This is a genomic window from Pseudomonas mandelii (genome assembly GCF_006438925.1).
Lineage (GTDB): Bacteria > Pseudomonadota > Gammaproteobacteria > Pseudomonadales > Pseudomonadaceae > Aquipseudomonas > Aquipseudomonas mandelii_C.
This window is the reverse complement of record NZ_RCZA01000006.1, coordinates 230,102-287,514: the sequence shown is the minus strand read 5'-3', so window position 1 is coordinate 287,514 and position 57,413 is coordinate 230,102. Positions and strand designations below refer to the sequence as shown.

General features: G+C 59.0%; 50 protein-coding genes (2 of these 50 running past the window's edge). 26 read left to right on the top strand and 24 right to left on the bottom strand.

Features of this window, described 5'->3' with window-relative positions; genetic code table 11:
* The 3 genes from EAH74_RS16010 to acnA form a co-directional block, all read right to left on the bottom strand.
* Nucleotides 1-576, bottom strand: the beginning of a protein-coding gene (locus EAH74_RS16010) for a methyl-accepting chemotaxis protein (RefSeq protein ID WP_046047856.1). It extends 990 nt beyond the left edge of the window; only the first 576 of its 1,566 coding nucleotides appear in the window; the start codon lies at nt 574-576; the stop codon falls past the left edge of the window.
* A gap of 103 nt (nt 577-679) precedes the next feature.
* On the bottom strand, nt 680-1,471 hold the full coding sequence (locus EAH74_RS16005; protein WP_140679718.1) for a CPBP family intramembrane glutamic endopeptidase: 792 nt from the start codon (nt 1,469-1,471) through the stop codon (nt 680-682).
* A gap of 251 nt (nt 1,472-1,722) precedes the next feature.
* On the bottom strand, nt 1,723-4,464 hold the full coding sequence (gene acnA, locus EAH74_RS15995) for an aconitate hydratase AcnA (RefSeq protein ID WP_140679716.1): 2,742 nt from the start codon (nt 4,462-4,464) through the stop codon (nt 1,723-1,725).
* A 222-nt stretch (nt 4,465-4,686) separates the two neighbouring features.
* On the opposite strand from acnA, the gene rlmM reads away from it, so the two are divergent.
* Complete coding sequence (rlmM, locus tag EAH74_RS15990; protein ID WP_008157308.1) at nt 4,687-5,760, top strand: 23S rRNA (cytidine(2498)-2'-O)-methyltransferase RlmM; 1,074 nt, start codon at nt 4,687-4,689, stop codon at nt 5,758-5,760.
* Nucleotides 5,761-5,967: 207 nt separating this feature from the next.
* Nucleotides 5,968-6,219 carry a sulfurtransferase TusA gene (gene tusA, locus EAH74_RS15985; RefSeq protein WP_007907805.1) on the top strand — a complete coding sequence of 84 codons (252 nt, stop codon included), beginning with the start codon at nt 5,968-5,970 and terminating at the stop codon, nt 6,217-6,219.
* On the opposite strand, the gene EAH74_RS15980 is transcribed toward tusA, so the two are convergent.
* Complete coding sequence (locus EAH74_RS15980) at nt 6,216-7,625, bottom strand: MATE family efflux transporter (protein ID WP_140679715.1); 1,410 nt, start codon at nt 7,623-7,625, stop codon at nt 6,216-6,218. The genes tusA and EAH74_RS15980 overlap by 4 nt on opposite strands.
* A gap of 285 nt (nt 7,626-7,910) precedes the next feature.
* Between EAH74_RS15980 and pdxB the strand changes: the two genes are divergently transcribed.
* Nucleotides 7,911-9,053, top strand: a complete 1,143-nt coding sequence (pdxB, locus tag EAH74_RS15975) for a 4-phosphoerythronate dehydrogenase PdxB (RefSeq protein WP_140679714.1) — start codon at nt 7,911-7,913, stop codon at nt 9,051-9,053.
* Nucleotides 9,054-9,240: 187 nt separating this feature from the next.
* Here the strand turns inward: pdxB and EAH74_RS15970 are convergent, their stop codons facing one another.
* Nucleotides 9,241-9,420: a PA1571 family protein gene (locus EAH74_RS15970; RefSeq protein ID WP_033061931.1), complete on the bottom strand. Its 180-nt coding sequence runs from the start codon at nt 9,418-9,420 to the stop codon at nt 9,241-9,243.
* A 260-nt stretch (nt 9,421-9,680) separates the two neighbouring features.
* Between EAH74_RS15970 and EAH74_RS15965 the strand changes: the two genes are divergently transcribed.
* Nucleotides 9,681-11,468, top strand: coding sequence for an ABC transporter transmembrane domain-containing protein (locus tag EAH74_RS15965; protein WP_170206626.1), 1,788 nt, complete (start codon nt 9,681-9,683; stop codon nt 11,466-11,468).
* Nucleotides 11,469-11,609: 141 nt separating this feature from the next.
* Here EAH74_RS15965 and EAH74_RS15960 read toward each other — a convergent pair whose 3' ends face one another.
* Complete coding sequence (locus EAH74_RS15960; protein WP_140679713.1) at nt 11,610-13,538, bottom strand: transglycosylase SLT domain-containing protein; 1,929 nt, start codon at nt 13,536-13,538, stop codon at nt 11,610-11,612.
* A gap of 213 nt (nt 13,539-13,751) precedes the next feature.
* Between EAH74_RS15960 and EAH74_RS15955 the strand changes: the two genes are divergently transcribed.
* Nucleotides 13,752-15,671 carry an ATP-binding cassette domain-containing protein gene (locus EAH74_RS15955; RefSeq protein WP_140679711.1) on the top strand — a complete coding sequence of 640 codons (1,920 nt, stop codon included), beginning with the start codon at nt 13,752-13,754 and terminating at the stop codon, nt 15,669-15,671.
* A gap of 66 nt (nt 15,672-15,737) precedes the next feature.
* On the opposite strand, the gene EAH74_RS15950 is transcribed toward EAH74_RS15955, so the two are convergent.
* Nucleotides 15,738-16,175: a universal stress protein gene (locus EAH74_RS15950; RefSeq protein WP_008151425.1), complete on the bottom strand. Its 438-nt coding sequence runs from the start codon at nt 16,173-16,175 to the stop codon at nt 15,738-15,740.
* Between the two features lie 104 nt (nt 16,176-16,279).
* Between EAH74_RS15950 and EAH74_RS15945 the strand changes: the two genes are divergently transcribed.
* From EAH74_RS15945 to EAH74_RS15915, 7 genes are all read left to right on the top strand, one after another.
* Complete coding sequence (locus EAH74_RS15945; RefSeq protein ID WP_074875120.1) at nt 16,280-16,717, top strand: hypothetical protein; 438 nt, start codon at nt 16,280-16,282, stop codon at nt 16,715-16,717.
* 540 nt (nt 16,718-17,257) lie between these two features.
* Entirely contained in the window at nt 17,258-19,405 is a 2,148-nt protein-coding gene (gene fadB / locus EAH74_RS15940; RefSeq protein WP_140679710.1) for a fatty acid oxidation complex subunit alpha FadB, read from the top strand.
* A gap of 29 nt (nt 19,406-19,434) precedes the next feature.
* On the top strand, nt 19,435-20,610 hold the full coding sequence (fadA, locus tag EAH74_RS15935) for an acetyl-CoA C-acyltransferase FadA (protein ID WP_008007076.1): 1,176 nt from the start codon (nt 19,435-19,437) through the stop codon (nt 20,608-20,610).
* A 99-nt stretch (nt 20,611-20,709) separates the two neighbouring features.
* Nucleotides 20,710-20,946, top strand: a complete 237-nt coding sequence (locus EAH74_RS15930) for a DUF1653 domain-containing protein (RefSeq protein WP_046047845.1) — start codon at nt 20,710-20,712, stop codon at nt 20,944-20,946.
* Nucleotides 20,947-21,060: 114 nt separating this feature from the next.
* On the top strand, nt 21,061-23,694 hold the full coding sequence (gene topA / locus EAH74_RS15925; RefSeq protein ID WP_123365432.1) for a type I DNA topoisomerase: 2,634 nt from the start codon (nt 21,061-21,063) through the stop codon (nt 23,692-23,694).
* Between the two features lie 141 nt (nt 23,695-23,835).
* On the top strand, nt 23,836-24,360 hold the full coding sequence (locus tag EAH74_RS15920) for a DUF6586 family protein (protein WP_140679709.1): 525 nt from the start codon (nt 23,836-23,838) through the stop codon (nt 24,358-24,360).
* 139 nt (nt 24,361-24,499) lie between these two features.
* On the top strand, nt 24,500-24,733 hold the full coding sequence (locus EAH74_RS15915) for a hypothetical protein (RefSeq protein WP_010456352.1): 234 nt from the start codon (nt 24,500-24,502) through the stop codon (nt 24,731-24,733).
* A gap of 93 nt (nt 24,734-24,826) precedes the next feature.
* On the opposite strand, the gene sulA is transcribed toward EAH74_RS15915, so the two are convergent.
* Nucleotides 24,827-25,300, bottom strand: a complete 474-nt coding sequence (gene sulA, locus EAH74_RS15910; RefSeq protein ID WP_140679708.1) for an SOS-induced cell division inhibitor SulA — start codon at nt 25,298-25,300, stop codon at nt 24,827-24,829.
* 10 nt (nt 25,301-25,310) lie between these two features.
* Nucleotides 25,311-25,919: a transcriptional repressor LexA gene (lexA, locus tag EAH74_RS15905; RefSeq protein WP_007933171.1), complete on the bottom strand. Its 609-nt coding sequence runs from the start codon at nt 25,917-25,919 to the stop codon at nt 25,311-25,313.
* 229 nt (nt 25,920-26,148) lie between these two features.
* Here lexA and EAH74_RS15900 point away from each other — a divergent pair, with 229 nt between their 5' ends.
* From EAH74_RS15900 to EAH74_RS15890, 3 genes are all read left to right on the top strand, one after another.
* Nucleotides 26,149-26,856, top strand: a complete 708-nt coding sequence (locus tag EAH74_RS15900) for a TetR/AcrR family transcriptional regulator (RefSeq protein WP_033061916.1) — start codon at nt 26,149-26,151, stop codon at nt 26,854-26,856.
* 170 nt (nt 26,857-27,026) lie between these two features.
* Nucleotides 27,027-28,025, top strand: coding sequence for a beta-N-acetylhexosaminidase (nagZ, locus tag EAH74_RS15895; RefSeq protein ID WP_193560137.1), 999 nt, complete (start codon nt 27,027-27,029; stop codon nt 28,023-28,025).
* A gap of 12 nt (nt 28,026-28,037) precedes the next feature.
* Nucleotides 28,038-28,775, top strand: coding sequence for an S-methyl-5'-thioinosine phosphorylase (locus EAH74_RS15890; RefSeq protein WP_140679706.1), 738 nt, complete (start codon nt 28,038-28,040; stop codon nt 28,773-28,775).
* Between the two features lie 108 nt (nt 28,776-28,883).
* Here the strand turns inward: EAH74_RS15890 and EAH74_RS15885 are convergent, their stop codons facing one another.
* Genes EAH74_RS15885 through mfd form a run of 3 tightly spaced genes read right to left on the bottom strand, consistent with a single transcriptional unit; the run spans nt 28,884 to nt 35,608 of the window.
* Nucleotides 28,884-31,571, bottom strand: coding sequence for a DEAD/DEAH box helicase (locus EAH74_RS15885; RefSeq protein WP_140679705.1), 2,688 nt, complete (start codon nt 31,569-31,571; stop codon nt 28,884-28,886).
* Between the two features lie 10 nt (nt 31,572-31,581).
* Nucleotides 31,582-32,148 (bottom strand): CsiV family protein, encoded by a 567-nt coding sequence (locus EAH74_RS15880; protein WP_140679703.1) that lies wholly within the window; start codon nt 32,146-32,148, stop codon nt 31,582-31,584.
* Between the two features lie 10 nt (nt 32,149-32,158).
* Nucleotides 32,159-35,608, bottom strand: a complete 3,450-nt coding sequence (mfd, locus tag EAH74_RS15875; protein WP_140679702.1) for a transcription-repair coupling factor — start codon at nt 35,606-35,608, stop codon at nt 32,159-32,161.
* Between the two features lie 362 nt (nt 35,609-35,970).
* Here mfd and EAH74_RS15870 point away from each other — a divergent pair, with 362 nt between their 5' ends.
* Complete coding sequence (locus EAH74_RS15870) at nt 35,971-37,434, top strand: glyceraldehyde-3-phosphate dehydrogenase (RefSeq protein ID WP_140679701.1); 1,464 nt, start codon at nt 35,971-35,973, stop codon at nt 37,432-37,434.
* Between the two features lie 122 nt (nt 37,435-37,556).
* Here the strand turns inward: EAH74_RS15870 and EAH74_RS15865 are convergent, their stop codons facing one another.
* The gene (locus tag EAH74_RS15865; RefSeq protein WP_140679700.1) at nt 37,557-38,855 is read right to left on the bottom strand and encodes an MFS transporter; all 1,299 of its coding nucleotides are present in this window, start codon (nt 38,853-38,855) and stop codon (nt 37,557-37,559) included.
* Between the two features lie 219 nt (nt 38,856-39,074).
* Here EAH74_RS15865 and EAH74_RS15860 point away from each other — a divergent pair, with 219 nt between their 5' ends.
* The gene (locus EAH74_RS15860) at nt 39,075-40,061 is read left to right on the top strand and encodes an FAD:protein FMN transferase (RefSeq protein WP_140679699.1); all 987 of its coding nucleotides are present in this window, start codon (nt 39,075-39,077) and stop codon (nt 40,059-40,061) included.
* A 207-nt stretch (nt 40,062-40,268) separates the two neighbouring features.
* A complete protein-coding gene (gene sthA, locus EAH74_RS15855) occupies nt 40,269-41,663 on the top strand; it encodes a Si-specific NAD(P)(+) transhydrogenase (protein WP_140679698.1) in 1,395 nt (464 codons plus the stop codon).
* Between the two features lie 42 nt (nt 41,664-41,705).
* Here sthA and EAH74_RS15850 read toward each other — a convergent pair whose 3' ends face one another.
* Nucleotides 41,706-42,428: a glycerophosphodiester phosphodiesterase gene (locus EAH74_RS15850; RefSeq protein WP_140679696.1), complete on the bottom strand. Its 723-nt coding sequence runs from the start codon at nt 42,426-42,428 to the stop codon at nt 41,706-41,708.
* Between the two features lie 13 nt (nt 42,429-42,441).
* Nucleotides 42,442-43,023: a PilZ domain-containing protein gene (locus EAH74_RS15845; RefSeq protein WP_140679695.1), complete on the bottom strand. Its 582-nt coding sequence runs from the start codon at nt 43,021-43,023 to the stop codon at nt 42,442-42,444.
* A 94-nt stretch (nt 43,024-43,117) separates the two neighbouring features.
* On the opposite strand from EAH74_RS15845, the gene EAH74_RS15840 reads away from it, so the two are divergent.
* The 3 genes from EAH74_RS15840 (at nt 43,118) to EAH74_RS15830 (ending at nt 46,368) form a co-directional block, all read left to right on the top strand.
* Nucleotides 43,118-44,368 (top strand): lipoprotein-releasing ABC transporter permease subunit, encoded by a 1,251-nt coding sequence (locus EAH74_RS15840; RefSeq protein WP_140679694.1) that lies wholly within the window; start codon nt 43,118-43,120, stop codon nt 44,366-44,368.
* Between the two features lie 7 nt (nt 44,369-44,375).
* Nucleotides 44,376-45,059: a lipoprotein-releasing ABC transporter ATP-binding protein LolD gene (gene lolD, locus EAH74_RS15835; protein ID WP_170206211.1), complete on the top strand. Its 684-nt coding sequence runs from the start codon at nt 44,376-44,378 to the stop codon at nt 45,057-45,059.
* A gap of 64 nt (nt 45,060-45,123) precedes the next feature.
* A complete protein-coding gene (locus EAH74_RS15830; protein ID WP_095128737.1) occupies nt 45,124-46,368 on the top strand; it encodes a lipoprotein-releasing ABC transporter permease subunit in 1,245 nt (414 codons plus the stop codon).
* Nucleotides 46,369-46,508: 140 nt separating this feature from the next.
* On the opposite strand, the gene EAH74_RS15825 is transcribed toward EAH74_RS15830, so the two are convergent.
* Both EAH74_RS15825 and EAH74_RS15820 read right to left on the bottom strand, forming a co-directional pair.
* The gene (locus EAH74_RS15825) at nt 46,509-47,858 is read right to left on the bottom strand and encodes a heavy metal sensor histidine kinase (RefSeq protein WP_140679693.1); all 1,350 of its coding nucleotides are present in this window, start codon (nt 47,856-47,858) and stop codon (nt 46,509-46,511) included.
* Nucleotides 47,858-48,538: a heavy metal response regulator transcription factor gene (locus tag EAH74_RS15820; protein ID WP_123365450.1), complete on the bottom strand. Its 681-nt coding sequence runs from the start codon at nt 48,536-48,538 to the stop codon at nt 47,858-47,860. Before EAH74_RS15820 ends, EAH74_RS15825 begins: the two co-directional genes overlap by 1 nt.
* Before the next feature lie 155 nt (nt 48,539-48,693).
* On the opposite strand from EAH74_RS15820, the gene EAH74_RS15815 reads away from it, so the two are divergent.
* Both EAH74_RS15815 and queF read left to right on the top strand, forming a co-directional pair.
* Entirely contained in the window at nt 48,694-49,230 is a 537-nt protein-coding gene (locus EAH74_RS15815) for a cupredoxin domain-containing protein (protein ID WP_140679692.1), read from the top strand.
* Between the two features lie 61 nt (nt 49,231-49,291).
* Nucleotides 49,292-50,122, top strand: a complete 831-nt coding sequence (gene queF / locus EAH74_RS15810) for an NADPH-dependent 7-cyano-7-deazaguanine reductase QueF (protein ID WP_140679691.1) — start codon at nt 49,292-49,294, stop codon at nt 50,120-50,122.
* A gap of 173 nt (nt 50,123-50,295) precedes the next feature.
* Here the strand turns inward: queF and EAH74_RS15805 are convergent, their stop codons facing one another.
* Nucleotides 50,296-50,559, bottom strand: coding sequence for a DUF4404 family protein (locus EAH74_RS15805; protein ID WP_008151367.1), 264 nt, complete (start codon nt 50,557-50,559; stop codon nt 50,296-50,298).
* Between the two features lie 110 nt (nt 50,560-50,669).
* Nucleotides 50,670-51,290, bottom strand: a complete 621-nt coding sequence (locus tag EAH74_RS15800; RefSeq protein ID WP_140679690.1) for an HAD family phosphatase — start codon at nt 51,288-51,290, stop codon at nt 50,670-50,672.
* Nucleotides 51,291-51,491: 201 nt separating this feature from the next.
* Between EAH74_RS15800 and EAH74_RS15795 the strand changes: the two genes are divergently transcribed.
* The 3 genes from EAH74_RS15795 to rssC all read left to right on the top strand — a co-directional run bounded on the left by EAH74_RS15795 (nt 51,492) and on the right by rssC (nt 54,196).
* A complete protein-coding gene (locus EAH74_RS15795) occupies nt 51,492-52,181 on the top strand; it encodes an MlaA family lipoprotein (protein WP_140679689.1) in 690 nt (229 codons plus the stop codon).
* A 351-nt stretch (nt 52,182-52,532) separates the two neighbouring features.
* A complete protein-coding gene (gene rssB / locus EAH74_RS15790) occupies nt 52,533-53,714 on the top strand; it encodes a two-component system response regulator RssB (protein ID WP_140679687.1) in 1,182 nt (393 codons plus the stop codon).
* Complete coding sequence (gene rssC, locus EAH74_RS15785; RefSeq protein ID WP_007935262.1) at nt 53,714-54,196, top strand: anti-sigma factor antagonist RssC; 483 nt, start codon at nt 53,714-53,716, stop codon at nt 54,194-54,196. Before rssB ends, rssC begins: the two co-directional genes overlap by 1 nt.
* Nucleotides 54,197-54,269: 73 nt before the next feature.
* On the opposite strand, the gene tal is transcribed toward rssC, so the two are convergent.
* The 5 genes from tal to dusA all read right to left on the bottom strand — a co-directional run.
* Nucleotides 54,270-55,196, bottom strand: a complete 927-nt coding sequence (gene tal, locus EAH74_RS15780) for a transaldolase (protein WP_140679686.1) — start codon at nt 55,194-55,196, stop codon at nt 54,270-54,272.
* Nucleotides 55,197-55,405: 209 nt separating this feature from the next.
* Nucleotides 55,406-55,864 (bottom strand): hypothetical protein, encoded by a 459-nt coding sequence (locus EAH74_RS15775; protein ID WP_140679685.1) that lies wholly within the window; start codon nt 55,862-55,864, stop codon nt 55,406-55,408.
* 57 nt (nt 55,865-55,921) lie between these two features.
* Nucleotides 55,922-56,317 (bottom strand): PIN domain-containing protein, encoded by a 396-nt coding sequence (locus tag EAH74_RS15770; RefSeq protein ID WP_140679684.1) that lies wholly within the window; start codon nt 56,315-56,317, stop codon nt 55,922-55,924.
* Nucleotides 56,314-56,556 (bottom strand): AbrB/MazE/SpoVT family DNA-binding domain-containing protein, encoded by a 243-nt coding sequence (locus tag EAH74_RS15765; protein ID WP_140679683.1) that lies wholly within the window; start codon nt 56,554-56,556, stop codon nt 56,314-56,316. Before EAH74_RS15765 ends, EAH74_RS15770 begins: the two co-directional genes overlap by 4 nt.
* Before the next feature lie 189 nt (nt 56,557-56,745).
* On the bottom strand, nt 56,746-57,413 hold the 3' portion of the coding sequence (gene dusA / locus EAH74_RS15760; RefSeq protein WP_140679682.1) for a tRNA dihydrouridine(20/20a) synthase DusA. It continues 328 nt past the right edge of the window; 668 of the gene's 996 nt are visible here — the last part of the coding sequence; its start codon lies off the right edge, out of view; the stop codon is at nt 56,746-56,748.

Below are 57,413 nucleotides of genomic sequence, written 5' to 3'. Positions count from 1 at the left end.
GCTCAACCCCAACAGACCCAATGGCACCGACAGGCCGGCGGCCAATGCAAAACCCCATTGGGAATTGAGCGATGCACCGATCATGAAGCTCAGCTGGCTGACCAGAATGAACGGCAGCCAGTCCTGCAGCACTGGCAGCCATTTGTCCGTTGAAGGAATCGCCGACTTGCCCTGGTTGATGCGTTGGTAGAGCGCTTCGGCACGGCGGATCTGCTCGGCGGTGGGTTTGACCCGCACCGATTCGTAACCGACCACCTGATTGCCTTCGAAAACCGGCGTGACATAGGCGTTAACCCAGTAGTGATCACCGGTCTTGCAGCGATTCTTGACAATGCCCATCCATGGCAAGCCTTGTTTCAGTGTGCCCCACATGTGCGCGAACACTGCGGCCGGGACGTCAGGGTGACGGACCAGGTTATGCGGCGCACGGATCAGCTCTTCACGAGAATACCCACTGATCTCGACGAAAGCGTCGTTGCAATAAGTGATCACGCCCTTGGCATCGGTGGTGGAAATCAACCGTTGCTGAGCCGGGAAGGTCCGTTCGCGTTGTGTAATGGGCTGGTTGTTACGCATGGCTTTTTCAATCCGCAAGGCTTTGACTGGTTGTCGGCATCGTCAGCCATTTATTGAGATTATTTTTCAGTAATCAGTGGCGCGTCGCAAAACGCCCCTTGCGTCAGCCTGCGAGCATCGGATAGGTGAACAGCCCGAAGTGCAGCAGGTTTAGGCCGAAATGGGTGGCGATGGCCGCACCCAAGCCACCAAAACGGTAGGCCAGACCATAGCCGACCCCCGCCAGACCCGCCAGCAACACCCATTGCCAGCCGGCGCCCACGTGCACCAGGCCGAACAGCAGTGAGGCGAGGAACAGGGCGAGGTTTTCACCGTGGGGCAGGTTTTTGAAGTGCCGGGCCAGACCGCCCTGGATGTATCCGCGAAACAACGCTTCCTCGACCAGCGTCACCAGCAGCAGGTTGTTAAACAGCCACAGCCAGGCTTGATCCGGCCACTTCGGTGCCCAGCTGATCACGCCCAGCAACAGCGCGCCACCCAAGGCCAGCGCGGCGCTCAACGTCAGCCCCAGCGCGGTGGCATAGATGGAAAGGCGCAGCGAACGTCGACCGACAATCCACGGGCAAGCCAGCAAAAGCCAGAATCCGATCAGGGGTTTGTCCAGATTCAGGTACATGAAAAACGGCACGGCATCGTCGGTGAATCGCTGAGAGGCGAAACCACGACCGTTGTAGAAACCGGGAAGCCAGTGCATCGCCAGTGCCAGGACCAGGACGAAGAACACCCCATGACCGAGGTAGCGGCCGGCTTGAACCTTTTGCTGGCGCACGGCGAAACCTGTGAACAGCAACAATGCGACGGAGATGACGGCAAGCCAGCCGAGTTGGCCGTAAATCAGTGCCAGACCATAGCCGAGGGAGAGGAGGGCCAGGTAGTTCCATGGCAGAGCAATCATGTGAAGTCCTTGTGTCGAAATTCTGCGGGTTGCCCCGTTCCATGTGGGAGCGAGCCTGCTCGCGAATGCGTTATATCAGCCAACGATGATTTTGAATGTTATGGCCCCTTCGCGAGCAGGCTCGCTCCCACAGTGGTTTTGTGTCGGGTACAACATTGTGAACAACACCCATCAAGCGGCGCGCGATTATAAGGACGTTCGCGGCCCAAACAAAAACACCGCCCGAAGGCGGTGTCTGTGGCAGCGGCCGGTTACGACGCAATCAACTGTCGCAACACGTAATGCAAAATCCCCCCCGATTTGAAGTACTCCACCTCATTGAGGGTATCGATCCGGCACAACACCTCGACTTTCTCGCGGCTGCCGTCTTCACGGGTGATCACCAGTGTCAGGTTCATTCGCGGCGTCAGCTCGACGCCGCTCAAACCCAGAATATCCAGCGTTTCCTTGCCGGTCAGGTTCAGGCTCTTGCGGTTTTGATCCAGCTTGAACTGCAGCGGCAACACGCCCATGCCCACCAGGTTGGAGCGGTGAATCCGTTCGAAACTTTCCGCAATGACCGCTTTGACCCCCAGCAGATTGGTGCCCTTGGCTGCCCAGTCACGACTCGAGCCGGTGCCGTATTCTTGCCCGGCAATCACCACCAACGGTGTGCCCGACGCTTGATAGCGCATGGCCGCGTCGTAGATCGGTATCTTCTCCCCGGTGGGAATGTAAATCGTATTGCCGCCTTCTTCGCCGCCGAGCATTTCGTTACGAATGCGGATGTTGGCAAAGGTGCCGCGCATCATCACTTGGTGGTTGCCGCGACGCGAGCCATAGGAGTTGAAGTCCCGTGGTTCCACGCCTTTCTCGCGCAGGTAGTGGCCTGCGGGGCTGTCGGCCTTGATGTTGCCGGCCGGGGAGATGTGATCGGTGGTTACCGAATCACCCAGCAGCGCGAGGACTCTGGCACCGGCGACGTCCTTGACCACCGGCGGTGGCCCGCCGATGTCATCGAAGAACGGGGGATGCTGGATGTACGTCGAATCGTCCTGCCAGACATAGGTCGCCGCTTGCGGCACTTCAATTGCCTGCCATTGCTCGTCGCCGGCAAACACTTCGGCGTACTCCTTGTGGAACATCGCGGTGTTGACCTGGTTCACCGCGTCGGCGATCTCTTTGGTGCTTGGCCAGATGTCCCGCAGGTAAACCAGATTGCCCTCTTTGTCGGTACCCAAAGGCTCGCTGCTGATGTCGATGCGCACCGTGCCGGCCAGCGCATAGGCGACGACCAGCGGCGGGGAGGCCAGCCAGTTGGTTTTCACCAGCGGATGCACGCGGCCTTCGAAGTTGCGGTTGCCCGACAACACCGAGGCGACGGTCAGGTCGGCGGCCTGAATGGCTTTTTCGATCGGCTCCGCCAATGGCCCGGAGTTGCCGATGCACGTGGTGCAGCCGTAGCCGACCAAGGCAAAACCCAGTTCATCAAGGTACTGGGTCAGGCCCGCAGCCTTGTAGTAGTCGGTGACCACTTTCGAGCCTGGAGCCAGCGAACTCTTGACCCACGGTTTGCGCTTGAGGCCTTTCTCCACGGCTTTCTTCGCCACCAGACCGGCGGCCATCATCACGCTCGGGTTGGAGGTGTTGGTGCAGGAGGTGATCGCGGCGATCACCACCGCACCGTTTTTCAATCGATAGGTCTGGCCGTCGTATTCGTAGTCGGCTTCACCGGCCAGATCGGCATTGCCCACCGCAACGCCACCGCCGCCTTCACTTTCGAGGCGACCGACTTCCTTGCTGGTGGGTTTGAAATGCAGGTCGACGAAGTCACTGAACGCTTGCGCGACATTCGGCAGCGATACCCGGTCCTGGGGGCGTTTCGGCCCGGCCAGGCTGGCTTCGACGCTGCCCATGTCCAGCGCCAGGCTGTCGGTGAACACCGGTTCCTGGCCCGGCAGGCGCCACAGGCCCTGGGCTTTGCTGTAGGCCTCGACCAGTTTCACGGTCTCGCTGGTGCGACCGGATAAACGCAGATAGTCCAGGGTGATGTCGTCCACCGGGAAAAAGCCGCAGGTGGCACCGTATTCCGGGGCCATGTTGGCGATGGTCGCGCGGTCGGCCAGCGGCAGGTCGGCGAGGCCGTCACCGTAGAACTCGACGAATTTGCCGACCACGCCTTTCTTGCGCAGCATCTGGGTGACGGTCAGCACCAGGTCGGTGGCGGTGATGCCTTCCCTGAGCTTGCCGGTGAGTTTGAAGCCGATCACTTCCGGGATCAGCATCGACACCGGTTGGCCCAGCATCGCCGCTTCCGCTTCAATCCCGCCGACGCCCCAGCCGAGCACGCCGAGGCCGTTGATCATGGTGGTGTGAGAGTCGGTGCCGACCAGGGTGTCCGGGAAGGCATAGGTGCGGCCGTCCTCGTCCTTGGTCCAGACTGTGCGCCCCAGGTATTCCAGATTCACCTGGTGACAGATCCCGGTGCCCGGCGGCACCACGCTGAAGTTGTTGAAGGCGCTTTGGCCCCAGCGCAGGAACGCATAACGTTCACCGTTGCGCTGCATTTCGATGTCGACGTTTTGTTCGAAGGCGCTGGCGCTGGCGAATTTGTCGACCATCACCGAGTGGTCGATCACCAGATCCACGGGGGAGAGCGGATTGATACGCTGCGGGTCGCCGCCGGCCTTGGCCATGGCGGCGCGCATGGCGGCCAGGTCGACCACGGCAGGAACGCCGGTGAAATCCTGCATCAGCACCCGCGCCGGGCGGTACTGGATTTCGCGATCGGAGCGACGTTCCTTGAGCCAGGCGGCAATCGCCCTGAGGTCGGCGCCGGTGACGGTTTTTTCATCTTCCCAGCGCAGCAGGTTTTCCAGCAGCACTTTCAACGACATGGGGAGTTTGTCCAGGTCGCCGAGGCTCTTGGCAGCGTCGGGCAGACTGAAATAGTGGTAGGTTTTGTCGTCGACTTGCAGGGTTTTAAGGGTGTTCAGGCTATCGAGGGACGGCATTGCGATCACTCCTTTGAGTCCGCACGGCTACGGACTGAGGGGACGGACAGAGCATTAAAACTAGCCCTGTTTTAAGTAGCTGGCTAATAACTGGACTCTATCGACAAGTCCGAGGTTCCGAACTCGGCTATCATGCGCCGGTTTTCGTGACAGGCTTTGCTTCAACGCAAGTCTGGGCATCGCGCAGTGGCTGAATTCTTCGCCAACTGCCCAGGAGTAAGAATGAACACCCTCTTTATGCATTGCCGGCCGGGCTTCGAAGGCGAAGTCTGTTCCGAGATTTCCGAACACGCCGCGCGGCTGAACGTGGCCGGCTATGCCAAGGCCAAGACCGCCAGCGCCTGCGCCGAATTCATCTGCACCGAAGAAGACGGCGCCGAGCGCCTGATGCGTGGCCAGCGTTTCGCCGATCTGATCTTCCCGCGCCAGTGGGCTCGCGGGATCTTCATCGATCTGCCGGAAACCGACCGTATCAGCGTAATCCTCGCGCACATGGCGGACTTCCCGCTGTGCGGCAGCCTGTGGCTGGAAATGGTCGACACCAACGATGGCAAGGAACTGTCGAATTTCTGCAAGAAGTTCGAAGGCCACCTGCGCAAGGCGCTGATGGCCGCTGGCAAACTGGTTGAAGATGCCCACAAACCGCGCCTGCTGCTGACCTTCAAAAGTGGCCGAGAAGTGTTCATGGGCCTGGCCGAGTCGAACAACTCGGCGATGTGGCCGATGGGCATTCCGCGGCTGAAGTTTCCGCGTGAAGCGCCGAGCCGTTCGACGCTGAAACTGGAAGAGGCCTGGCACCATTTCATCCCTCGCGATCAGTGGGATGAGCGCCTGCACAGCGACATGACCGGCGTCGACCTTGGCGCCGCTCCCGGCGGCTGGACCTGGCAACTGGTCAATCGCGGTATGCTGGTGACTGCGATCGACAACGGCCCGATGGCCGAAAGCCTGATGGACACCGGTCTGGTGCAACACTTGATGGCTGACGGCTTCACCTTCAAGCCCAAGCAACCGGTGGACTGGATGGTCTGCGACATCGTCGAGAAACCGGCGCGCAACGCCGCGATGCTGGAAGAATGGATTGGCGAGGGGCATTGCCGCGAAGCGGTGGTCAACCTCAAACTGCCGATGAAACAGCGTTACGCCGAAGTGAAGCGTTTGCTGGAACGCATTGCCGACGGGTTCAAAGAGCGCGGTATTCGGGTCGAGATCGGCTGCAAACAGCTGTACCACGACCGCGAAGAAGTGACCTGCCATTTGCGCCGACTCGACGTGAAGAAACCCAAGTCCCGCTAGTTGACGGGCTGTCGGACTGTAGGGCTGTAGGAGCTGTCGAGTGAAACGAGGCTGCGATCTTTTGATCTTGCTCTTGAAAAACAAAATCAAAAGATCGCAGCCTCGTTTCACTCGACAGCTCCTACAGGACTGCAGCCGGCAGTGTCATGACATCTGTTAAGAGCCCCGGCAATGCGCGACAATGCCGGCAAGTTTCAGGAGTGAATCATGAGTGAAATGATTGATACGCCGGTTGACGGCACCCTCGACGCCACCGGCCTCAACTGCCCGGAACCGGTGATGATGCTGCACCAGCACATCCGTGACCTGGTGCCCGGCGGCCTGCTCAAGGTGATCGCCACGGACCCGTCGACCCGTCGCGACATTCCCAAGTTCTGCGTGTTTCTCGACCACGAACTGGTGGCGCAGCACGAAGAGGCAGGTACCTACCTCTACTGGATCCGCAAGAAGCTCGCTTAACCCGCCGAATGGCTGATGCGGATCCGCTTGCGTGCACTGCGCGTCAGGCGGATCGACAGCATCAACGCCGCGCAACTCAAGCCCACGATCAAACCCTGCCACAGCCCGCTCGGGCCGCTCGGCGCGCCGAACCAATCGGTCAGGCCCAACGTGTAACCCACCGGCAAACCAATCCCCCAGTAAGCGAACAGCGTCAGGATCATCGTCACCCGAGTGTCCTGATAGCCGCGCAACGCGCCGGCAGCCGTCACCTGGATCGCATCGGAAAACTGGAACAGCGCCGAATACACAATCAGCATCGCCGCAACATGAATCACCGTCGGGTCGGCCGTGTAGATCGTTGCGATGTGTTCCCGCAGCAACAGCATCATGCTCGCGGAAATGCACGCATAGGCCAGTGCCGTGCCCATGCCGACACCGGCGGCGAAACGGGCTTCACGCGGCTCCTGACGGCCGAGCGCCTGGCCGACCCGCACGGTCACGGCCATGCCAAGGGAGTAGGGGATCATGAACACCAGCGAACTGAAGTTCAGCGCGATCTGGTGCCCGGCCACCACCGTTGCCCCGAGGCTGCCGATCAGCAGCGCAATCACGGCGAAGATGCTCGACTCGGCGAACACCGCGATGCCGATCGGCAGGCCGATGCCCAGCAGGCGTTTGATCACCGACCACTGTGGCCAGTCGAAGCGGCTGAACAACTCACTCGACTGATACGCCGGCGCCCAGCGCTCCCACCCGGCCATGCCCAGCGCCATCACCCACATCACGATCGCCGTGGCCCAGCCGCAACCGACACCGCCCATGGCGGGCACACCGAAGTGGCCGTAGATGAAGATGTAGTTCAGCGGTATGTTCAGCGCCAACCCGCACAGACCCAACACCATGGCCGGACGCGTGCGCCCCAGTCCGTCGCTGAAGCAGCGCAGTACATGGTAGAACGCGACGGCGGGCAAACCGCTGGCGATGCCATGCAGGTACTGCATGCACGGGCCGATCAGTTCGGGATCGACCTTCATGATGTGCAGAATCGGTTCGGCGCTGAATAACATGCCGGTCGCCATCAAGCCCACCACCAGCGCCAGCCAGAGTGCCTGGCGCACGATCGGGCCAATCTCGCTGTGGGTGCCGGCGCCGAAACGCTGGGCGACTTTCGGGGTAGTGGCCAGCAGAGTGCCGGTCATCAACAGAAACACCGGCACCCAGATCGAGTTGCCCAGCGCCACCGCCGCCAGATCCCTTGGCCCGACCCGACCCGCCATCACCGCATCGACGAAGCCCATGGCGGTGGTCGCCAGTTGCGCGATCATGATCGGCAAGGCCAGGCCGAGCAGGTTTTTCAGCTCCAGGCGAACCCGGGCGGGGCGGGTGAGGGAAGTAGCGGCGGGGCGGTCAGTCACGGAATTCAAGGGCGAAACGTCCAAAGATGTTGATGCGCAAGGCGGCGCATTCTACGCCCTGACGCAGTGGTCAGGAAAAATCCTGTGTTAGCGATTTGTAATCCTTTTCCCCCCACGCACGGTCCCTTGTAGGAGCTGTCGAGTGAAACGAGGCTGCGATCTTTTGATCTTGTCTTCAAAAAACAAAGTCAAAAGATCGCAGCCTCGTTTCACTCGACAGCTCCTACAGGGGATGCGTGCTAGGCGTGACGTGTCATCTCCGCCTACACTGCCGATCCGCCAAAGGAGCCTGCCATGCTGATTGTTGCCGACGAAAATATCCCGCTGCTCGATGCCTTCTTCGAAGGTTTCGGTGAAATCCGCCGGGTGCCGGGACGTTCCATTGACCGCGCCACCGTCGAACAGGCCGATGTGCTGTTGGTGCGCTCGGTGACCAACGTTAACCGCGCGTTGCTCGAAGGCAGCAAGGTACGCTTTGTCGGCACCTGCACTATCGGCACGGATCATCTGGATCTGGATTACTTTCAGCGGGCCGGCATCACCTGGTCCAGCGCCCCCGGCTGCAACGCCCGGGGCGTGGTCGACTACGTCCTCGGCAGCCTGCTGACCCTGGCCGAAATCGAAGGCGCCGACCTGACTCAACGCACCTACGGCATCGTCGGTGCCGGTGAAGTGGGCGGCCGGTTGGTCAAGGTTCTGCAAGGTCTGGGCTGGAACGTGCTGGTCTGCGATCCGCCAAGGCAAGCCGCAGAAGGTGGCGATTACGTCAGCCTCGAACAGATCATCGAGCAGTGCGATGTCATCAGTCTGCACACGCCGTTGAAGAAACACGGCGCCCAGTCGACCTGGCATCTGTTCGATAAAAACCGATTGAACCAGCTCAAATCCGGCACCTGGCTGATCAACGCCAGTCGTGGCCCGGTGGTCGACAACGCCGCGCTGCGCCAGGTGCTGCTGCAGCGCGAAGACCTGCAAGCAGTGCTGGATGTCTGGGAAGGTGAGCCTGAGGTCGATGTGGCCCTGGCCGAACTCTGCGTGCTGGCGACGCCGCACATTGCCGGTTACAGCCTCGACGGCAGACAGCGTGGGACCGCGCAGATCTATCAGGCGTATTGCGATTTTCTCGGGCAAGCGGCCCAGATCAGCTTGAACGATTTGCTACCCGCACCCTGGTTGGCGCAAATGACCTTGAACGCTAACAGTGATCCGGCCTGGTCGCTGGCCATGGTGTGCCGTGGCGTGTACGACCCGCGCCGCGATGATGCGGATTTCCGTCGCAGCCTGGTAGGCAATGTGAACGAGCAGCGTGCAGCGTTCGATTCACTGCGCAAGCATTATCCGCTGCGGCGTGAGATTGATGGGTTGCAGGTGCGGATCGAGGGGGATTCGCCTGAGTTGCAGAAGATCGTGGCGGCGTTGGGGGCTTCTGCTGTCTGAGCATCGAGTCGGCCCCTTCGCGAGCAGGCTCGCTCCCACATTTAATCTCAGTCGTATACAGACGCTATATCCACTGGAGATCACTGTGGGAGCGAGCCTGCTCGCGAAGGGCCGCACTGCAATTTCTGGATAAGCAGCCATAAAAAACCCGGCCATCAGAGGCCGGGTCAAGAAGACGGTGGCTATATCACTTTTGTTCGGCAGGCTTGACCAATCGCTTTTCCAGTTCGCGGCAAGCGTCCTGGATCATGCCTTCAGTGATCGGTACTTCGCGCCCATCCTTATCGATAATTGAGCAACCCAGAGACTGGTCTGGCTGTGTGCGGATCACTTCAATCTTGTCTTCGCTGCTGTTTTGCAAGGACATGGCCTGTCTCCTCATCAGGTTGTGTGCTTACTGTAGAACCGCCAGGTGACCGGACTGTGACAGCTCCCTGCGATCGCCCCAGGGCGGCAGCATCAGTCCACCAGAAATACCGCGGCGTTGCCACCCGGACTTTAGACCAATACCGTCTAGGGTCTAGTCTTTGCGGTCATATTTAACCTGACTCATTATGATTTACAGCGTTCAGGCCCATCGACCGGTGTAGGCTTGATCGCGTCAAACCCTACTGGTTGCGCCATCGAATGATCTCCATCCTCTCTTCCCGTCAACGGCGCGCCATGCGCCTGGCCCTGCGTTTCATCGCACCTTATCGCTGGCCGGCCGTCGGTGCCTTGCTCGCATTGATCGTCACGGCGGGCATCACCTTGTCCATGGGGCAGGGGATTCGCCTGCTGGTGGATCAAGGTTTCATGACCCAGTCGCCGCATTTGCTCAACCAGTCCATCGGCTTGTTTATGTTGCTGGTGGTCGGGCTGGCGATTGGCACCTTCGCGCGTTTCTACCTGGTCTCATGGATCGGTGAGCGCGTTGTCGCGGACATCCGCCGTCAGGTGTTCAACCATCTGATCTACCTGCATCCTGGGTTCTACGAAGACAACCGCAGCTCTGAGATCCAGTCGCGGTTAACCGCTGACACCACGCTGCTGCAATCGGTAATCGGCTCTTCGTTGTCGCTGTTTTTGCGCAATCTGTTGATGGTGATCGGCGGGATCGTCCTGTTGTTTATCACCAACCCCAAGCTCACCAGCATCGTTGTGGTCGCGTTGCCGTTGGTGATCGCGCCGATCCTGATCTTCGGCCGTCGGGTGCGTAGCCTGTCACGCCTGAGCCAGGACCGGATTGCCGATATCGGCAGCTATGTTTCCGAAACCCTGGGCCAGATCAAAACCGTGCAGGCCTACAACCATCAGGTCCAGGACGAGCAGCGCTTTGCTGCAACGGTGGAGGAGGCCTTCAACACCGCTCGCAAGCGGATCTTCCAGCGAGCCTGGCTGATTACCCTGGTGATCGTACTGGTGCTTGGCGCGGTCGGGGTGATGCTCTGGGTCGGCGGAATGGATGTCATCGCCGGGCGGATTTCCGCGGGCGAGCTGGCGGCGTTTGTGTTTTACAGCCTGATTGTTGGCAGCGCATTCGGCACGTTGAGCGAAGTGATCGGCGAACTGCAGCGTGCCGCCGGCGCCGCCGAGCGGATAGCCGAATTGCTGCGTTCGGAGAACATCATCCGGCCACCGACCACTGGCCTGGTGACCTTGCCTGAACGGGTGAAGGGTGACCTGGTGCTGCAAGACGTGCGCTTTTCCTACCCGTCGCGTCCCGAAAGCTATGCGGTCGATGGTTTAAATCTGACGATCAATGCTGGCGAAACAGTCGCATTGGTAGGCCCCTCCGGTGCCGGAAAGTCGACGGTCTATGATCTGCTGCTGCGCTTTTACGACCCGGCCGAAGGACGCATCCTGCTCGATGGCGTGCCGCTGACTCAACTCGATCCGTTGGACCTGCGCCGCTGCTTCGCCCTGGTCTCGCAATCCCCGGCGCTGTTCTTTGGCAGCATCGAAGAGAACATCCGCTACGGCAACCCGACGGCAACCCTGGCCCAGGTTCAGGAAGCGGCGAAAATCGCTTACGCCCACGACTTCATTGAACAAATGCCCAACGGCTACCAGAGCCACCTTGGCGACGGTGGCCTCGGTTTATCCGGCGGTCAACGCCAGCGCCTGGCCATCGCCCGGGCGCTGCTGGTGGACGCGCCGATCCTGCTGCTGGACGAAGCCACCAGCGCCCTCGACGCCCAGAGCGAACACCTGATCCAGCAAGCCCTGCCGAGCCTGATGAAAAACCGTACCACGCTGGTCATCGCCCACCGACTGGCCACGGTGAAAAACGCTGACCGGATCGCGGTGATGGATCAGGGGAAACTGGTGGCGGTGGGCACGCATCAGGAATTGATTGCGAGCAACGCGCTGTATGCGCGGTTGGCGGCATTGCAGTTCAATGACGGTAAGGCCGAACTCGATCTTCATCTGTAGGAGCTGTCGAGTGAAACGAGGCTGCGATCTTTTGATCTTGATCTTCAACTGTGCCGAAAAAGATCAAAAGATCGCAGGCTCGTTTCACTCGACAGCTCCTACACAGCTCCTACACAGCTCCTACATAACCGGCATTACCGGTTATTGATCGTCAAAGTAGCGCTCATGCCAATCCACCAGCGGCTGCGGTGAGTTGAGCTTCTGGCCGTAGATCACCGAGTACGACAGCACGTTTTGCACGTACTGGCGGGTTTCGTCGAACGGGATGCTTTCCACCCACACGTCGAAGCTCAGGTGATCGGCACCGCGCAACCACTGACGTACGCGGCCGGGGCCGGCGTTATAGGCGGCGGAGGCGAGGACGCGGTTGCCGTTGAACTGGCTGTGGACCTGGCTCAGGTAAGCGGCGCCGAGCTGGATGTTTTTGTCCGGGTCCAGCACTTGCTGCGGCGATGCCAGGGGAATACTGAACTTGCGCGCGGTTTCCTTGGCGGTGCCGGGCATGAGTTGCATCAGGCCGCTGGCGCCGACGCCGGAACGGGCGTCGTCCATGAAAGCACTTTCCTGACGGGTGATAGCGAACACCCAGCTCGAATGCAGGCCACGAACCTTGGCTTCACGCACCATTGTTTCGCGGTGGGCCATCGGGAAACGGATGTCCAGGTCGTCCCAGTACTGCGCCTGACTGATGGTACGGATTGCCGGGAAATACCATTTCAGGTCGTAGGCCAGTTTCGCCTGGGCAACCATTTCGTCCCGGCTGAAGTGACGGCTGACGTGGTACCACTCACGGCGACCGTCGACGATCTGCCCGCGAGCGTGAAACTCCAGTGCGCGACGCACGCCCGGCGTGTTGCGCACCTTGTTGATCAGCGCCTGGCTCAGCACCAGTGGTTTGTTGACCAGCGAATAGGGTAACTGCGAGCGATCAGCGGCAAGGAAACCGTAGAAATCACGCTCGCGGGCGAGGCCCTTATACAGCGTCTGCGCTTCCGGGTTCTGCGGCTGCGCCAGTTCCAGGCTGCGTGCCTGCCAATAGCGCCAGCGATTGGTGGTCGCCAGATCGGGCGGCAGGCGGCGAGTCAACTGATAGGCATCGTCCCAGCGGGCCAGGCGCAGCAGCAGACGCAAGCGCCATTCGGAAACCGTGTTGTCACGCAGTTCCGGGTCGTACTTGGTCATTACGTCCAGTGCGCGAGGGTCGAAGCGGCGGGCGAGGGTCAAGCCGATTTCACGGGCGATGGCCACTTTCTCATCACGGGAGAAGTGCATGCTGCTGGCGTAACCGTCGAGCAGCTCCATGGCCTTGTCCGGGTCTTGCTTGGCCAAGCGGCGCAGGCCGAGGCTGACGATGTCAGACATCGGTTCATCGGCCGGGGTGAAGCGCGACGGCTGGTTGAGCAGTTCGGGTTTCTGCGCCACATCAATCAGCAAACGACCGCGAGGGGCGAGGGTGGTCAGACCGTTGACCAGGCTGTTGGCCAGCGGATAGTTACGCGCCTGGGCGGCAAGTTTGGTGCGCTCCCAGCGTTTCTGCTCGGTCAACTGACCTTCGGCAGCCCATTGCCCGAACAGCGCATCGCACGCGGCGGGTTGGGATTTGCCGGTCAGCCAGAGTTTATTGGCGTTGGCGTAACCTTCGGCTTTCTGGTTATGCCCGAGCTGATACTGCGCGTTCAGGCAGTCCAGTTCGGTGAAATTGAGCTTGGGGTCGTAGTACTTGACGAAGGTCGCCCAGTCACCGCGTTCCGCCAGCCAACGCAGCCAGCGCAACTTCATCCAGTTGGCCTGGGGCAGGTCTCCGTGCTCGGCGAGGAATTTCTCGATTTCGGCATTGCTCGCGGTTTTAAGGCGAGCGGTCAGTTCGTCATACGCCAGGTACGGCTCCAGCGGGTAATCGCTGAGGGCCTGGCTGTAACGGAAATAAGGACCGGTATCCCCCTTGGCGAGGGCACGCTTGGCTTCATCGTAATACTGGCGCTGGGTGGACAGGTCCACCGCCTGGGCGGTTTGAACGGCAGTGGCAGAAAGAAGAAAACAGGATAAAAGACTGAAAAGGCGACTGCGCATGAGACGTCCGGGCAGAGAAATCATGACAAGCGCGGGCAATGCCCGCGCTGAATTATCTGTAGCTTAGCCTTTTGCCAGCAGCGGGCGAAAGCTTTGCCGGCCTGTCAGCATCAGTTCGCAACATTTGTCATGCAGAGTGTCGCGAAGGTGAAATTGCCGGCCTTCTGAAGCCTCAAGTCAGGTAGAATGCGCGCCCGGTTTTTGGAGAAGCTCATGACCCTGCTCAAATTCAGCGATGTGTCCCTTGCTTTCGGCGCTATGCCGTTGTTGGACAAGGTGTCCTGGCAGATCGCCCGTGGTGAGCGGGTGTGCATCATCGGCCGTAATGGCACTGGCAAGTCCAGCATGATGAAGCTCGTCAAGGGCGACCAGAAGCCCGATGAGGGCTCCGTTTGGCGCGCACCCGGCCTCAAGATTGGCGAATTGCCGCAAGAATTGCCGGTAGCCGACGAGCGGACCGTGTTCGACGTGGTGGCTGAAGGTCTGGACGGTGTCGGCGAACTGCTCGCGCAGTATCACCACCTCAGCCAGAACATCGTCACCGACGCCGACCTGGACAAACTGATGCACGTCCAGCACGACCTCGAAGCCCGTGACGGCTGGCGTTTGCAGCAACTGGTCGACAGCACGTTGAGCCGTCTGCAGTTGCCGGCCGACAAGACCCTCGCCGAATTGTCCGGCGGCTGGCGTCGTCGCGTCCTGCTGGCTCAGGCTCTGGTTTCCGAGCCCGATCTGCTGCTGCTCGACGAACCGACCAACCACCTGGATATCGGTGCAATTGCCTGGCTCGAAGAGGCGCTGAAGGATTTCCAGGGCGCCGTGCTGTTCATCACGCACGACCGTTCATTCCTGCAGAACCTCGCGACCCGCATTCTGGAACTGGATCGCGGTGGCTTGATCGACTGGAACGGCGACTACGCCAGCTTCCTCGTGCACAAAGAAGCCTCGCTGGCCGCTGAAGACACCGCCAACGCGCTGTTCGACAAAAAACTGGCCCAGGAAGAAGTCTGGATCCGCCAGGGCATCAAGGCTCGCCGCACCCGTAACGAAGGCCGCGTCCGTGCCCTCAAAGCCCTGCGCAACGAGCGTAGTGAGCGTCGTGAACGCACCGGCAAGGCCAACATCCAGTTGGATACCGCTGACAAGTCTGGCAAGCAGGTCATGGTTCTCGAGAACGTGAGCTTTGCTCACCCGGGCGGCCCGTTCCTGATCAAGGACTTCTCGATGGTCCTGCAGCGCGGCGACCGCATCGGTCTGCTCGGCGCCAACGGCACCGGCAAAACCACACTGCTGAAGCTGATGCTCAGCGGTCTGCAGCCAACCAGCGGCACAGTGGAAGAGGGGACGCGCATCGACGTGGCCTACTTCGACCAGTTGCGCCATCAGCTGGACCTGGAAAAGACCGTAATTGACAACGTTGCTGAAGGTCGCGACTTCATCGATATCGATGGTCAGAGCCGCCATGTGCTGAGCTACCTCGGCGACTTCCTGTTCAGCCCGCAGCGTGCCCGCACGCCGGTGAAGGCGCTGTCCGGTGGTGAGCGCGCCCGTCTGTTGCTGGCGAAACTGTTCAGCAAACCGGCGAACCTGCTGGTTCTCGACGAACCGACCAACGACCTCGACGTCGAAACCCTCGAGTTGCTGGAAGAGGTCTTGCTGACCTTCAACGGCACCGTGCTGATGGTCAGCCACGACCGGGCATTCCTCGACAACGTGGTCACCAGCACCCTGGTCTTCGAAGGTGAAGGCAAGGTTCGTGAATACGTCGGTGGTTATCAGGACTGGCTGCGTCAGGGCGGCTCGCCGCGCCTGTTGGGCGTGACCGAGAGCAAGTCCGGTAAAGCCGACCTGACCTCCGCTGTCGTGACGGCCGAAGCTGCGCCAGTCGCTGCTGTAGTCGAAGCACCGGTGGCGAAGAAGAAGCTCAGCTACAAGTTGCAGCGTGAGCTGGAAATGTTGCCGGGTCAGATCGAAGCCATGGAGCAGCAGATCGCTACCGTTGAGGCGCAAATGGCCGATGCCGGTTTCTATCAGCGTCCGGCTGCCGAGACCGCTGCAGTGATCGCTCAGTTGGAGCAGTTGCAGGCTGAGCACGACGTAATGGTCGAGCGCTGGGCCGAGCTGGATGCCTGATTGATCCTGCTATAAAAAAGCCCGGCGTTCAGTGATGAGCGCCGGGCTTTTCGTAGGAGCTGTGGTTTAGCTTTTGATCAGGCGCACCGCGAGCACATCACAGGGCGCACCATGCAGCACGTCATTGGCGGTCGAACCCAGCAGCAATGCCAGGCCGTGTCGGCCATGGCTGCCCACCACGATCAGGTCGCAGGTTTGTTCCTTGGCCAGGTGATGGATCTCCTGGCGTGGCTGGCCGTAGGTCAGGTGGCTGTATTCCTTGGAGAGTTCCGGGTACTTCACGATCAGTCGGTCCAGGCGTTCCTTGGCCTGATCGAACTGCTGTTGTTGCAGTTGTGACAGGTCCATGGGCACGTCGCCGCCAAAGGCCATGGCCATCGGCTCGACAATGTGCACCAGGGACAGCTTCGCCCCGTTGCTCACCGACAGTTCGCGAGCGCGGTGGATTACAGGATCGCACTCTTCGGTTAGATCTACAGCGACCAGAATGTGGTTGTAGGGCATGAGGTGCTCCTCCTGAGGATTGCAATATTGGTAAGTATGGCTGGTTTCAAGCGCATTGTTTTCAAAGTGACCCAATGCGCTCATCAAGAATCGGGAGTACAGATATGACGGTCTGGATAGTGGTGTCAATCCTGTTGGTGGTACTGAGTCCGCTGGCATGGTTGCGCCCATCGCGCCATCAGAGCGGCCGCATGGCCCTGCGCATGGAGGCGCGACGCATCGGATTGGCGATGCAACTGGCGCCTCAGGACTGGCCACACTGGCTGAGCAAGGAGCCGCCGAGCCCTTGCGCCCAATACCATCGGCCACGACGTGGCAATCGACCGGCGTGCTGGAGTTACTGGCAAAAAGCGCCTGGTGTGTGGGTCAATCAGTGGCAGGAGGTCTGCGAGGAACCTGCGTTGCTGATTCATTTCGAAAAGTTGCCAGACAACGTTTACAAGGTCGAAGCAGACAAGCAGATGATCACGTTGTATTGGGGCGAGAAGGGCGAAGCGACGGTTTTGCAGGATATTGATGCGGTGCTGAAAGCGCTGGCATAAAACGCGGAAATTTCGCGCCGCAATGGCGCGAAACGTCCGGCAGACAGGCAATAAAAAGCCCGACATCATCATCGGGCTGGAGTTGGCCAGGCAGGCCGGTAATTCTGTGTGGCGCTGATCTTACGCTGGGCATTCGCCAAAAGCGTTGATGTTTTTTCCTCAAGGTCCCGCCAGCGTAGCTTGTTAAACAAAGGCTGCAGCGAATTAGGGCGACTTTTCTAACTATTGATCCTATGAATGGCCTCACATGCAGCCGCGTGTTGCAGGGCTTCGCGGTACGGAAATGACCGGAAAGTCGCGTTTCAACCCGTATTTTGGGCGATTGACAATTGTCGGAAATTCCGTGAAGGTGACGTACCCAAATCAAACGGGCGTATGAATTGAGCGTTTGTATTACAGACCGCTCCTACAGAATCCCGACTATCGCGTTGGCGGGTGTGCCGGGTGGATGGGCGTAGCATTGACGTTAAACGTCCCTGCCGAGCCATTCGCCTGCGTCCGACGTGTACTGTTCAGCTTCCATATCGTGGAGATCAGTTGATGATTTACGAAGGTAAAGCCATCACGGTTAAGGCTCTTGAAAGTGGCATCGTCGAATTGAAATTCGACCTCAAGGGTGAGTCCGTCAACAAGTTCAACCGTCTAACCCTGAACGAACTGCGTCAGGCCGTAGACACCATCAAGGCAGATGCTTCGATCAAGGGTGTGATCGTCAGCAGTGGCAAGGACGTGTTCATCGTCGGCGCCGACATCACCGAATTTGTCGAGAGCTTCAAGCTGCCTGATGCAGAGCTTGTTGCTGGAAACCTGGAAGCCAACAAGATTTTCAGCGATTTCGAAGACCTCAACGTCCCGACTGTCGCCGCGATCAACGGCATCGCCTTGGGTGGCGGTCTGGAAATGTGCCTGGCGGCGGACTACCGCGTCATGTCCACCAAGGCCAAGATCGGTCTGCCGGAAGTCAAGCTGGGTATCTACCCGGGCTTCGGCGGTACCGTGCGCCTGCCGCGCATCATCGGTGCCGACAACGCCATCGAATGGATTGCCGCCGGCAAGGAAAACCGCCCTGACGACGCGCTGAAAGTCGGCGCAGTCGACGCAGTGGTTGCCCCTGAGAAACTGCAGGAAGCTGCTCTGGAGCTGATCAAGCGCGCCATCTCCGGCGAGTTCGACTACAAGGCCAAGCGTCAGCCGAAGCTCGAAAAGCTCAAGCTCAATGCCATCGAACAAATGATGTCGTTCGAAACCGCCAAGGGGTTCGTGGCCGGTCAAGCGGGCCCGAACTACCCGGCACCGGTCGAAGCGATCAAAACTATCCAGAAAGCCGCGAACTTCGGTCGCGACAAGGCGCTGGAAGTCGAAGCCAACGGTTTCGTCAAACTGGCCAAGACCTCTGCTGCGCAGAGCTTGATCGGTCTGTTCCTGAACGATCAGGAGCTGAAGAAAAAGGCCAAGGCCTACGACGAAATCGCCAAAGACGTGAAGCAGGCGGCCGTATTGGGCGCTGGCATCATGGGTGGCGGTATCGCTTATCAGTCGGCCTCCAAAGGTACGCCGATCCTGATGAAAGACATCAACGAGCACGGCATCGAGCAAGGTCTGGCCGAAGCTGCCAAATTGCTGGTGGGCCGCGTTGATAAAGGTCGCATGACCCCTGCGAAAATGGCTGAAGTGCTCAACGGCATTCGTCCGACCCTGTCCTACGGTGATTTCGGTCACGTTGACCTGGTGGTTGAAGCAGTTGTCGAGAACCCGAAGGTCAAGCAAGCCGTTCTGGCCGAAGTCGAAGACAAGGTCAAAGAGGACACCATCCTCGCGTCCAACACCTCGACCATTTCCATCACCTTGCTGGCCAAAGCCCTCAAGCGCCCGGAAAACTTCGTCGGCATGCACTTCTTCAACCCGGTGCACATGATGCCGTTGGTAGAAGTGATCCGTGGCGAGAAGTCCAGCGAGGTGGCGGTTGCCACCACCGTTGCCTACGCCAAGAAAATGGGCAAGAACCCGATCGTCGTCAACGACTGCCCGGGCTTTCTGGTCAACCGCGTGCTGTTCCCGTACTTTGGCGGTTTCGCCAAACTGGTCAGCGCCGGTGTGGACTTTGTCCGTATCGACAAGGTCATGGAAAAATTCGGCTGGCCAATGGGCCCGGCGTACCTGATGGACGTGGTCGGTATCGACACCGGCCACCACGGTCGCGACGTAATGGCTGAAGGCTTCCCGGACCGCATGAAAGACGACCGTCGTTCGGCCATCGACGTGCTCTACGAAGCCAAGCGCCTGGGCCAGAAGAACGGCAAGGGCTTCTACGCCTACGAGACCGACAAGCGCGGCAAGCAGAAGAAAGTCGCCGATCCGTCGGTACTGGAAGTGCTCAAGCCGATCGTTTTCGAACAGCGCGAAGTCACTGACGAAGACATCATCAACTGGATGATGATCCCGCTGTGCCTGGAAACCGTGCGTTGCCTGGAAGACGGCATTGTCGAAACTGCTGCCGAAGCCGACATGGGTCTGGTCTACGGTATTGGTTTCCCTCCATTCCGTGGCGGTGCGCTGCGCTACATCGATTCGATCGGTGTTGCAGAGTTCGTTGCCCTGGCTGACCAGTACGCTGATTTGGGCGCGCTGTACCACCCGACCGCAAAACTGCGTGAAATGGCCAAAACCGGCCAGCGGTTCTTCGGTTAAGCGCCCCCAACTAGAGTGAGAGTGAATATATGAGCTTGAATCCTAGAGACGTCGTGATTGTCGACTTCGGTCGTACTCCGATGGGCCGCTCCAAGGGCGGCATGCACCGCAACACCCGCGCCGAAGACATGTCGGCGCACCTGATCAGTAAACTGCTGGAGCGCAACGTCAAGGTTGATCCGAGCGAAGTCGAAGACGTGATCTGGGGCTGCGTGAACCAGACCCTGGAGCAGGGCTGGAACATCGCCCGCATGGCGTCCCTGATGACTCAGATCCCGCACACCGCTGCCGGCCAGACCGTTAGCCGTCTGTGTGGTTCGTCGATGAGCGCTCTGCACACTGCTGCGCAAGCGATCATGACCGGCAACGGTGACGTGTTCGTGGTTGGTGGCGTCGAGCATATGGGTCACGTCAGCATGATGCATGGTGTCGATCCGAACCCGCACATGTCCCTGTACGCGGCGAAAGCCTCGGGCATGATGGGTTTGACCGCTGAAATGCTCGGCAAAATGCACGGCATCACTCGCGAACAACAGGACGCTTTCGGCGTGCGCTCCCACCAGCTCGCTCATAAAGCGACGCTGGAAGGCAAGTTCAAAGACGAAATCATCCCGATGCAGGGCTACGACGAGAACGGTTTCCTGAAATTGTTCGACTACGACGAAACCATTCGTCCGGAAACAACCCTGGAAAGCCTGGCGGCTCTGAAGCCAGCGTTCAACCCTAAGGGCGGCACCGTGACAGCCGGTACTTCGTCGCAAATCACCGATGGTGCTTCGTGCATGATCGTGATGTCGGCGCAGCGTGCACAGGACCTGGGCATTCAGCCTATGGCGGTGATTCGTTCGATGGCGGTGGCAGGTGTGGACCCGGCAATCATGGGCTATGGTCCAGTACCGGCCACACAAAAAGCACTGAAGCGCGCGGGTCTTGGCATTAACGATATCGACTTCTTCGAGCTCAACGAAGCTTTCGCCGCACAGGCCCTGCCAGTGCTGAAAGATTTGAAAGTACTCGACAAGATGAACGAGAAGGTTAACCTGCACGGCGGCGCGATTGCCCTGGGTCACCCATTCGGTTGCTCCGGTGCACGTATCTCCGGCACTCTGTTGAACGTGATGAAGCAAAATGGCGGCACCTTCGGGGTAGCCACCATGTGCATTGGTCTCGGCCAAGGCATCTCCACCGTCTTCGAACGCGTTTAAGCGTTCCGTTGACGGAAGCCGGGGCCAAGTGCCCCGGTTTTTGTTTTTCTGAATTTATTTTTGTTTTTATTTTGAAAAGATTTGAGCGAGGGCCAAACCATGCCGATACAACCTGGGCTCTACCAACATTACAAAGGTCCGCAGTACCGCGTATTCAGTATTGCGCGGCATTCGGAAACCGAAGAAGAAGTGGTCTTCTACCAAGCCCTGTATGGCGATTACGGCTTTTGGGTGCGTCCCTTGAGCATGTTCCTGGAGTCGGTCGAGGTTGACGGCGAACAGGTGCCACGATTTGCTTTGGTGCAAGCCGAACCGAGCCTTTTTTCCAAGCCATAAGCTGAGTGCGCGCAAAACCCTGCGCTTGACCTCACCTTGTAGCCACTATATATAGCGGTGCCGCGTCAGGCGCCAACCGCCTTTCACTTCTAGAATTCAGGAATTTTCTGATCCATGGGCAAATCGCTGGTCATTGTGGAATCCCCGGCTAAGGCCAAGACCATCAACAAGTATCTGGGTAACCAATACGTGGTGAAGTCGAGTATCGGCCATATCCGAGACCTGCCCACCAGCGGTTCGGCTAGCGCCAGCAAAGAGCCAGCCGCCAAGCGCGGCAAGGCCGCCGCGGGTGAAGGTCCGGTGCTCACGCCGAAAGAGAAAGCGCGCAAGCAGCTGGTCTCGCGCATGGGTGTCGATCCCGATCATGGCTGGAAAGCCAAGTACGAGATCCTCCCGGGCAAAGAAAAGGTTATCGAAGAGCTGCGCCGGCTCGCCAAGGATGCTGACACCATCTATCTCGCAACCGACTTGGATCGCGAGGGAGAAGCCATTGCCTGGCACCTGCGCGAAGCCATCGGTGGTGATGACAGCCGCTACAAGCGTGTGGTGTTCAACGAAATCACCAAGAAGGCGATTCAGGAAGCCTTCTCCAAGCCGGGCGAGCTGGACATCGACCGTGTAAACGCCCAGCAGGCGCGTCGCTTCCTCGATCGCGTGGTGGGTTACATGGTTTCGCCACTGCTGTGGGCCAAGGTCGCCCGTGGCCTGTCCGCCGGTCGCGTGCAATCGGTTGCCGTGAAGCTGGTCGTTGAGCGTGAGCGTGAAATCCGCGCGTTCAACCCGGAAGAGTACTGGGAAGTTCACGCTGACCTCGGCACCGCGAAGGGCGCAACCGTGCGCTTTGACGTGGCTCGCGAGAAAGGCGAAGCCTTCAAGCCGCTCAACGAAGCCCAGGCCATGGCCGCGCTGGAGAAGCTCAAGGCTTCCAGTTACAGCATCGTCAAGCGCGAAGACAAGCCGACCAGCAGCAAGCCGTCGGCACCGTTCATCACGTCCACCCTGCAACAGGCTGCGAGTAACCGCCTGGGCTTCGGCGTGAAGAAAACCATGATGATGGCCCAGCGTCTGTACGAAGCCGGCTACATCACTTATATGCGTACCGATTCCACCAACCTCTCGGTCGATGCCGTGACGATGGCGCGTACTTATATTGAAGGCGAGTTCGGCAAGAAGTACCTGCCGGAAACCCCGAATGTCTACAGCAGCAAGGAAGGCGCACAAGAGGCTCACGAAGCGATTCGTCCCTCCGATGCCAATACCGAGCCAAGCAAGCTGTCGGGCATGGAGCGTGATGCTGAGCGGCTCTACGAGCTGATCTGGCGCCAGTTCCTCGCTTGCCAGATGCTGCCGGCCCAATACCTGTCGACCACTGTCACCGTCGGTGCCGGTGACTTCGAGTTGCGCGCCAAGGGCCGCATCCTGAAGTTCGACGGTTACACCCGCGTCATGCCGCAAATTGCCAAGCCTGGCGATGACGACGTGTTGCCGGACATGGCTCAGGGCGACGCGATGAAGCTGATAAAGCTTGATCCGACCCAGCACTTCACCAAGCCGCCGGCGCGTTACTCGGAAGCGAGCCTGGTTAAAGAAATGGAAAAACGCGGCATCGGTCGTCCTTCGACCTACGCGGCGATCATTTCGACCATCCAGGATCGTGGCTACGTAGCGCTCCACAACCGTCGTTTCTACTCGGAAAAGATGGGCGACATCGTTACCGAACGTCTGGCCGAGAGCTTCTCCAATCTCATGGACTACGGCTTCACCGCCGGCATGGAGGAGAACCTTGATGACGTGGCTCAGGGTGAGCGCGACTGGAAGAATGTGCTCGACGAGTTCTACGGTGACTTCAAGAAAAAACTTGAAGTAGCCGAAAGCGCCGAAGGCGGCATGCGCGCCAACCAGCCAGTGATGACTGACATTCCGTGCGTATTGTGCGGGCGTCCGATGCAGATTCGTACTGCATCGACCGGCGTGTTCCTTGGTTGCTCGGGCTACAGCCTGCCGCCGAAAGAGCGCTGCAAGGCCACTGTCAACCTGGTACCGGGCGACGAAATCGCGGCGGACGACGAGGGTGAATCGGAATCTCTGGTGCTGCGTGGCAAGCACCGCTGCCCGATCTGCAGCACGGCGATGGACGCATACCTGCTCGATGAGAAGCGCAAGCTGCACATCTGCGGTAACAACCCGGATTGCGACGGCTACGAAATCGAAGAAGGCAGTTATCGCATCAAGGGCTACGAAGGTCCGAGCCTGGAATGCGACAAGTGCGGCAGCGAGATGCAGCTCAAGACTGGCCGGTTCGGCAAGTTTTTCGGTTGCACCAACGCGACGTGCAAAAACACCCGCAAACTGCTGAAAAGCGGTGATGCGGCGCCGCCGAAGATGGATCCGGTGAAGATGCCTGAGCTGAAATGCGAAAAGGTCAACGACACCTACATCCTGCGCGACGGTGCTTCCGGCCTGTTCCTGGCGGCCAGTCAATTCCCGAAAAACCGCGAGACGCGTGCTCCGCTGGTCATGGAAATTGTGCCGCACAAGGATGAGATCGATCCGAAGTACCACTTCCTCTGCGAAGCGCCGAAGAAAGATCCGGACGGCCTGCCTGCTGTGATCCGTTACAGCCGTAAAACCAAAGAGCAGTACGTACAGACTGAAGTCGACGGTAAGCCGACTGGCTGGAAAGCGTACTACGACGGCGGCAAGTGGACGGTTGAAGACAAGCGTCCGGCGAAGACCGCTAAGGCTTAACAGGTGCTGTACTGAAAAGGCCGCATGACAACCCTCGGGTTTTCATGCGGCCTTTTTGTTTTGTGCTTGCGGTGAGCTCGGCTGATCCACGACACTGTCTGACCTGCGTGAAGCAATTATTTCGTTGTGGAGGCTGCCGTCATGGCCCACGAACTCTATACCCGTACCAACCAGAAGATTTACTTCGCCGGCCTGTCGCTGGAAGCGCTCGCCAGAGCCGAAGAGGGGCGGGCGATGAACTCCCTGGCGCTGATCCAGGCCGGACGCGAATCGGCGTTGTTCCACCTGTACGGTGCGTTGCTGGGGCTATGCCATGAAATCGCCGGTTTCTATCGCTTGCCTCAAGCCAATGCGCCTCGGGCCGAGTTGCTGCTGACTCGCGAAGTGCTTGAAGCCATCGCGATTCCGGAAATGGCCGAGATGGTCGAGTTGGCCAATAATTCGGAAACCTGGCTGGCCAAACTGCTTGCCGCCCATGCTGCACTGTTTCAGCCGCCACGGGCGCCGCACAAGCCTAAGGGTGACGTGACGCAGCCGCTGATCCTGGCCGTTAACCTGGATGAAGAAGAGGCGCTTGAGGAGTTAAGCAGGGAAGAACTCGAGAGCTGGCGTCAGAACCTGAAAGGGTTGGCGATTCGGTTTCGCGAAGGTTTGAACGAGTGTTGAGGGAAGGATGACCCGATGGGTTGTCCGCTCAGGGATGAGTGCTAGCAGATATGTCTTCGCAATGACATCTGGTCAAGTTACCGAGCGAAGCCTGGCCGATGCCTATATAATCCCCGCCTTTCGTGGAGAACAGACCTTTATGCCAACGTCCTTTCTAGAAATTGTCGAGTTACCAGACGGCCGAATCGAGCTGCGCAGGGCCGAGGACGAAGGTTCTCTGGTTACTTTGGATTTCTCCGAGGATGCCAAAGCGTTCCTGCAGGGCCAGCACGTGGAAGTCGCCAAGGCGATGTTGAGCGTCGGCGTTCAGATGGCCGGACGCTTGGTTGAAGGCGAATTCAATACGGATGAGAGTTCGCGAGTTCTCCATTGATCCCGTTCGTCGCATTTTGCTGATACCGATATAGATCGGCTTCTCTATCCTTTGAGAAGCCCCGCGCTATTCATGGCGCGCATTGTTTGCACGTTAACCCAATCGAATATTCAGGCTCTGCGCATCTCCGGTACGGGCTGCGCTGATCAACTGTTGCCGTGAGTTTGTGCTCAGAGGGTTGAGCCAACTAACCACCGTGTGGCTGCGGCCCAGGCGCAAGGCCTCGCAGGTCAACTGCTGAGCGCTTTGTGTGCCGCGCGGTTGCAGCAGCAGGATGCGTTCGCGGTTAAGGCCGGCGTCCCGCAACCAAGCCTGGGTCAGGCTGGCGGGCGGAGCGATCAGCGTCAGCCAGCGCGCGTCCTGGTCCTGGCTCAGTTCCCTGAGAATCGGCGCAAGAAGGTTCAGGCAGTTCCCGGCTGCACCACGTAGCGACAGCTCACTGAAGACTTCGGGCTCGGCGCTCCAGGGTGACTCGACCACGTTTTTCAGGATCGGCGCCAATGGCTGCACCATGAACGCCTCGAACAACGGCAGTTGGGCTTGCTGTGATGTGTGTGGGAACTGCATAAAGCCTCCTTTAGCGGCGAATGACGCCGACACTCAAGCCTTCGATCACCAGTTCCTGATCTTTCAGGTTCACTTCGATAGGGGCGAATTCAGGGTTTTCGGCAATCAACCAGACCTTGCTACCATCGCGCTTGAAACGCTTGACGGTCACTTCGTCGCCGATCCGCGCCACTACGATCTGGCCGTTGCGGGCTTCGCGGGTGGTATGCACTGCCAGCAGGTCGCCGTCGAAAATCCCCACGTCCTTCATGCTCATGCCATGAACCCGAAGTAGATAGTCGGCGCGAGGATGGAAGAACGACGGGTTGATGTTGCAGGACTCTTCGATGTGCTGTTGGGCTAGGATCGGAGCACCGGCAGCCACTCGGCCAATGATTGGCAGGGTGGACTCGTCGGCCTTGGCTTCGAAGCCGGGGATGCGAATGCCACGAGAAGCGCCGGGCGTCATCTCGATCGCACCCTTGCGGGCCAGCGCCTTGAGGTGTTCTTCTGCCGCGTTCGGCGACTTGAAACCCAATTCCTGAGCGATTTCCGCACGAGTGGGCGGGTAGCCGTTGTCTTCGAGGCAGCGTTTGATGAAGGCCAGAATCTCTGCTTGGCGTGGCGTCAGCTTTAGCATATTGATCGCTCTGTCTTTTTATACAGTGACTGGGATTATATACAGTGAAACGGTCTTGGCAATGCTCCTTTTTTTGCCGACCGCCAGACGGTCGATGAGCCTGCTGATTCAAGCTAGAGAGTTGTATGGTTAAATAGCTGACCGACCATTCCCAAAACGAACCGTCAGGCTTGACAAGGCCTGGGCTGAAACGTATGTTTCAAACAAGTGTTTGTCAGGCGGAGTAGCCATGGCCCAGTCGGAAACCGTTGAACGCATTCTTGATGCTGCCGAGCAATTGTTCGCGGAAAAAGGTTTTGCTGAAACCTCATTGCGTCTGATCACCAGCAAGGCTGGTGTCAATCTGGCGGCGGTGAACTATCACTTCGGTTCGAAGAAGGCGTTGATCCAGGCAGTTTTCTCGCGCTTTCTCGGGCCGTTCTGCCTAAGCCTTGATAAAGAGCTGGAGCGGCGTCAAGCGAAGCCGGAGAACAAGCCGACGCTTGAAGAGCTGCTGGAAATCCTCGTCGAGCAAGCCCTGGTGGTGCAGCCACGCAGCGGCAACGATCTGTCGATCTTCATGCGTTTGCTGGGTCTGGCTTTCAGTCAGAGCCAAGGGCACTTGCGGCGTTATCTGGAAGACATGTACGGCAAGGTGTTCCGCCGCTACATGATGTTGGTTAACGAAGCCGCACCGCGTATTCCGCCGATTGAGTTGTTCTGGCGCGTGCACTTCATGCTCGGCGCCGCCGCGTTCAGCATGTCCGGTATCAAGGCGCTGCGCGCAATTGCCGAGACCGACTTCGGCGTCAACACGTCCATTGAGCAAGTAATGCGTCTGATGGTGCCGTTCCTGGCAGCGGGCATGCGCGCCGAAACCGGTGTGACTGACGCGGCCATGGCCACTGCGCAGTTGCGTCCGCGCAGCAAATCAACCCCGGTTGCCGCCAAGGTTTAACCGCGCACGGGTGGGCGCGGCAGCTGACATCCGCTAAGCTAGCCGCCCATGCCGACTCTCGTTCTGAACTTGCTCCCCATTTGTATCGCCGACCTGCCGGGCATTACCCATGGCGGCGATTGCGTGCGAGCCGGGTTTATCGTTATCAAGGAATCTCTATGACTGCTGGCCTGCAAGGCTCGTTGATGGTGGACGTCGCCGGTACCTGGCTGACGGCAGAAGATCGCCAATTGTTGCGCCAGCCCGAAGTGGGCGGCCTGATCATTTTCGCCCGTAACATCGAACACCCGCGCCAGGTGCGCGAGTTGAGCGCCTCAATCCGCGCCATTCGCCCCGATCTGCTGCTGGCAGTCGACCAGGAGGGCGGCCGGGTTCAGCGTTTGCGTCAGGGCTTTGTACGACTGCCAGCCATGCGAGCCATCGCTGACAACCCGAATGCCGAGTACCTCGCCGAGCAGTGCGGCTGGATCATGGCGACTGAAGTGCTGGCCGTCGGCCTCGATCTGAGTTTCGCTCCGGTGCTGGACCTCGACTTCCAGCGCAGCGCCGTAGTCGGCACCCGTTCATTTGAAGGTGATCCCGAGCGTGCAGCGTTGCTGGCGGGAGCCTTCATTCGCGGCATGAACAGCGCCGGCATGGCCGCCACCGGCAAGCACTTTCCCGGTCACGGCTGGGCCGAGGCCGATTCCCACGTTGCTATCCCTGTTGATGAGCGCAGCCTCGACGAAATCCGCGCCAATGACCTGGTGCCGTTCGCCCGACTGAGCAAGCAATTGGCTGCGGTCATGCCGGCCCACGTGATCTATCCGCAAGTCGATTCCCAGCCTGCCGGCTTCTCCCGCCGCTGGTTGCAGGAGATTCTGCGTGGCGAGCTGCAATTCGACGGCGTGATCTTCAGCGATGACCTGTCCATGGCCGGCGCCCACGTGGTCGGCGATGCTGCCAGCCGTATCGAAGCGGCGCTGACGGCCGGTTGCGACATGGGCTTGGTGTGCAACGATCGCGCGGCCGCTGAACTGGCCCTGAGCGCCGCCCAGCGTCTGAAGGTCAAACCGTCCGAGCGTATCGCGCGGATGCGCAGCCAGTCGTACGCCAACACCGAATACCGTCAAGACCCACGCTGGCTGATAGCCGTGGGCGCGCTCAAAGATGCTCAACTGATAGATTGAGGACTTTTCGTTATGACGGTTTACGCGATTATCGGCGGCACCGGCCTGACTCAACTCGAAGGCCTGAGCATTCGTCAGTCACTGGCGGTGGACACCCCTTACGGTGCGCCTTCGGCTGAAGTGCAGGTCGGCGAGTACGCTGGCAAGGAAGTGCTGTTCCTCGCGCGCCACGGTCATCCTCATCGTTTCCCCCCGCATCAGGTGAACTACCGCGCCAACCTCTGGGCGCTGAAACAGGCTGGCGCCGAAGCGATTCTCGCGGTCAACGCCGTGGGTGGGATTGATTCCGCGATGGGTACCGGACATTTCTGCGTGCCGCATCAGCTGATCGACTACACCAGTGGTCGCGGACACACCTTTTTCGCCGACGATCTGCAGCAGGTCACACACATCGACTTCAGCTATCCCTACAGCGAGCCACTGCGTCAGCAGTTGATCGCGGCGCTGGCGGCCGAAGGTGTCGGCTACAGCAGCCATTGCGTGTATGCCTGCACCCAAGGGCCACGGCTGGAAACTGTCGCTGAAATCGCCAGGCTGGAGCGCGACGGATGCGACATCGTCGGCATGACCGGGATGCCGGAAGCGGCATTGGCTCGCGAGCTGGAACTGGATTACGCCTGTCTGGCGCTGGTAGTAAACCCGGCAGCGGGCAAGTCGACAGCAGTGATCACTATGGCCGAGATCGAGCAAGCGTTGCATGACGGGATGGGGAAGGTGAAGTCGACGTTGGCTCGGGTGCTTAGAGGCTGAGCAGTCGTCACACCGAGTTGACCCGATCGCGAGCAAGCTCGCTCCCACAGGTACAGTGATAATCCTGTGGGAGCGAGCTTGCTCGCGATGACGATTTAATAATCGCCGCTATTTTTCCAGTTTGTCCGGCAGCGGCGCAAACAACGCTTCAATATCATCACTCTGCAACTTCCAGTCCCCGGTCTTGCGCCCATCCAGCACGCCTGCCGCCAAGTCGGATTTTTCCTTCTGCAGATGCTGAATCTTCTCTTCCACCGTGCCCCTGGCAATCATTTTGTAGACGAACACAGGTTTCTCCTGACCAATGCGATACGCCCGGTCAGTGGCCTGATTTTCCGTCGCCGGATTCCACCACGGATCATAGTGAATCACCGTGTCGGCTTCGGTCAGGTTCAGGCCGACGCCACCGGCCTTCAGGCTGATCAGAAAGATCTGACGCTTGCCGCTCTGGAAGTCTTTGACCGGAGTGCGCCGGTCGCGGGTCTGCCCGGTCAGCAGCGCATAATCGACTCCGCGTTTTTTCAGCTCATCTTCGATCAACGACAGCATTGAAGTGAACTGCGAGAACAGCAGAATCCGCCGACCTTCATCGAACAACTCCTCAAGCATTTCCATCAGGCTGTCGAGCTTGCCCGACGTGCTGCCGCGAGTGGGCAGGGCGGCATCGTTGACCAGACGCAAATCGCAGCAGACCTGACGCAGTTTCAGCAGCGCCTCAAGAATGATGATCTGGCTGCGCGCCACACCCTTGCGGGTGATTTCGTCGCGGACTTTCTTGTCCATCGCCAGGCGCATGGTTTCGTACACGTCGCGCTGGGCTTCGTTAAGCTCGACCCAATGGATGATTTCGGTTTTCGGCGGCAACTCGGTCGCCACTTGTTCCTTGGTTCGACGCAGCAGAAACGGTTTTATCCGGCCGTTGAGGTGCTGAAGTCGCACTTCGCTGGCGCGCTTTTCGATCGGCACGCGGTAATCGCGGTTGAAGCTTTTTACGTCACCCAGCCAGCCGGGCAGCAGGAAGTGAAACAGCGACCACAACTCGCCCAGGTGGTTTTCCAGCGGCGTGCCGCTCAGGCACAGACGCTGACGGGCATTCAATTCGCGGGCAGCGTGGGCAGCCTTGCTGTTGGGGTTCTTGATGTATTGCGCCTCGTCCAGAACCAACACGTGCAAAGGCTGCGCGGCGAGACGTTCGACGTCCTTGGGCAGCAGCGCATAGGTGGTCAGGATCAGGTCGTAATCGGCCAGCGTGTCGAAATGCTTTTTGCGACTGGCGCCGTACAGCGCCAGCACGTTGAGTTGCGGTGTGAAGTGCGCCGCTTCATCCAGCCAGTTAGGGATCAGGCTGGTGGGCATCACCACCATGCACGGCCGATCGAGGCGTCCGGCGTTCTTCTCGCTGAGAATGTGCGCCAGGGTCTGTAGGGTTTTGCCCAGACCCATGTCGTCCGCGAGAATTCCGCCGACTTCCAGTTGTCGCAACGACTGCATCCAGCTCAAACCTTCCAGCTGATAGGGGCGCAAGGTCGCGTTCAAACCTTCCGGTGCGGTCGCGGTGAAGTCCTTGATGTCCCGCAGCCGCTGGGCAAAGGTGCGAATTTGCTCGCCGCCCTCCCAAAGTAACGGCAGGTCTTCCAGCGGATTCAGTCGCGTGGCATCGGCCTTGCTCAGGCGCAGCGTCGTTTCGCCCGGCCCTTGCAGGTAGAACTCGCCGAGGGTCGCCAATACCGGTTTCAATCGGCCGAAGGGCAGGGCGACCTGTAACGGGCCGTACTCGGAGTTCGGGCGATTGGGAATGTTCACCAGGATCAACTCATCGTCGCGACGTCGTGCAAGGCGTTCCGGGTTGAGGATCTCGGTGTGGGAGCGCATCAGGTTCAGCAGGATCGGCAGCAGACTCAGCCGTTCGCCGTTGACGATGATTCCCAGTTCCAGATCGAACCAGTCACGCTCCGGTGCCTGTTCGACGGTGGCGTACCAATCGTCCACGGCTGTCAGGTCGAAACCGAAGTCTTCGTCGATCTGCAACTCCCAACCCTGGCTACGCAGCTTCGGCAGTTCATTGAGGGTGAAGGTCAGCCAGGCGCTGTCGTTGACCATCTCGAAGAGTTCGCCGGCGCTTTCCGGCAAGGCCTTGCTTTGCCGGGTGGCGACCTTGAAGCCGAGGATTCGTAGCTGCTCCCTGTAGGTCTGTTCGACTTCCGGGTGGCGTTTTATCCGTAAGGTTTGCGTCTCCTGACGAATCAGGATGTCAGCGTTCTTCTGCCCGGAAACGTATTCATCCAGATAGCTGAATGACAACGCCGCGCGATGCTGAATATAACGCTGCATCTTGCCATTGCGCGGTTCGAAGGCGCTGAACTCGATGCTCGCCAGCCACAAGCGCGGCACTGGTTGCACGTTATCCACCAGCACTTGCGGGGCCTTCGGGCTACGGTTTTCCAGTACGGCTTGAAGTTTCTCGAGTAGCTCGGCGTCTTGCGCGGCGGCTGGGTAGGCCAGGGTTTCCTGCACTTTCAGTAACACCGCTGCGCAGTGTTTGCAGTTGCTGTGGACCGGGCAGGTGCAGGTGGCGTCAATCATCAGCAACGTGGCTTTGGCTGACTCGCGCAGGCGAATGGTCTGACGGTAAACGTTACCGCCAGAGCCCTCGCAGGCGGCAATGATCGTGGCGTCGCCGGCCTCGACGATCCTGACGCGGTTCTCCAAAGCGTAGCGACGGCCACGCTCCAGGCTCTGCTCCTTGAATCGGCTGACCCAGGAAGGTGCCAGGGGTTTGCTCAGGGTCGCTGACATAAGGACTCAATCAGTCCGGAATTTCTTCGGGGACTGGCCGAGGCGCAGGGGCAGTCAGCGAGGTGATCTTGATCAGCATGCCGAGATGGCCGTTGTCGAGGAAGTTCAGCTGGCCGTTCTTGGTGTGGCTTTCCTGCTTCATACGTTCGCTGGCGGTGACCATGCCGTTGGCGTCGATCTGGTTAACCCAGAAATCCGCGTCCACATCAGTGAAACGCCCCAGTTTCATGCTCAGCGTGCCCTCGATCGGGAACTGGCCGAACTGTTCTTTGCCCTCGCTGATCGCGACTTTGCTGGCTTCTTCGCCAAGGTTCTGTTGCCAGGCCTTGTGCAGCAACACCGTGTATTCATTGCTGGCGGTGAGTTTTTCCACTTCGGCATTGAGGCTCGGTGTGCGCAGGCTGTCGGGGTTGACGGGCTGAGCTCCAGCCGCCCAGTCTTCCGGTGCGGCGCGGCTGACGATCGCCGGCACAGCGTTTTGGCGGACCAGAATCATTTCTATCTGATAGAGGTCATCGGCAAACGTCGTCGGCGCAACCAGGGTCATCAACAGGATCAGTGAGCGAAACAGGCGCATGCGGCGTCCTTCAAGCAGTTTTCGGAATGAGGTGCTCAAACAGCGCCTCTACAGTATTAAAGCGCTCTTCCGGGCGCTCCATCGGCACCTGGAATTTAAACATCGTGGCGCCTTCAAATTTGTAGCGTTTGGGCTGGCTCTGGATCAGTTTGATCAGTGTCAGCGGGTCGACCGGGGTTTGCGTCGCGAACTCGATTCGGCCACCTTGCGGGCCGCCGTCGACTTTCTTGATGCCCAGTAGCTCGGCCTGCAATTTCAGCGCGGTAATGCGCATCAGGTTCTTGGTCGGTTCCGGCAACAGACCGAAACGATCGATCATCTCCACCTGCAAGTCCTTGAGGCCTTCCTCGTCGGTGGCCGAGGCGATGCGTTTGTAGAGAATCAGTCGGGCGTGTACGTCCGGCAGATAGTCCTCGGGAATCAACGCCGGTACCCGCAGATTGACTTCCGGGCCACCGCCGAGCGGTTGATCGAGGTTCGGTTGTTCGCCCTTGCGGATCGACTTCACCGCGCGCTCGAGCATTTCCATATACAGCGTGAAACCGACAGCCTGGATCTGTCCGCTCTGCCCATCACCGAGCAATTCGCCGGCGCCACGGATTTCCAGGTCGTTGGTGGCGAGCACGAAGCCCGCGCCGAGGTCCTGGGTATTGGCGATCGCTTCCAGACGTTTTTCGGCGTCAGGCGTGATTTGCTGACGCGGCGGCGTGAGCAAATAAGCGTAAGCCTGGTGGTGACTGCGACCGACCCGGCCACGCAACTGGTGCAGCTGCGCCAGGCCGAATTTGTCGGCACGCTCGATAATGATGGTGTTGGCGCTCGGCACGTCAATGCCGGTCTCGATGATGGTCGAGGCGATCAGCACGTTGAAGCGCTTGTGGTAGAAGTCGCTCATCACTTGTTCGAGATCGCGTTCGCGCATCTGCCCGTGGCCAATGCCGATCCGTGCTTCCGGCACCAGTTCGGCGAGGTCGGCGGCACATTTCTCGATGGTCTTCACGTCGTTGTGCAGGTAGTAGACCTGACCGCCACGCAACAGCTCACGGAGCAAGGCCTCTTTGACCGTGCTCTTGTTCTGCTCCATGACGAAAGTCCGTACGGACAGTCGACGGGCCGGCGGCGTGGCGATGATCGACAGGTCGCGCATGCCCGACACGGCCATGTTCAGCGTGCGCGGAATCGGCGTGGCGGTCAGGGTGAGGATGTCGACTTCACTGCGAAGGGCCTTGAGCTGTTCCTTCTGACGGACACCGAAACGGTGCTCTTCGTCGATGATGACCAGCCCGAGGTTTTTGATTTTTACATCGTCGGACAGCAGTTTATGAGTGCCGATGACGATGTCGATCTTGCCTTCGGCCAAGTCAGCGATGGCGGCATTCACTTCCTTGGTCGACTTGAAACGGCTCATCACTTCCACGCTCACCGGCCAGTCGGCGAAGCGGTCGCGGAAGCTGTTGTAGTGCTGCTGGGCGAGCAGGGTAGTCGGCACCAGAATCGCCACTTGACGACCGCCGTGTACCGCAATGAACGCTGCGCGCATCGCCACTTCGGTCTTGCCAAAACCAACGTCGCCGCAGACCAGACGGTCCATCGGTTTCGGCGCGAGCATGTCGGTGCGCACGGCTTCGATGGTGGTTTGCTGGTCCGGTGTTTCTTCGAACGGGAAGCCGGCACTGAAGGTCGCGTAATCGGCTTTCGGGTCGGCGAAGGCATAACCTTCGCGAGCGGCGCGGCGGGCATAGATGTCGAGCAACTCGGCGGCCACGTCGCGCACCTGTTCGGCGGCTTTGCGTTTGGCTTTCTGCCAGGTCTCGGAGCCTAGGCGGTGCAGCGGGGCCAGGGCATCATCGCTGCCGGTATAGCGCGCGATCAAATGCAGGTTGGCCACCGGCACGTAAAGCTTGGCGTTTTCGGCGTACTCGAGGGTCAGGAATTCGGCGGCCTGACTATCGATTTCCAGAATCGTCAGCCCGAGATAGCGACCGACGCCGTGATCGATATGCACCACCGGCGCGCCTTCGCGCAGCTCGGTAAGGTTTTTGATCACGGCATCGTTGTTGGCGTCGGCGCGTTTCTCACGGCGACGGCGCTGCATCACGCGCTGACCGAACAACGGGCTTTCAGCGACCAGGGCCAGCGCCGGGTCGTCGAGCACCAGGCCTTCGTCGAGCGGCGCGATGGTGATCGCCAGGCGCTCCTTGCTCGCGACGAAGTCCGGCCAGCTGTCGACGGTTTTCGGTCGCAGCTTCAGGCGTTCCAGCAACTCCAGTAGCACTTCACGACGGCCCGCGGATTCGGCGGTAAACAGCACGCGACCGGGGAACTCGTCGAGGAAACCCGCCAGCGCCGCCAACGGTTGGGTGGCCTTGGCTTCGATGGCCAGGTTCGGCAGCTCCCGAGCGGGGAAGCGCTCGCGGCCAACGCCGGTTTCCACGTCCTGTTGACTGGCGACCACGCGTGGCCAGTTTTTCAGGCGAGCGAAGCAATCCTCCACTGGCAGGAACAGTTCGGCTGGTGGCAATAAAGGACGGGCCGGGTCGACGCGGCGCTCTTCATAGCGATTGCGCACGTCGTTCCAGAAGTTTTCCGCCGCCTGCTCGATGCCGGGCAGGGAAAACACTTGCGTGTCCTGCGGCAGGTAATCGAACAGCGTGGAGGTTTCGTCGAAGAACAGCGGCAGGTAGTACTCGATACCGGCCGGTGTAATCCCGCTGCTCAAATCCTGAAAGATCGGGCAGCGACGAAAGTCCACATCGAAACGCTCACGGAAGCGTGCCTTGAAACGGGTGACCGCATCTTTTTGCAGCGGAAACTCTCTCGCTGGCAGGAGGCGAACCGTTTCCACCTTGTCGATGGAGCGCTGGTTTTCCGGATCGAATGTACGAAGGGTCTCGATTTCGTCGTCGAACAGATCAATTCGGAAAGGCAGTTTGCTGCCCATCGGGAACAGATCGATCAGCGAGCCGCGCACGGTGAATTCGCCATGCTCGTAGACGGTATCGACGTAGCGATAGCCGCTGGCCTCAAGCCGGGTGCGCATTTGCTCGACATCGAGCTTCTGGCCGATGTCCAGCACCAGGCTGCTGCCGAGCAGGAATTTGGTCGGCGCCAGGCGATGCAGGGCTGTGGTGATTGGCACGACCAAAACGCCATGACTCAGCTCCGGCAATCGATACAGCGCGGAGATTCGCTGGGAAATAATGTCCTGGTGCGGCGAAAACAGATCGTAGGGCAGGGTTTCCCAGTCCGGGAAATGCAGTACCGGCAAATCCGGGGCGAAGAAACTCAGCTCCTGTTCCAGCCGTTCGGCACTTTGGCTGTCGGCGGTCAGTAGCAGGGTGAAGCGCTTGGCAGCGCTGGCGGCCTCGGCAATGGCCAGGCTCAGGGCGGCACCGGGCAGGTTGCCCCAGTGCTGTTTACCTGCCGCGGCAGGGAGAAGCGGTAGACGCAGAACGGGCACGGAAGGTTGAGCTCCAAGCGTTGCGACAAAGTCGGTAATTGTAGCGGCCCCGGGTGCCGCCTGTCAGTTGCAGATGTGTCTATTACGCAGGTTGGGCGAAATGTAGTGGTAAAGACAAAATCGGCCCGTTTTTTCGTAAAAAAGACTGAATATGTAGTGGCAAAACGACTGAGTGTTACGGAGGGTTACAGACAAGACAGCGTTGTCTCCCAAAAAATGACTGCGCTGCAGGCCACGGTTTTATTGGGCTTGAGCCATGCGTCATTTTTTTGAAGAGGATTTTGTTACTGGCCGCGCGACAAGCGCGCATTGCTACGGGAGGCACTCGGCGGCATAATGTAGCCCCTTTTTTCTGCCCCTACATGTGGAAGGTTCCCGTGACTCAGAAGCCCGACCAGTGTCTTGGTGAATGGATCGACCGTGAAGCACTCGCAGAAGCGATGATTCCGCTTATCGGTCAGCTCTACCGCAATAACAACGTGGTGAGCTCGATCTATGGCCGCAGTCTGATCAACCAGTCTGTCATCGCGATTCTCAAAGCTCACCGCTTTGCTCGCCATCGCCAGTCCGATGACAGCGAATTGTCCGTCCACGAAACATTCCCGCTGCTCAAGGCAATGAGCGAGCTCAAGCTCGGCGCTGCTTCGGTAGACCTGGGCAAGCTTGCAATCAAGTTCAAGGCTGAAGGCAATGGCCGCACTGCCGAGCAGTTCGTCCGTGAAGAACTGGCCGACGTCGTTGGTCAGCAAAATGTTTCCGCCCGCAAAGGCACCGACGTTGTTCTGTACGGCTTCGGTCGTATCGGCCGTCTGCTGGCGCGCATCCTGATCGAGAAAACCGGTGGTGGCGACGGCCTGCGTCTGCGCGCCATCGTTGTCCGCAAGGGCGCCGAAAACGATCTGGTCAAACGCGCCAGCCTGCTGCGTCGTGACTCGGTTCATGGTTCGTTCAATGGCACCATCACCATTGATGAAGCCAACAACACCATCACCGCCAACGGCAACCTGATCCAGGTTATCTACGCGAAAAACCCGACTGAAGTGGACTACACCCAGTACGGCATCAAAGACGCGCTGCTGGTGGACAACACCGGTGTATGGCGTGATGCCGAGGGTCTGGGCCAACACCTGGCTTGCCCGGGTATCGATCGCGTAGTTCTGACCGCGCCTGGCAAAGGCAAGCTGAAGAACATCGTTCACGGCATCAACCACGGTGAAATCACCGCTGATGACAAGATCGTTTCCGCGGCTTCCTGCACCACCAACGCCATCGTGCCGGTGCTCAAGGCAGTCAACGACAAGTTCGGCATAATCAATGGTCACGTTGAAACGGTTCACTCGTACACCAACGACCAGAACCTGATCGACAACTTCCACAAAGGCGATCGTCGTGGCCGTAGCGCCGCGTTGAACATGGTGATCACCGAGACCGGTGCTGCCACCGCTGCTGCCAAGGCGCTGCCTGAGCTGGCCGGCAAGCTGACCGGTAACGCGATCCGCGTTCCGACGCCAAACGTGTCGATGGCCATTCTCAACCTGAACCTTGAGAAAGCCGCCACCCGTGAAGAGATGAACGAGTACCTGCGCTACATGGCGCTGCACTCCGATCTGCATAAGCAAATCGACTACGTCAATTCGCAGGAAGTGGTTTCCACCGACTTCGTTGGCTCGCGCCACGCAGGCGTGGTGGACGCTGAAGCAACCATCAGCCAAGACAACCGCGTTGTTCTGTACGTTTGGTACGACAACGAATTCGGTTACAGCTGCCAGGTGGTTCGCGTGATGGAAGACATGGCCGGTGTAAACCCGCCAGCATTCCCGCGCTAAGCGTTAGCTGCACATGAGAACGCCCCGACTTTGGTCGGGGCGTTTTTGTTTGTGCGGTTTGTCAGTTACAAAAGTGCTGAGTGTGCCGGCCTCTTCGCGAGCCTGCTCGCGAAGGCGATCTGTCAGGCGCCGCCGACCTCCGCCGCTTGCGCCGTCCGCAGTTCATGCCGATTGCCTTTGAACAACACCAGCGTCGCAATCAACCCCAATACCGCCGCACCACTGAGCCAGATCCCTGGCGCAGCCTTGTTGTCCAGCACATGAATCAGGTAGGTGCACGCCGCCGGTGTAAAGCCACCAAAGGTCGCCGTCGCCAGGCTGTAGGCGAGGGAGAAGCCGGTCGTACGAACTTCCACCGGCATGATCTCGGTCAGGGCCACCACCATCGCGCCGTTGTACGAGCCATACAAGAACGACAGCCACAACTCGACGATCAGCAAGTGGCTGAAACTCGGGTTTGCTACCAGCCATGACAGGGCAGGGTAGGCGGTGAGAATCGCCAGAATAGTCGCTGCCAACAGCAAGGGTTTGCGTCCGATCCTGTCGGAAAACGCCCCCATCACCGGTAGCCAAAAGAAGTTCGACAAACCAATGCACACCGTCACCAGCAATGCATCCAGATCCGACAGATGCAGTTCGGCTTTACCGAAGGTCGGGGTGTAAGCGGTGATCAGGTAGAACGACACCGTGGTCATCACCACCAACGCCATGCCGGCGATGACGATGCCAACGTTCTGACTGATCGAGCGGACGACGTCCCGCAGGGTAGGGCGGTGTTTACGCGCCTGGAATTCCGGGGTTTCTTCCAGTGAGCGGCGAATCACGAAGATCACCGGCACGATCATGCACCCGATCAGGAACGGCACACGCCAGCCCCAATCACCCATTTGTTCCGGGCTGAGCCAGTGGTTCAAGCCAACACCCAGCAGGCCGGCGAATACCACGGCGGCTTGCTGACTGGCGGACTGCCAGCTGACGAAGAAACCTTTGCGACCCGGTGTAGAAATTTCAGCGAGGTACACCGACACGCCGCCCAGCTCCACGCCGGCCGAGAACCCTTGCAGCAAGCGACCGAACAGCACGATCAACGGCGCTGCAACGCCCAAAGTGGCGTAACCCGGCACGCAAGCAATCAGTACCGTGCCGGCCGCCATCATCGCGAGGGTGATGATCAGTCCTTTGCGTCGACCGTGGCGGTCGATGTAGGCACCGAGAAAAATCGCCCCCAATGGGCGCATCAGGAAGCCGGCACCGAAGGTGGCCAGCGATAACATCAGGGAAGCGAAAGCGCTATCGGCAGGGAAGAAGGTTTTGGCGATGGCCGTGGCGTAAAAGCCATAGACCATAAAGTCGAACATCTCAAGAAAATTACCACTGACAACGCGAAAAATCGCTTTGCCTTTGCTCGTGTTGGAGGACATTTGTAGATACTCCCTCTGGTGAATCTTGTTTGAAAGCGCTGCACCTGTGGGGGCCTGTGTGGCGAAGGGACTTGCGCGAGCACGCTCGCTCCCACAGGTTTTGCGTCTGACAGGCAGATGAGGCAGATCTGGCTCCCATGCGCTCTGAAGCCCATAATGGCGGGCGCGGTTTTGAGGGGAGATGAAGATTTGTTAACTGGACGGTGGACTTGGATTGTGATGGTGGTCGGCGTTTTGTCCGGTTGTGGCAACGGCGACAGTCTGGAGCGCTTCGACGGCCCGACCATGGGCAGTCGTTATTCCATTCAATACATAAGGCATTCCTCCACGCCCGGGCCGAAAGCGGTGCAGGCCGAAGTAGAAAAGATCCTCGCCGAAGTGGATCGACAGTTCTCGACCTATCGCAGCGACTCGGACATCGAACGCTTCAACGCACTGCCGGCCGGCCGCTGTCAGGTCATGCCTGGCCCGGTGCTCGAATTGATCCGTGTGGGCGAGCAACTGTCTTCGCAAAGCGAAGGCTCCTACGACCTGACCGTGGAGCCGCTGCTCAATCTCTGGGGCTTCGGCCCACAGGGCCGTGAGGAAAAAGTCCCGACTGCCGAAGCGCTCGCCGAAGTAAGGCAGCGCGTCGGTCACGCGCACCTGCGCATCGACGGCGATCAGCTATGCAAGGATGCCGCGGTCGAGGTCGACTTCAATAGCATCGCTGCCGGTTACGCGGTCGATACGATTGCCGCAAAGCTCGAAGCAATGGGCATCCATAACTACCTCGCCGAAGCCACCGGTGAACTCAAGGCCGCCGGCAAAAAACTCGACGGCTCACCGTGGCGCGTCGCCCTGGAAGAACCCCGCGACGACCAGCAAGTGGCCGAGCGCATCATCGCCGTCGATGGCTACGGCGTTTCCACTTCCGGCGACTACCGCAACTATTTCGAGCAGGACGGTCGGCGTTATTCCCACACCTTCGATGCCCGGACCGGGACGCCGGTCCTACACACCCTGGCGTCAGTCACGGTGATTCATCCTTCAGCGTTGATGGCTGATGGCTTATCGACGTTGTTGCTGATTCTGGGTCCCGAAAGGGGTTGGGACTATGCCGAAACGCATGACATCGGTGCATTCTTTGTGATTCGTGCCGATACAGAATTCGTCACTCGAACCACGCAGGCTTTTGAACGCCTGAGTGGCGGAAAAACCGAGTGATCACGGCGATTCAAGCAGCAAAGACTGGCGTTGTAGTGCAGGCAAAACTAGCCTACGACGCGACCAAGGGTTAATGTGCGCGGCGTTGACGCTTATATAGACTGTGTCCGGGTTCTGTACTGGCCCCAAATTGTTCCTTCACGCCGCAGATCGGCGTGATTTAGCCGCAGGTGCCGAGGGCGCCGCGGCCTGTTCTGAGGAGTATGCATGGCTGTCTACAACTACGACGTGGTGGTGCTGGGTTCCGGCCCGGCGGGAGAAGGCGCGGCAATGAACGCCGCCAAAGCAGGGCGCAAGGTGGCGATGGTCGATAGCCGTCGCCAGGTCGGCGGCAACTGCACCCACCTGGGCACCATCCCGTCCAAGGCACTGCGTCACTCGGTCCGGCAGATCATGCAGTTCAACACCAACCCGATGTTCCGGGCCATTGGTGAGCCACGCTGGTTCTCGTTCCCGGACGTTTTGAAGAGCGCTGAAAAAGTCATCTCCAAACAAGTCGCATCGCGCACCGGCTACTACGCCCGTAACCGCGTCGACGTGTTCTTCGGCACCGGCAGCTTCGCTGACGAGCAAACCATTGAAGTGGTCTGCGCCAACGGCGTGGTCGAAAAACTGGTGGCCAAGCACATCATCATCGCCACCGGCTCGCGTCCGTATCACCCGGCGGACATCGATTTTCATCACCCGCGTATCTACGATAGCGACACCATCCTCAGCCTCGGCCACACCCCGCGCAAACTCATCGTTTACGGTGCCGGTGTGATCGGTTGCGAATACGCCTCGATCTTCAGCGGTCTGGGTGTACTGGTTGAACTGGTGGACAACCGCGGTCAGTTGCTGAGCTTCCTCGACTCGGAAATTTCCCAGGCCCTGAGCTATCACTTCAGCAACAACAACATCACGGTTCGCCACAACGAAGACTACGACCGCGTCGAAGGCGTGGACAACGGCGTGATCCTGCACCTCAAGTCCGGCAAGAAGATCAAGGCCGACGCCTTGCTCTGGTGCAACGGCCGTACCGGCAACACGGATCAGTTGGGTCTGGAAAACATCGGCGTGAAGGTCAACAGCCGTGGCCAGATCGAAGTCGACGAGGCCTACCGTACCTGCAAGCCGAACATCTACGGCGCCGGTGACGTGATTGGTTGGCCGAGCCTGGCAAGTGCTGCTCACGACCAGGGTCGTTCGGCCGCTGGCAGCATCGTTGACAACCATAGCTGGCGCTTCGTCAACGACGTGCCAACCGGCATCTACACCATTCCGGAGATCAGCTCGATCGGCAAGAACGAACAGGAGCTGACTCAGGCCAAGGTGCCGTACGAAGTGGGCAAGGCGTTCTTCAAGGGCATGGCGCGTGCACAGATCGCCGGCGAGCCTCAGGGCATGCTGAAGATTCTGTTCCACCGCGAGACCCTGGAAGTGCTGGGCGTTCACTGCTTCGGTTATCAGGCGTCGGAGATCGTGCACATTGGTCAGGCGATCATGAACCAGCCGGGCGAACAGAACACGCTGAAGTACTTCGTCAACACGACGTTCAACTACCCGACCATGGCCGAAGCCTATCGGGTAGCGGCGTATGATGGCCTCAACCGGCTTTTTTGAGTGGCTCCGGCCGGTGGCCTGAGCCGGCCGGGGAGACCGATTTCAGCAATTCTCGAGCGTGGCGCTGGCCAAACCGGGAAAGTCTGTAATCAGGCTGTCAACGCCGAAGTCGGCGAGTCTGCGCATCAGCGCGGGCTCGTTGACTGTCCATACCGACACATGTAGCCCCTGACGCTGCGCCTTCTGCAGGCGTTCCGGCGTACACAGGGTCCAGTTCAGCGCCAGAATCTCACAGCCATAGCTTTGTGCGACCTTCAACGGGTCGAGCCAGGCGTACTCGGCCACCAATCCGCGGGACACATCTGGCACGAAGTCCAGCGCAGCTTTCAATACTTCCCGCGAGCTCGAGGTGATCGTGACTTTGTCGAGCAGGCCGAAACGCTGAGCCAATTCGCGAATCGCCAGCACGGTAGTCGCCGCGCGGGTGCGTGAAGCGCTCTTGACTTCCAATTGCCAGTGCTCGAAATCGCATTTCTCGAACAGTTCTTCCAGTGTTGGAATCGGGCAGGGCTTGATCCAGCCCGGGCCGCCCTTGCGCGCGTCGTAGGTAACCAGTTCGGCCACCGTATACTCGACGACTTTGCCGCGACGGTCGGTGGTTCGCTTGAGTGTCGGGTCGTGGATGACCATCAACTCACCGTCCTTGGACAGGTGCAGGTCCAGTTCGCAACGGCGCACGCCGTGCTTGAGGCATTGCTGAAAGCTGGTCAGCGTATTTTCCGGTGCTTCGCCCTTGGCGCCGCGATGGCCGTAGATGAGAGTCACGGTTCTTCCTTAATTAAATGCCTGATTCGTTTTGTTCGCGGGCCAGGCGTCGTTCCTGGGCCTGCTTCTGCAAAATGTAGCGGGCCAGCAATTGGCGCTGGGCATCGGTCGGGTACTCGAACTCGGTGCCGATGGCGTAGCCTTCGCCTTTGCGATCGCAATGGGTGACGCGAGCCCGTAACAAGAGTCCGAGGGCTTGCGGCATCAGCACCAGTTTGACCGACAGGTGCGCGCCTTCGGCAATGGGCGTCGGATGCTGAAAGTCGATCCCGCCTTCGGAAATGATCACCGGCTGCGGCTCGCCGATCTGCCCGAGTACGGTGATTGCGATCACCTGGCTCAGCAAATCGATGCGTTTATTCTGCGATTTCAGGAATGCGGCGAGGTTCCGGTCGCGCTCACTGATCTGGCGCAACAGGTGCTGTGACTCGAATTCGCTCAGGTGCAGTTCGCTGAGCAAGTTGAACAGCGGGGAAGCATCCTGCAACACTTCCTGGCCTGCGGCTTCGGGAGCGGACAGGGGCCGAATTTCCAGTGCGATCGTGTCCTCGATACGGTAGTATTCGCGGCGATCTTCTTCATCTAATGTCGACATGGCGAACCCATGGTAGCGGCGGTGGTCTGAGTGTAAAGCTGGTTATCGACCCCCGCCACAAGGACGTTCCTTTTCCCTCCGAACAAGCCCCGACATGTTCAGACCTCTCTTCGTATTTATTGGCACGCGTTATACCCGTGCAAAGCGTCGCAATCATTTTGTGTCATTCATTTCCCTGACCTCGATGATCGGACTCGCCCTTGGCGTGGTCGTGATGATCGTGGTGCTGTCGGTCATGAACGGCTTCGATCATGAGATGCGCACCCGCGTGCTGGGCATGGTGCCCCACGCGACCATCGAGTCCGGTGAGCCGATCAGCGACTGGCAAAGCCTGGCCGCCAAGGTCAAACAGAACCCGCAGGTGACGGCCGTTGCGCCGTTTACTCAGATGCAGGGGTTGCTGACCAATAACGGCAAGGTTTCCAAAGTCCTGCTCAATGCCATCGATCCTGCGCTGGAACGGCAGGTCTCGATCATTGATAACTTCATGCAGCAGGGCAAACTCGATGACCTGGCACCGGGCAGTTTCGGCATCGTCATCGGTGACAAGGCTGCGGCCAAGTTGGGTGCGGCGATCGGCGACAAGCTGACGTTTGTGGCGCCGGAAGTCACCGTGACTCCGGCCGGGATGTTCCCGCGCATGAAACGCTTTACCGTGGTCGGCATCTTCCATGTCGGCGCCGGTGAACTGGACGGCTACCTGGGCATCACCAATCTGCAGGATCTGGCCAAGCTGCATCGCTGGAAACCGGATCAGGTCCAGGGCATCCGCCTGAAGTTCGACGACCTGTTCCAGGCGCCGCGCGTGGCGTGGACCATCGCCCAGCAACTTGGCGAAGACCATTTCTATGCCCGCGACTGGACGCGCACCCACGGCAATCTGTATCAGGCGATCCGCATGGAAAAAGCCATGATCGGTTTGCTGTTGCTGCTGATCGTCGCTGTTGCCGCGTTCAATATCATTTCCACGCTGGTGATGGTGGTGAACGACAAGAAGGGCGATATCGCGATTCTGCGCACCCTTGGCGCCACTCCGGGGTCGATCATGGCGATCTTCATGGTGCAGGGCACCGTCATTGGTGTGGTCGGGACGCTGATCGGCGCCGTGGTCGGGATCTTCGCCGCGCTGAACGTCAGCGCCGCGATCTCGGCGCTCGAAGGTCTGATCGGGCACAAGTTCCTGAATTCCGACGTGTACTTCATCGATTACCTGCCGTCGCAAGTGCAGAGCCAGGATGTGTTGATGGTCTGCGCCGCCGCGTTGGTCCTGAGTTTCCTCGCCACCCTGTATCCAGCCTGGCGTGCCGCGCGCACCCAGCCTGCGGAGGCGCTACGTTATGAGTGAGTTGGGCATGAGTGATAAAGCAATCTTGAGCTGCCGCAACCTGGGCAAATCCTACGAGGAAGGCCCGGAGTCGGTAGAGGTTCTGGCCGGTCTGCAACTGGAGCTGCATCCGGGTGAGCGCGTGGCGATTGTCGGTACGTCGGGCTCGGGCAAAAGTACCTTGCTCAACCTGCTGGGCGGCCTCGATACACCAACCAAGGGCAGCGTCTGGCTGGCCGGTGAAGAGCTGTCGGCGCTGAACGAAAAGGCTCGCGGTTTGCTGCGCAATCGGTCGCTGGGTTTCGTTTACCAGTTCCACCACTTGCTGCCTGAGTTCACCGCGCTGGAAAACGTCTGCATGCCGCTGCTGATCGGCAAGACGGCTATCCCGGAAGCGCGTCAGCGTGCGACGGCATTGCTGGAGCGGGTAGGGTTGGGCCATCGCCTGGAACACAAACCGTCGGAACTGTCCGGTGGTGAACGTCAGCGTGTGGCCATCGCCCGCGCCTTGGTGAACAAGCCAGGCCTGGTGATGCTCGACGAGCCGACCGGCAACCTCGATTCCCACACCGCCCAGGGCATTCAGGATTTGATGCTGGAACTCAGCACCTCGATGCGCACGGCGTTCCTGGTGGTGACTCACGACATGAACCTGGCTCGCCAGATGGATCGCGTCCTGCATCTGCAGGAAGGTTACCTGACGCCCATCTGATTGGCCGAAACCCGGCGTACTGAACAGTACGTCGGGTCTTTTATTTTTATACGGTGCCCAGCGAATGTTCAGACCGTTATCGATCTTTATCGGCGCGCGCTATACCCGCGCCAAGCGCCGCAATCGCTTTGTTTCCTTCATCTCGATGACCTCGATGATCGGTCTCGCCCTGGGCGTGCTGGCGATGATCGTGGTGCTGTCGGTCATGAACGGCTTCCAGCGTGAAATGAGCTCGCGCATCCTCGGCATGGTGCCTCACGCGACTATCGTCGGCGTCAATCCGATCGACGATTGGCAGCCCGTTGCTGCGGCGGCCATGAAGAATCCTGAAGTGACGGCCGCCGTGCCGTTCACCGAGATGGAAGGCATGCTGTCCTACAAGGGGACGATGCAGCCGATCCAGGTCAGCGGCGTTGATCCGGCGCTGGAAGGCAAGGTGTCGATCGTCGCCCAGCACATTGTTCAGGGGCGTCTCGATGCCTTGAAGCCGGGTGAGTTCGGCGTGGTGATCGGCGAGATCACGGCACGTCGCTTCCGCTTGAACGTCGGCGACAAGATCACCCTGATCGTGCCGGAAGTCAGCACGGCACCGGGCGGCATCACCCCGCGCATGCAGCGGTTGAACGTGGTCGGCGTGTTCAAGGTTGGCGCCGAACTGGACGGTTCCATGGCGCTGATCCACGTGGCCGATGCCGCGCAGATGCAGCACTGGGCGCCGAATCAGGTACAGAGCGTGCGCCTGGCGGTAAAGGATTTGTACGCTGCGCCGAAGGTTTCCAGCGATATTGCTGGCGGGCTGGGCACCGCTTACAAGGCTGATGACTGGACTCACACACAGGGCAGTCTGTTCAGTGCGATGAAGATGGAAAAAACCATGATCGGTTTGCTGTTGCTGATGATCGTCGCCGTGGCGGCGTTCAACATCATCGCAACCCTGATCATGGTGGTGAACGACAAAGGCGCGGACATCGCGATCCTGCGCACCATTGGCGCTACGCCGCGGCAGATCATGGCGATCTTCATGGTGCAGGGCACTGTGATCGGGGTTGTCGGTACGTTGATTGGTGGTGTGCTTGGCGTGATTGCGGCGCTGAACGTCAGTGAACTGGTGGGCTGGATGGAGCGGGTCAGCGGGCAGCACATCTTCAGTTCAGACGTGTACTTCGTCAGTAACCTGCCGTCCGAACTGCAGGGTGCGGATGTGGTGTTGATCTGCTCCGCCGGGTTTATTCTGAGCTTCCTCGCCACCGTTTACCCGGCATGGCGTGCGGCGAAAGTCGAGCCGGCTACTGCGTTGCGGTATTCGTAAGCCGTTGCACCGCTTTCGCGGGCAAGTCGGATCGCCGCACCGCCGCTCCCACAGTTGACCGAGTTGAATCGCAGATTTGTGAACGACTCTGAACCCTGTGGGAGCCGAGCTTGCTCGCGATGAGGCCAGAGTTGCTGGCCTCAATCTCCCTTGGGCAACTCAATCACAAACCGCGTCCACCCGTTATCCGATTCGCAACGAATCTGCCCGCCATGGGCGCGGATGATTGACTGAGTGATCGCCAGCCCCAATCCCGCATGTTCACTACTGCCTTCCTGGCGCGCCGGATCAGCCCGGTAGAAGCGATCAAATAAACGCGGCAGCAACGCCCCGTCAATTCCGTCGCCGCTGTTCTCGACCGTCAGGCTCAATCCCTTAGGCTGATCAACAATTCGCACCCGAACCTCACCTTTGACCGGCGTAAACCGCAACGCATTGTCCAGCAAATTGGAGAGCGCCCGCCGCAACATGCTGCGATCACCTTCCATGCGCGCACTGCCTTCACGACTCAACCTGACCTGAGCGTCCTCCGCCAACGGTGCAAAAAACTCCAGCAATAAATCCGCTTCTTCCGCCAGCTCCAGCGGTTCGCGCTTGGGCATCAACAACCCGTGGTCGGCCTTGGCCAGGTACAACATGTCGTTGACCAGTTGCGCCATCCATTGCAGTTCTTCGAGATTGCTGTGCAGTGCTTCTCGGTAATCTTCAATGGGCCGTGGGCGGGTGAGGGTGACCTGGGTGTGGGTCAGCAGGTTCGACAACGGCGTGCGCAATTCATGGGCGATGTCGGCGGAGAAGGCCGAGAGCCGCTGAAAAGAGTCGTCGAGGCGTCCGAGCATCGCGTTGAAGTGGTGGGCCATTTCCGCGAGTTCTGGCGGCATGTTTGCTTCGGGCAGACGTACATTGAGCGATTGCGCCGAAACGCCGCTGGCAACCGTACTCATGCGCCGTAACGGCCGCAACCCACTGCGCGCCGCCCAGGCACCGAGCAGGGCGGTGGCCAGTGCCGACAATCCGACTGTCAACCAGATCAGGTGTTGCATGCGTTGCAGAAAGTGCTGGTGATGGGTGATATCCAGCAGCAAGGTCAACTGCGGTGAGTCAGGTTTATCGAGGTACAACGGAGCGTTGAGGACGCGGTAGTCGGTACCTTCGCTGCTCACCGTGGACAAACCCGGTTGGGTCGGCAATGACTGGGGCAGGTGCGTCGAGCTGTCATACCAGCGCTTGCCGTCGCTGCCAGTGATTCGCAGCGACAGGTCAGCCTGTCGGCTCAATTCATCGGCCAGTTTGACTTCGCTTTCAATCGACTGGATGTCATGAAGTGCCCGGCGCAAACCAATCAACTTGCCGTCCAGCAACTGCTGATCGAGTTCAACGAAATGCGCTTCACTGGCCCGACTGAACAACACCCCGGCGAACAACGACACGACTGCAGTGCATGCTGCAAACAGCAGCGCCAGACGGCTGCTTAGCGAGAGTCGGCGCATCAAGCGGGACGCTCTTCTAGGACGTAACCCATGCCACGTACGGTGTGAATCAACTTGTTGGGAAATTCATCGTCGATCTTCAGGCGCAAACGACGAATCGCCACTTCGATGACGTTAGTGTCACTGTCGAAGTTCATGTCCCAGACCTGGGAAGCGATCAACGACTTGGGCAGGACTTCGCCTTGCCTGCGCAGGAGCATTTCCAGCAGGGCGAATTCCTTGGCCGTCAGGTCGATGCGCTGGCCGCTGCGTTCGACCCGACGGCGGATCAGGTCAAGGCGCAAGTCCGCCAGTTGCAGGCTGGTTTCCTGAGGTGTGGCGTTACCGCGGCGCAACAGGCTCCGGACCCGGGCCAGCAGCTCAGAGAAGGCGAACGGTTTGACCAGGTAGTCGTCGGCGCCCAGTTCGAGGCCGTGGACCCTGTCCTCCACCGCGTCGCGGGCTGTCAGAAACAGTACCGGCGTGTCGAGGCCGGCACTGCGCACCGCTTGCAGAATCTGCCAGCCATCGCGACCGGGCAGCATCACATCGAGAATCAACAGCGCGTAATCGCCGGTCAGCGCCAGTTGCTGGCCGGTGCTGCCGTCCGCCACCAGTTCAGTATTGAAACCGGCCTCGGTCAGGCCTTGGCGCAAGTAGTGGCCAGTTTTCGGTTGGTCTTCGACGATCAGCAGTTTCATGGGCGACTCGAGGCAAATGGAACGAACGCTTTATACCGTGGGCGGCGTTAATACAGGTCTACCTTACAAAGTTGTAATCTGGCTGTCAGTTTGCGGGCAGTCGCAGCAGTTTAGAGTTTTCCACAGGCTGAATCTTATCTTGTTGGAGTACGACTATGTTTTTGCGCAAATCACTGGTGCGCTTCGCGTGTTTGCTGGCGCTGAGCTCGCCAGCGTGGGCTTCCCCGGCGCATACCTACGATTTTGGCCAACCGGCCCCGGCGGCAAAGGCGACTCGCAGCGTTGAAGTCGTCATGGGCGACATGTCGTTCACGCCCAAGGCGATTGATATCAAGGCCGGTGAGACGGTTCGTTTTGTGTTGGTGAATAAAGGCCAGTTGTTGCACGAATTCAACCTCGGTGACGCGGCGATGCATGCCAGACATCAGCAGGAAATGATGAAGATGCAGCAGAGCGGCATGCTGACGCCTACAGGCATGAAGGATATGGACCACGGTGCAATGGCCGGAATGGAGCACTCATCTCAAGGGCAGGGCATGAAACACGACGACCCCAATAGCGTGCTCATCGAGCCGGGCAAAACCGCTGAGCTGACCTGGACCTTCACCAAGGCCACCAACCTGGAATTTGCCTGCAATATCCCCAGTCATTACCAGGCCGGCATGGTCGGCAAATTGACTGTCAGTCAGTAAGCACTCAAAGGCGGGGGCAAAGGCTGGTAGAATCCGCTGATTCTTCAGTCAGGTTTCCGCCATGCATCCCGCAGCCGAACACTCGCCGCTGGGCAAATCCAGCGAATACATCGCCACCTATACACCGTCGTTGCTGTTCCCGATCCCGCGCACCGCGAAATGGGCGGAGCTTGGCTTGACGGCGGAAACCCTGCCGTACAAGGGCGTCGATTTCTGGAACTGCTTCGAGCTGTCGTGGCTGTTGCCGTCCGGCAAGCCAGTGGTGGCGATTGGCGAGTTCACTATCCCGGCGGATTCGCCGAATATCATCGAATCGAAGTCGTTCAAGCTGTACCTCAATTCCCTGAACCAGACACCGTTTGCCGACACCGCGATCCTTGAAGCGACGTTGGCGAAAGACCTGTCGGCCGCTGCCGGTAAACCGGTCGGTGTGCGGGTTCGCAACCTGAAGGACGTCGAAGCTGAAGGCGTTGTGGCGTTGCCGGGCGTGTGCATTGATGATCTGGATATCAGCGTCAGCAACTATGAGCATCCGCGCCCGGAACTGCTGCGTTGCGATCAATCACGCATCGTGGAGGAGAGCGTGCACAGCCATTTGCTCAAATCCAACTGCCCGGTTACCAGTCAGCCGGACTGGGGCAGCGTGGCGGTGGAATACCGTGGCGCGGCGCTGGATCACGCAAGTTTGCTGGAATACATCGTGAGCTTCCGTCAGCACTCGGACTTTCATGAACAGTGCGTGGAGCGGATTTTTCTCGACTTGCAACGGTTGTTGAAACCGGAAAAATTGACGGTGTATGCGCGGTATGTGCGGCGCGGCGGGTTGGACATCAACCCGTATCGCAGTACTGAAGATGTGCAGTTGCCGAACCATCGACTGGTCCGCCAATAAAGAACCCCTGTGGGAGCGGGCTTGCTCGCGAAGGCGGTGTATCAGTCAGCATTTAGGGTGCCTGACACTCAGCCATCGCGAGCAGGCTCGCTCCCACAGGTGGATTGCATTTCAAATTGCAGATATGAAAAAGCCCCGCCATCACTGGCGGGGCTTTTTTGTATTCGGCGGGTTCAGATTCCCATATTGGCCAGGGCTTGCACGATGTTGCGCAAGGTGCCGGCAAGGGTCGGGTGTTCGATTTCGAAGCGTTCAACGGCCAGGTTCACATTGTCGGCGAGGCTGGAGTCCTGGGTTTTGGTTTCGAGTTCCAGTTCCAGTTCGATCTGTTGCATCAGCGCGTGCAGGTCTTCGCGCTCGGCTTCGGTCAGCGGTGGATTCTGTTCCAATTGCTCGCGCAGAGTATTGAGCTGTTGTTGCAGTTCGCGGGCAGGCATGGCGTTCTTCCTTTTATCGATAGGCACTGGCATAGACCGCAGCAGCACGCCAAAGGTCTATGGCTTGACCTTTAGATTAATCCACTCGCGCGTAACCTGCATGATCTCGATCAGGGCTTTTCGCCCTTGAGCCGGCGCAGGCTGATGTCGGCCAGGCAGGTGTTGAGTTCCCCGAGGTGATCAATCACTGAATGCACACCCAGACCGAACAGTTGCATCGTTGCCTTGCCGCGTTTGAATTCCCGTTCCTGCTGAGTCAGCGCCTGCCAGTCGTTGGGCGCCAGGCCGCAGAGTGAGCCGCAGGACGCCAGCCCAATCGTCCACAATCCGGCATTGAGCCCCGCTTGCAGCAAGCGTGGTTCGCCGCTGACCAGCACACAACCCTCCAGTCGTTCGACATTCAACGTCATCAGGGCTTGCCAACAGGCATGCGGTGCCGGCCATGGATTGTTTGTTTCGGGGTGTTGCGAGGGTTTGATCCACGAAGGCAAGGCAGCGGCCAGGGAATGGCTGAGGGCAGGGGGGAGTTCATCGAGCCAGGCGCAGGGAATCTGCTGATGCTGCAAGCTGCGCAGGCTATCCAGCGCGCCGGGCGTAGCCTCAGCGTGTATGGCAGAGGGGATGCCCTGTGCGCGTGTGCGGGCACCGAAATCCACCAGGCAACCACTGAGGCCGAACAGGACGGCGGTCAGGCTGGGCGCAACGTGGGGCAAGGTTTCGGCGTGCGGCATATCAACGTCCCTGAAATAGCCTCAAGGCTAGGGGGCGACAGTGACAGTTGAGTGACACTGATGTGAATCGCTCACAATCATCACGAATGATCCGCAGGCTGCCTTGCAGCGGTGCTGCCTTAAGCGGCTTTTCCGTCTTATACTAGCCAACTTAACGCTTGGGCCAAGGGCCCGCGCCAGTACAATCCAAGGAGTTTTTCTATGCGCTGGAGCAATCATCTAGCTCAGCTTTGTGTGTCTGCCAGCCTATTGCTGGTTCCGTTCGTTGCCCAGGCAGCCTCGGAAGACGACCCTTGGGAAAGTATCAACCGCCCGATCTACAAGTTCAACGATGTGCTCGACACCTATGCGCTGAAGCCTTTGGCCCAGGGTTATCAGTTCGTGACGCCGCAGTTCCTTGAAGACGGCATCCACAACATGTTCCGCAACGTCGGAGATGTCACCAACCTTGCCAACGATATCTTGCAGGCCAAACCAGCCGCCGCCGGTGTCGATACCGCACGCTTGATCTTCAACACCACCTTCGGCCTGCTGGGCTTCTTCGATGTGGGCACCAAGATGGGCCTGCAGCGCAATGACGAAGATTTCGGTCAGACCCTCGGCTACTGGGGTGTAGGCAGCGGCCCTTACGTGATGTTGCCGTTGTTGGGTCCAAGCACGCTGCGTGACGCGCCGTCCAAGTATGTCGATGGCTACACCGGCCCGTACCCGTACATCAACGACGTGCCGGTGCGTAACTCGATCTTCGGCCTTAACATCATCGACACCCGCGCCAGCCTGCTGTCGAGCGAGAAGCTGATCACCGGCGACAAGTACACCTTCATCCGCAATGCGTACCTGCAGAACCGTGAATTCAAAGTCAAAGACGGCCAGGTCGAAGACGATTTTTGATCTCGACCGGTAAAGAGAGGAAGGCGGCCAGTGGCCGCCTTCTTTCGTTTGGCTTTCCGGGCTGGTTTTACTGATGGGTTTGAACCTTCCATTACGTTACGGTTTTGCCTGTTCTTATAACTCCCGGTGATTTGAAATGGAAAGACGTCAAGCGACCATCGGCGTGAGCTTGAAACGCCCCGCGGATGGGAGTACCGTCTGCGCCTTAGAAGGGCACCTCTGGTGTACCTGTGTGTAGGGCAAACGCTCGAAAACAGTGCAGTAGAGAGGCTAGAAAGCGAATCCAGTAGTGTGAGCCGGGACAAAGCCCCTGCCTGCTACGCCAACCTAATTCTGGCGCCGTTTGCCCACATGCCAAAAACCAGTGCCACGCTGCTGATAATCGATGATGACGAAGTAGTGCGCGCGAGCCTCGCCGCCTATTTGGAAGACAGTGGTTTCAGCGTCTTGCAGGCCAGCAATGGCCAGCAGGGTCTTCAGGTATTCGAGCAAGACAAGCCCGACTTGGTCATCTGCGATCTGCGCATGCCGCAGATGGGCGGACTCGAACTCATCCGACAGGTCACCGAGCTGTCGCCACAAACCCCGGTTATCGTGGTTTCGGGCGCCGGCGTGATGCACGACGCGGTCGAGGCCCTGCGCTTGGGCGCAGCGGACTACCTGATCAAGCCTCTCGAAGATCTGGCTGTGCTCGAGCACTCTGTGCGCCGGGCCCTGGATCGTGCGCGCCTGCTGCTGGAAAACCAGCGCTACCGCGAGAAGCTGGAAAAGGCCAACCGCGAGCTCGCCGCCAGCCTGAACTTGCTCCAGGAAGACCAGAACGCCGGTCGCCAGGTGCAGATGAACATGCTGCCGGTCAGCCCCTGGACCATCGACGAGTTCCAGTTTGCTCACCAGATCATCCCGTCGCTGTACCTGTCGGGTGATTTCGTCGACTACTTTCGGGTCGACGAGCGTCGTGTAGCCTTCTACCTGGCGGACGTTTCCGGTCATGGCGCCTCTTCAGCCTTCGTTACCGTGCTGCTGAAGTTCATGACCACACGCTTGCTGTTCGAATCCAAGCGCAGCGGTACATTGCCGGAATTCAAGCCTTCAGAGGTCCTTGGTCATATCAACCGAGGCCTGATCAGTTGTAAGCTGGGTAAACACGTCACAATGGTCGGTGGAGTCATCGACGAGGAGACAGGTTTGCTGACCTATAGCATCGGTGGTCATTTGCCGTTGCCTGTGTTGTACACGCCAGACAGTGTTCGTTATCTGGAAGGGCGTGGTCTGCCGGTGGGCCTCTTCAATGAAGCCACCTACGAAGATCACGTGCTGGAACTGCCGCCGACGTTCAGCCTGACGCTGATGTCCGATGGCATTCTGGACCTTTTGCCAGAACCTACACTCAAAGAAAAAGAAGCGGCTTTGCCCCAACGGGTCAAGGCAGCGGGCGGCAGCCTGGATGGTCTGCGGCAGGTTTTTGGATTGGCCACGCTAGGGGAGATGCCGGATGATATCGCCCTGTTGGTGTTGAGCAGGAATCTTTAATGAGTACCGGTAGAATCCAGTTCGCCGAGCAGGATGGCACCTTCGTCCTGAAGTTCGTCGGTGAAGTTCGCCTGACCCTGTGTTCGGCGTTGGATGCGACTATTGAGCGGATCTTCACGGCGTTGAACTTCAACGCAATCGTGATCGACCTGACCGAAACCCGCAGCATCGACAGCACCACCCTTGGCCTTTTGGCCAAGCTGTCGATCCTGTCGCGGCAAAAGGTCGGCTTGCTGCCGACCGTCGTCACCACCCACGAAGACATCACCCGTCTGCTGCAGTCCATGGGCTTCGAGCAAGTGTTCAACATCGTTGACCGCCCGATCCCGTGCCCTGAGTGCCTGACCGACCTGCCAGACCAGGATCAGTCCGAAGAAGTGGTGCGGATCAAAGTGCTCGAAGCGCACAAGATCCTCATGGGCCTGAACGACTCCAATCGTGAAGCATTCCATGATCTGGTGAACGCCCTCGAGCGTCACTGATTTCATAAGCGGCCGCGCACAAAAAAGGGCGAACCTGTGAGGGTTCGCCCTTTTTGCGTTTGCTCTTGTTGGATCAGAGCTTGGCTTGCAGCAATGCTTCTAGTTTTTCCTGGTCGCGAGCGAACTGACGAATACCCTCAGCCAGTTTCTCGGTCGCCATCGCATCCTCGTTGGACAACCAACGGAACTGCGCTTCATTCAAGTTCAAGCGAGCTTCACCGGCATGACCCGGGGCCAATTTGCGCTCCAGCTTGCCAGTATCCGCCGCCAGCTTATCGATCAGATCCGGGCTGATGGTCAGGCGGTCGCAACCGGCCAACTGCTCGATCTGATTCAGGTTACGGAAGCTCGCACCCATGACCACAGTCTTGTAGTCATTGGCCTTGTAGTAGTTGTAGATGCGCGTCACCGACTGCACGCCCGGATCATCCGCGCCGGTGTAGTCGTTGCCGTTGGCTTTCTTGTACCAGTCGTAGATGCGACCTACGAACGGCGAAATCAGGAATACGCCTGCGTCAGCACAAGCCGCAGCTTGAGCGAAGGAAAACAGCAGCGTCAGGTTGCACTGAATGCCTTCCTTTTCCAGAATCTCGGCAGCGCGGATACCTTCCCAGGTGGAAGCGATCTTGATCAGCACGCGGTCGCGGCCAATGCCGGCCTTGTCGTACAGCTCGATCAGACGGTGCGCACGCTTCAATACGGCGTCAGTGTCGAACGACAGGCGCGCATCCACTTCGGTGGAAATACGGCCTGGGATCACTTTCAGAATTTCTTGCCCTACCGCAACGCCAAAACGGTCGCTGGCCAGGCCCACATCGCCCTTGCAGTCGCTGACGCAAGCGTTCAGCAACTCGGCATAACCGGGAATGGCCGCCGCTTTGAGCAGCAGGGAAGGGTTGGTGGTAGCGTCCACGGGTTTAACGCGAGCGATAGCTTCGAAGTCGCCGGTGTCGGCAACCACGGTGGTCATTTGTTTGAGTTGTTCCAGCTTGGAAGTCATGGGCGTGCTCTGTCCTATGGGTCTAATGACATTACCCGAGCGCTGACAGCCACTCAAGGGTGCATGTACGTATCGAGGGCCTCAGCGGCAACAACCTGAAAACGGCTGTTTGAATGGCGGGGCGCGGTATCGGTAAATACGATGCCAAATCAGACCACAGGTTCAACCGGTCTGACGGCTAACGCGGCTTAATGCCGATGGAGCTGAGGCTAAGTGGCATTGTTCAAGATGAAATACGTCTTCCACGCCTCCATGCATTCCTGAGCGAGCTCAAAACAGCATTCATCGCCACGTTCAGTCTCAATTCTTGCCTCGTCGATGCTCACGATCGAGGTAGTCCCAATTGGACCGACAGTCATCGTAGATTTGATCATGAAGACTCCAGGCACCGACCCGCTTCGCAACTTTCTATCAAGCTTGCTGTGCTTAAGCTTGTTGCAGACGTCGGCGCATATTCTCAGTGCAGGGCTTTGGCTTTTGTAGTCTTCCACGTTGCTGAGCGAGCTGTAGCTAGGGGAGTGTTTCACCCAGTCTTTGAGGTGATAACAGACCTCGAAGAAGCTAAACAACTCGAACTCGATGTTCCCACCATAGGCCGGAAAGATGCCATCGCGGATAGGTTGAAGTTTGTTGAATTGATACTGAAGGCGAGCTCGGTGGTATTCCATGTCTCTCCTGGGCGTGTCGGGCTACGAATGCAAAGCGGCTGATCTGAACGTGCCAAGTCAGGTCAGGCGACGCATGCCTGCCGTCTTGGCAGCCTTGCTGTCGAAGGTGACGATGTACTCGCAGCCTGCCGCGTTGGCGCTGCGCTCAATCAAGCAATCTGCGAAGTCAGCGTTGGCCTGTGAGTAACTACGCAGCGCCTGCCAAACAATTTCGGAGTTTTCCACCGTCAATTCACGAGTCCGCAAAAGCGTTTCGAGGACTGTAATGATCTCGCTTTTTGCGCTCTCGTAGCAGGATTGAAGTACCCAGACCAACTCGACTATCGAAACCATCGTGATGAACCCAGGAGAAGCTATCGTTAGCGACTCAATCAGTTCGGAGGCTTTAGCTGACTGCTTTGGATCATCCTGAGCGACATACCTGACCAGTACGTTGGTATCCAGACCTATCATATGGCTTTGGATCCTTGTACTGCGATGGCCTGGTTCATGTCCTCGATGCTTACAGCTTTAGCGGGCTTGCGTATGAGTCCTTTGAGGTCGCGAGCCGAATGAGTCGCGGCCATAATGGCGAATTTACCATCGCCTATGGCTACAAATTCAATGCGATCCCCCGTGTCGAGACCAAGAGAAGCCCGAACCTGTGCCGGAATGGTGATTTGTCCTTTCGAGGTCAGTGTGGCGGTTGCCATGGTGGATACTCCGTCAAGTCAGCTTTTCCTTACATTAGGGTAAGGATTTTTGGAAATCAATGCTCAACGGAACGGGGAACGATGGGCGGTGAAAACGAAGCTGATCCTGGAACAGACCAGCCGCTTCGGTAAAGACGCATTATCCCGGCACAACAAACACGGGCTGGAGGAGTTGGCCAGCGCGGCTGATCAACGCCCCTCCAACAACTCCGCCGCCTGGTCCAGCAACACCAAAGGCTCTTTAGCCTTATGAATATCCACCGACAACAACTGCCGAAACTTGCGCGCCCCCGGAAACCCGGTACCCAGCCCCAGCACATGCCGAGTGATGTGGTGCATCGAGCCGCCCGCATCAATATGCGCCGCTATATAAGGCCGTAGCTGCGCCAGCGCCTCCGCCCGGCTAATCACCGGCGCCGTGCTGCCGAACAGCTGCTGATCCACCTCAGCCATCACATAAGGGTTGTGATAAGCCTCGCGACCCAACATCACGCCGTCGAACGTCTGCAAATGCTCGTGACAGGCTTCCAGCGTCTTGATCCCGCCGTTGAGAATAATCTCCAACTCCGGAAAATCTGTCTTCAACCGCGCCGCCACGTCATAACGCAGGGGTGGAATGTCGCGGTTCTCCTTCGGCGACAACCCCTCCAGAATCGCAATCCGCGCATGCACCGTAAAACTGGTGCACCCGGCATCCCGAACCGTACCAACGAAATCACACAACTGCTCGTAACTGTCCCGGCCATTAATCCCGATGCGGTGCTTCACCGTCACCGGAATCGACACCGCATCCCGCATCGCCTTCACACAATCGGCCACCAACTGCGGATGCCCCATCAGGCACGCACCGATCATAT

Bases quoted from the DNA above. Each gene is read 5' to 3' on its own strand.
- EAH74_RS15820 (WP_123365450.1), bottom strand. From the start codon at position 48,538: ATGAAACTGCTGATCGTCGAAGACCAACCGAAAACTGGCCACTACTTG.
- EAH74_RS15965 (WP_170206626.1), top strand. From the start codon at position 9,681: ATGATCTCCATCCTCTCTTCCCGTCAACGGCGCGCCATGCGCCTGGCC.
- EAH74_RS15930 (WP_046047845.1), top strand. From the start codon at position 20,710: ATGCCGATACAACCTGGGCTCTACCAACATTACAAAGGTCCGCAGTAC.
- acnA (WP_140679716.1), bottom strand. From the start codon at position 4,464: ATGCCGTCCCTCGATAGCCTGAACACCCTTAAAACCCTGCAAGTCGAC.
- EAH74_RS15865 (WP_140679700.1), bottom strand. From the start codon at position 38,855: ATGTCCTCCAACACGAGCAAAGGCAAAGCGATTTTTCGCGTTGTCAGT.
- EAH74_RS15920 (WP_140679709.1), top strand. From the start codon at position 23,836: ATGGCCCACGAACTCTATACCCGTACCAACCAGAAGATTTACTTCGCC.
- EAH74_RS15945 (WP_074875120.1), top strand. From the start codon at position 16,280: ATGACGGTCTGGATAGTGGTGTCAATCCTGTTGGTGGTACTGAGTCCG.
- EAH74_RS15800 (WP_140679690.1), bottom strand. From the start codon at position 51,290: ATGCCGCACGCCGAAACCTTGCCCCACGTTGCGCCCAGCCTGACCGCC.
- EAH74_RS16005 (WP_140679718.1), bottom strand. From the start codon at position 1,471: ATGATTGCTCTGCCATGGAACTACCTGGCCCTCCTCTCCCTCGGCTAT.
- lolD (WP_170206211.1), top strand. From the start codon at position 44,376: ATGAGTGATAAAGCAATCTTGAGCTGCCGCAACCTGGGCAAATCCTAC.
- EAH74_RS15950 (WP_008151425.1), bottom strand. From the start codon at position 16,175: ATGCCCTACAACCACATTCTGGTCGCTGTAGATCTAACCGAAGAGTGC.
- tal (WP_140679686.1), bottom strand. From the start codon at position 55,196: ATGACTTCCAAGCTGGAACAACTCAAACAAATGACCACCGTGGTTGCC.
- EAH74_RS15830 (WP_095128737.1), top strand. From the start codon at position 45,124: ATGTTCAGACCGTTATCGATCTTTATCGGCGCGCGCTATACCCGCGCC.
- topA (WP_123365432.1), top strand. From the start codon at position 21,061: ATGGGCAAATCGCTGGTCATTGTGGAATCCCCGGCTAAGGCCAAGACC.
- rssC (WP_007935262.1), top strand. From the start codon at position 53,714: ATGAGTACCGGTAGAATCCAGTTCGCCGAGCAGGATGGCACCTTCGTC.
- EAH74_RS15960 (WP_140679713.1), bottom strand. From the start codon at position 13,538: ATGCGCAGTCGCCTTTTCAGTCTTTTATCCTGTTTTCTTCTTTCTGCC.
- EAH74_RS15890 (WP_140679706.1), top strand. From the start codon at position 28,038: ATGACGGTTTACGCGATTATCGGCGGCACCGGCCTGACTCAACTCGAA.
- EAH74_RS15870 (WP_140679701.1), top strand. From the start codon at position 35,971: ATGTGGAAGGTTCCCGTGACTCAGAAGCCCGACCAGTGTCTTGGTGAA.
- EAH74_RS15880 (WP_140679703.1), bottom strand. From the start codon at position 32,148: ATGCGCCTGTTTCGCTCACTGATCCTGTTGATGACCCTGGTTGCGCCG.
- EAH74_RS15885 (WP_140679705.1), bottom strand. From the start codon at position 31,571: ATGTCAGCGACCCTGAGCAAACCCCTGGCACCTTCCTGGGTCAGCCGA.
- EAH74_RS15815 (WP_140679692.1), top strand. From the start codon at position 48,694: ATGTTTTTGCGCAAATCACTGGTGCGCTTCGCGTGTTTGCTGGCGCTG.
- EAH74_RS15795 (WP_140679689.1), top strand. From the start codon at position 51,492: ATGCGCTGGAGCAATCATCTAGCTCAGCTTTGTGTGTCTGCCAGCCTA.
- EAH74_RS15770 (WP_140679684.1), bottom strand. From the start codon at position 56,317: ATGATAGGTCTGGATACCAACGTACTGGTCAGGTATGTCGCTCAGGAT.
- EAH74_RS15955 (WP_140679711.1), top strand. From the start codon at position 13,752: ATGACCCTGCTCAAATTCAGCGATGTGTCCCTTGCTTTCGGCGCTATG.
- EAH74_RS15825 (WP_140679693.1), bottom strand. From the start codon at position 47,858: ATGCGCCGACTCTCGCTAAGCAGCCGTCTGGCGCTGCTGTTTGCAGCA.
- EAH74_RS15775 (WP_140679685.1), bottom strand. From the start codon at position 55,864: ATGGAATACCACCGAGCTCGCCTTCAGTATCAATTCAACAAACTTCAA.
- lexA (WP_007933171.1), bottom strand. From the start codon at position 25,919: ATGCTAAAGCTGACGCCACGCCAAGCAGAGATTCTGGCCTTCATCAAA.
- EAH74_RS15805 (WP_008151367.1), bottom strand. From the start codon at position 50,559: ATGCCTGCCCGCGAACTGCAACAACAGCTCAATACTCTGCGCGAGCAA.
- EAH74_RS15915 (WP_010456352.1), top strand. From the start codon at position 24,500: ATGCCAACGTCCTTTCTAGAAATTGTCGAGTTACCAGACGGCCGAATC.
- EAH74_RS15860 (WP_140679699.1), top strand. From the start codon at position 39,075: ATGGTGGTCGGCGTTTTGTCCGGTTGTGGCAACGGCGACAGTCTGGAG.
- EAH74_RS15900 (WP_033061916.1), top strand. From the start codon at position 26,149: ATGGCCCAGTCGGAAACCGTTGAACGCATTCTTGATGCTGCCGAGCAA.
- EAH74_RS15840 (WP_140679694.1), top strand. From the start codon at position 43,118: ATGTTCAGACCTCTCTTCGTATTTATTGGCACGCGTTATACCCGTGCA.
- EAH74_RS15970 (WP_033061931.1), bottom strand. From the start codon at position 9,420: ATGTCCTTGCAAAACAGCAGCGAAGACAAGATTGAAGTGATCCGCACA.
- EAH74_RS15845 (WP_140679695.1), bottom strand. From the start codon at position 43,023: ATGTCGACATTAGATGAAGAAGATCGCCGCGAATACTACCGTATCGAG.
- EAH74_RS15765 (WP_140679683.1), bottom strand. From the start codon at position 56,556: ATGGCAACCGCCACACTGACCTCGAAAGGACAAATCACCATTCCGGCA.
- fadA (WP_008007076.1), top strand. From the start codon at position 19,435: ATGAGCTTGAATCCTAGAGACGTCGTGATTGTCGACTTCGGTCGTACT.
- rlmM (WP_008157308.1), top strand. From the start codon at position 4,687: ATGAACACCCTCTTTATGCATTGCCGGCCGGGCTTCGAAGGCGAAGTC.
- queF (WP_140679691.1), top strand. From the start codon at position 49,292: ATGCATCCCGCAGCCGAACACTCGCCGCTGGGCAAATCCAGCGAATAC.
- sulA (WP_140679708.1), bottom strand. From the start codon at position 25,300: ATGCAGTTCCCACACACATCACAGCAAGCCCAACTGCCGTTGTTCGAG.
- rssB (WP_140679687.1), top strand. From the start codon at position 52,533: ATGCCAAAAACCAGTGCCACGCTGCTGATAATCGATGATGACGAAGTA.
- sthA (WP_140679698.1), top strand. From the start codon at position 40,269: ATGGCTGTCTACAACTACGACGTGGTGGTGCTGGGTTCCGGCCCGGCG.
- tusA (WP_007907805.1), top strand. From the start codon at position 5,968: ATGAGTGAAATGATTGATACGCCGGTTGACGGCACCCTCGACGCCACC.
- pdxB (WP_140679714.1), top strand. From the start codon at position 7,911: ATGCTGATTGTTGCCGACGAAAATATCCCGCTGCTCGATGCCTTCTTC.
- fadB (WP_140679710.1), top strand. From the start codon at position 17,258: ATGATTTACGAAGGTAAAGCCATCACGGTTAAGGCTCTTGAAAGTGGC.